At 68.4% G+C, this 57,671-nt stretch carries 48 protein-coding genes, 1 tRNA gene and 2 pseudogenes (1 of these 51 cut by a window edge); 27 read left to right on the top strand and 24 right to left on the bottom strand.

What is annotated here, in order from left to right:
* From AB0I43_RS18960 to AB0I43_RS18950, 3 genes are all read right to left on the bottom strand, one after another.
* Positions 1-732, bottom strand: the 5' portion of a protein-coding gene (locus tag AB0I43_RS18960; protein WP_356979736.1) for a 3-oxoacyl-[acyl-carrier-protein] synthase III C-terminal domain-containing protein. The gene continues 348 nt to the left of window position 1, outside the view; only the first 732 of its 1,080 coding nucleotides appear in the window; it begins with the start codon at positions 730-732; the stop codon falls past the left edge of the window.
* A gap of 160 nt (positions 733-892) precedes the next feature.
* On the bottom strand, positions 893-1,687 hold the full coding sequence (locus AB0I43_RS18955; RefSeq protein ID WP_356979739.1) for a ParB/RepB/Spo0J family partition protein: 795 nt from the start codon (positions 1,685-1,687) through the stop codon (positions 893-895).
* Between the two features lie 288 nt (positions 1,688-1,975).
* Complete coding sequence (locus AB0I43_RS18950; RefSeq protein ID WP_356979740.1) at positions 1,976-4,228, bottom strand: MMPL family transporter; 2,253 nt, start codon at positions 4,226-4,228, stop codon at positions 1,976-1,978.
* Positions 4,229-4,339: 111 nt separating this feature from the next.
* On the opposite strand from AB0I43_RS18950, the gene AB0I43_RS18945 reads away from it, so the two are divergent.
* From AB0I43_RS18945 to AB0I43_RS18930, 4 genes are all read left to right on the top strand, one after another.
* Complete coding sequence (locus tag AB0I43_RS18945; RefSeq protein ID WP_356979742.1) at positions 4,340-5,017, top strand: TetR/AcrR family transcriptional regulator; 678 nt, start codon at positions 4,340-4,342, stop codon at positions 5,015-5,017.
* Between the two features lie 94 nt (positions 5,018-5,111).
* Entirely contained in the window at positions 5,112-6,335 is a 1,224-nt protein-coding gene (locus tag AB0I43_RS18940) for a saccharopine dehydrogenase NADP-binding domain-containing protein (protein WP_356979744.1), read from the top strand.
* 78 nt (positions 6,336-6,413) lie between these two features.
* Positions 6,414-7,778, top strand: a complete 1,365-nt coding sequence (locus AB0I43_RS18935; protein WP_356979745.1) for a DUF1254 domain-containing protein — start codon at positions 6,414-6,416, stop codon at positions 7,776-7,778.
* A gap of 304 nt (positions 7,779-8,082) precedes the next feature.
* Positions 8,083-9,213, top strand: a complete 1,131-nt coding sequence (locus AB0I43_RS18930; protein WP_356979844.1) for a lipase family protein — start codon at positions 8,083-8,085, stop codon at positions 9,211-9,213.
* A 37-nt stretch (positions 9,214-9,250) separates the two neighbouring features.
* On the opposite strand, the gene AB0I43_RS18925 is transcribed toward AB0I43_RS18930, so the two are convergent.
* The gene (locus AB0I43_RS18925; RefSeq protein WP_356979746.1) at positions 9,251-9,958 is read right to left on the bottom strand and encodes a TetR/AcrR family transcriptional regulator; all 708 of its coding nucleotides are present in this window, start codon (positions 9,956-9,958) and stop codon (positions 9,251-9,253) included.
* Positions 9,959-10,149: 191 nt separating this feature from the next.
* Between AB0I43_RS18925 and AB0I43_RS18920 the strand changes: the two genes are divergently transcribed.
* The gene (locus tag AB0I43_RS18920) at positions 10,150-11,265 is read left to right on the top strand and encodes an FAD-dependent monooxygenase (protein ID WP_356979749.1); all 1,116 of its coding nucleotides are present in this window, start codon (positions 10,150-10,152) and stop codon (positions 11,263-11,265) included.
* Here the strand turns inward: AB0I43_RS18920 and AB0I43_RS18915 are convergent.
* Positions 11,258-12,367 carry an NADH:flavin oxidoreductase gene (locus tag AB0I43_RS18915; protein WP_356979750.1) on the bottom strand — a complete coding sequence of 370 codons (1,110 nt, stop codon included), beginning with the start codon at positions 12,365-12,367 and terminating at the stop codon, positions 11,258-11,260. The two genes, AB0I43_RS18920 and AB0I43_RS18915, sit on opposite strands and share 8 nt — an antisense overlap.
* Before the next feature lie 144 nt (positions 12,368-12,511).
* Between AB0I43_RS18915 and AB0I43_RS18910 the strand changes: the two genes are divergently transcribed.
* Both AB0I43_RS18910 and AB0I43_RS18905 read left to right on the top strand, forming a co-directional pair.
* Positions 12,512-12,955, top strand: coding sequence for a MarR family transcriptional regulator (locus tag AB0I43_RS18910; protein WP_356979753.1), 444 nt, complete (start codon positions 12,512-12,514; stop codon positions 12,953-12,955).
* Between the two features lie 167 nt (positions 12,956-13,122).
* Complete coding sequence (locus tag AB0I43_RS18905; RefSeq protein WP_356979755.1) at positions 13,123-15,174, top strand: alkyl sulfatase dimerization domain-containing protein; 2,052 nt, start codon at positions 13,123-13,125, stop codon at positions 15,172-15,174.
* Here the strand turns inward: AB0I43_RS18905 and AB0I43_RS18900 are convergent.
* Positions 15,164-16,324 carry an amidohydrolase family protein gene (locus AB0I43_RS18900; protein ID WP_356979757.1) on the bottom strand — a complete coding sequence of 387 codons (1,161 nt, stop codon included), beginning with the start codon at positions 16,322-16,324 and terminating at the stop codon, positions 15,164-15,166. The two genes, AB0I43_RS18905 and AB0I43_RS18900, sit on opposite strands and share 11 nt — an antisense overlap.
* A 172-nt stretch (positions 16,325-16,496) precedes the next feature.
* Here AB0I43_RS18900 and sigJ point away from each other — a divergent pair, with 172 nt between their 5' ends.
* The 7 genes from sigJ to AB0I43_RS18865 all read left to right on the top strand — a co-directional run bounded on the left by sigJ (position 16,497) and on the right by AB0I43_RS18865 (position 23,120).
* Positions 16,497-17,393, top strand: coding sequence for an RNA polymerase sigma factor SigJ (gene sigJ / locus AB0I43_RS18895; protein WP_356979758.1), 897 nt, complete (start codon positions 16,497-16,499; stop codon positions 17,391-17,393).
* A 153-nt stretch (positions 17,394-17,546) separates the two neighbouring features.
* Positions 17,547-17,993: a hypothetical protein gene (locus AB0I43_RS18890; RefSeq protein WP_356979759.1), complete on the top strand. Its 447-nt coding sequence runs from the start codon at positions 17,547-17,549 to the stop codon at positions 17,991-17,993.
* Positions 17,990-19,525: a multicopper oxidase domain-containing protein gene (locus AB0I43_RS18885; RefSeq protein WP_356979761.1), complete on the top strand. Its 1,536-nt coding sequence runs from the start codon at positions 17,990-17,992 to the stop codon at positions 19,523-19,525. Before AB0I43_RS18890 ends, AB0I43_RS18885 begins: the two co-directional genes overlap by 4 nt.
* A 60-nt stretch (positions 19,526-19,585) precedes the next feature.
* Positions 19,586-19,912, top strand: a complete 327-nt coding sequence (locus AB0I43_RS18880) for a hypothetical protein (protein WP_356979763.1) — start codon at positions 19,586-19,588, stop codon at positions 19,910-19,912.
* A 78-nt stretch (positions 19,913-19,990) separates the two neighbouring features.
* Positions 19,991-21,058, top strand: a complete 1,068-nt coding sequence (galT, locus tag AB0I43_RS18875) for a galactose-1-phosphate uridylyltransferase (protein ID WP_356979845.1) — start codon at positions 19,991-19,993, stop codon at positions 21,056-21,058.
* A 38-nt stretch (positions 21,059-21,096) separates the two neighbouring features.
* Positions 21,097-22,203, top strand: a complete 1,107-nt coding sequence (gene galK, locus AB0I43_RS18870) for a galactokinase (RefSeq protein ID WP_356979847.1) — start codon at positions 21,097-21,099, stop codon at positions 22,201-22,203.
* Entirely contained in the window at positions 22,200-23,120 is a 921-nt protein-coding gene (locus AB0I43_RS18865; RefSeq protein ID WP_356979765.1) for an aldose 1-epimerase family protein, read from the top strand. Before galK ends, AB0I43_RS18865 begins: the two co-directional genes overlap by 4 nt.
* Here AB0I43_RS18865 and AB0I43_RS18860 read toward each other — a convergent pair.
* From AB0I43_RS18860 to AB0I43_RS18840, 5 genes are read right to left on the bottom strand one after another with little or no spacing between them, the layout of a single operon-like run.
* The gene (locus tag AB0I43_RS18860; RefSeq protein ID WP_356979766.1) at positions 23,104-23,973 is read right to left on the bottom strand and encodes an STM4011 family radical SAM protein; all 870 of its coding nucleotides are present in this window, start codon (positions 23,971-23,973) and stop codon (positions 23,104-23,106) included. The two genes, AB0I43_RS18865 and AB0I43_RS18860, sit on opposite strands and share 17 nt — an antisense overlap.
* Positions 23,970-25,298, bottom strand: a complete 1,329-nt coding sequence (locus AB0I43_RS18855) for an STM4012 family radical SAM protein (protein ID WP_356979768.1) — start codon at positions 25,296-25,298, stop codon at positions 23,970-23,972. Before AB0I43_RS18855 ends, AB0I43_RS18860 begins: the two co-directional genes overlap by 4 nt.
* Positions 25,295-26,116 (bottom strand): STM4013/SEN3800 family hydrolase, encoded by an 822-nt coding sequence (locus AB0I43_RS18850; RefSeq protein ID WP_356979770.1) that lies wholly within the window; start codon positions 26,114-26,116, stop codon positions 25,295-25,297. The genes AB0I43_RS18855 and AB0I43_RS18850 overlap by 4 nt, the downstream gene beginning before the upstream one ends.
* A complete protein-coding gene (locus tag AB0I43_RS18845) occupies positions 26,109-27,218 on the bottom strand; it encodes an STM4014 family protein (RefSeq protein ID WP_357432466.1) in 1,110 nt (369 codons plus the stop codon). Before AB0I43_RS18845 ends, AB0I43_RS18850 begins: the two co-directional genes overlap by 8 nt.
* Complete coding sequence (locus AB0I43_RS18840) at positions 27,191-28,138, bottom strand: STM4015 family protein (RefSeq protein WP_356979774.1); 948 nt, start codon at positions 28,136-28,138, stop codon at positions 27,191-27,193. Before AB0I43_RS18840 ends, AB0I43_RS18845 begins: the two co-directional genes overlap by 28 nt.
* A gap of 165 nt (positions 28,139-28,303) precedes the next feature.
* On the opposite strand from AB0I43_RS18840, the gene AB0I43_RS18835 reads away from it, so the two are divergent.
* Positions 28,304-28,630, top strand: a complete 327-nt coding sequence (locus AB0I43_RS18835) for a hypothetical protein (RefSeq protein WP_356979776.1) — start codon at positions 28,304-28,306, stop codon at positions 28,628-28,630.
* A gap of 34 nt (positions 28,631-28,664) precedes the next feature.
* A complete protein-coding gene (locus AB0I43_RS18830) occupies positions 28,665-29,708 on the top strand; it encodes a DUF6745 domain-containing protein (protein WP_357432465.1) in 1,044 nt (347 codons plus the stop codon).
* Here AB0I43_RS18830 and AB0I43_RS18825 read toward each other — a convergent pair.
* Together AB0I43_RS18825 and AB0I43_RS18820 are read right to left on the bottom strand one after the other, a co-directional pair.
* Entirely contained in the window at positions 29,699-30,313 is a 615-nt protein-coding gene (locus AB0I43_RS18825; RefSeq protein ID WP_356979780.1) for a TetR/AcrR family transcriptional regulator, read from the bottom strand. The two genes, AB0I43_RS18830 and AB0I43_RS18825, sit on opposite strands and share 10 nt — an antisense overlap.
* A gap of 16 nt (positions 30,314-30,329) precedes the next feature.
* Positions 30,330-30,992, bottom strand: a complete 663-nt coding sequence (locus AB0I43_RS18820) for an SGNH/GDSL hydrolase family protein (protein WP_356979782.1) — start codon at positions 30,990-30,992, stop codon at positions 30,330-30,332.
* A 138-nt stretch (positions 30,993-31,130) separates the two neighbouring features.
* Between AB0I43_RS18820 and AB0I43_RS18815 the strand changes: the two genes are divergently transcribed.
* Positions 31,131-31,916 (top strand): MBL fold metallo-hydrolase, encoded by a 786-nt coding sequence (locus tag AB0I43_RS18815; RefSeq protein ID WP_356979784.1) that lies wholly within the window; start codon positions 31,131-31,133, stop codon positions 31,914-31,916.
* Here the strand turns inward: AB0I43_RS18815 and AB0I43_RS18810 are convergent.
* Positions 31,913-32,719: an MBL fold metallo-hydrolase gene (locus tag AB0I43_RS18810; RefSeq protein ID WP_356979786.1), complete on the bottom strand. Its 807-nt coding sequence runs from the start codon at positions 32,717-32,719 to the stop codon at positions 31,913-31,915. The genes AB0I43_RS18815 and AB0I43_RS18810 overlap by 4 nt on opposite strands.
* Before the next feature lie 47 nt (positions 32,720-32,766).
* Here AB0I43_RS18810 and AB0I43_RS18805 point away from each other — a divergent pair, with 47 nt between their 5' ends.
* Positions 32,767-33,198, top strand: a complete 432-nt coding sequence (locus tag AB0I43_RS18805; protein ID WP_356979788.1) for a MerR family transcriptional regulator — start codon at positions 32,767-32,769, stop codon at positions 33,196-33,198.
* Here AB0I43_RS18805 and AB0I43_RS18800 read toward each other — a convergent pair.
* Complete coding sequence (locus AB0I43_RS18800) at positions 33,185-34,072, bottom strand: LysR family transcriptional regulator (protein WP_356979789.1); 888 nt, start codon at positions 34,070-34,072, stop codon at positions 33,185-33,187. The two genes, AB0I43_RS18805 and AB0I43_RS18800, sit on opposite strands and share 14 nt — an antisense overlap.
* Positions 34,073-34,142: 70 nt before the next feature.
* Here AB0I43_RS18800 and dapA point away from each other — a divergent pair, with 70 nt between their 5' ends.
* The gene (dapA, locus tag AB0I43_RS18795; protein WP_356979790.1) at positions 34,143-35,048 is read left to right on the top strand and encodes a 4-hydroxy-tetrahydrodipicolinate synthase; all 906 of its coding nucleotides are present in this window, start codon (positions 34,143-34,145) and stop codon (positions 35,046-35,048) included.
* Between the two features lie 185 nt (positions 35,049-35,233).
* Here the strand turns inward: dapA and AB0I43_RS18790 are convergent, their stop codons facing one another.
* From AB0I43_RS18790 to AB0I43_RS18775, 4 genes are all read right to left on the bottom strand, one after another.
* On the bottom strand, positions 35,234-36,403 hold the full coding sequence (locus AB0I43_RS18790) for a Cmx/CmrA family chloramphenicol efflux MFS transporter (RefSeq protein ID WP_356979791.1): 1,170 nt from the start codon (positions 36,401-36,403) through the stop codon (positions 35,234-35,236).
* A gap of 218 nt (positions 36,404-36,621) precedes the next feature.
* Positions 36,622-37,335, bottom strand: coding sequence for a PP2C family serine/threonine-protein phosphatase (locus tag AB0I43_RS18785; protein ID WP_356979793.1), 714 nt, complete (start codon positions 37,333-37,335; stop codon positions 36,622-36,624).
* A gap of 21 nt (positions 37,336-37,356) precedes the next feature.
* On the bottom strand, positions 37,357-39,324 hold the full coding sequence (locus AB0I43_RS18780) for an acyltransferase family protein (protein WP_356979795.1): 1,968 nt from the start codon (positions 39,322-39,324) through the stop codon (positions 37,357-37,359).
* A 271-nt stretch (positions 39,325-39,595) separates the two neighbouring features.
* Positions 39,596-40,309, bottom strand: a complete 714-nt coding sequence (locus AB0I43_RS18775; protein WP_356979797.1) for a TetR/AcrR family transcriptional regulator C-terminal domain-containing protein — start codon at positions 40,307-40,309, stop codon at positions 39,596-39,598.
* Positions 40,310-40,364: 55 nt separating this feature from the next.
* Between AB0I43_RS18775 and AB0I43_RS18770 the strand changes: the two genes are divergently transcribed.
* Entirely contained in the window at positions 40,365-41,822 is a 1,458-nt protein-coding gene (locus tag AB0I43_RS18770; RefSeq protein WP_356979799.1) for an MFS transporter, read from the top strand.
* An 89-nt stretch (positions 41,823-41,911) separates the two neighbouring features.
* Positions 41,912-41,985 (top strand) — tRNA-Pro (locus AB0I43_RS18765).
* Between the two features lie 84 nt (positions 41,986-42,069).
* Here AB0I43_RS18765 and AB0I43_RS18760 read toward each other — a convergent pair.
* Positions 42,070-42,711: a hypothetical protein gene (locus AB0I43_RS18760; protein WP_356981025.1), complete on the bottom strand. Its 642-nt coding sequence runs from the start codon at positions 42,709-42,711 to the stop codon at positions 42,070-42,072.
* 310 nt (positions 42,712-43,021) lie between these two features.
* On the opposite strand from AB0I43_RS18760, the gene AB0I43_RS18755 reads away from it, so the two are divergent.
* From AB0I43_RS18755 to AB0I43_RS18740, 4 genes are all read left to right on the top strand, one after another.
* Positions 43,022-43,297 (top strand): hypothetical protein, encoded by a 276-nt coding sequence (locus tag AB0I43_RS18755; RefSeq protein ID WP_356981024.1) that lies wholly within the window; start codon positions 43,022-43,024, stop codon positions 43,295-43,297.
* Between the two features lie 145 nt (positions 43,298-43,442).
* Complete coding sequence (locus tag AB0I43_RS18750; protein WP_357432464.1) at positions 43,443-48,395, top strand: DEAD/DEAH box helicase; 4,953 nt, start codon at positions 43,443-43,445, stop codon at positions 48,393-48,395.
* A gap of 319 nt (positions 48,396-48,714) precedes the next feature.
* Positions 48,715-50,559, top strand: a complete 1,845-nt coding sequence (locus AB0I43_RS18745) for an AAA family ATPase (RefSeq protein ID WP_356981020.1) — start codon at positions 48,715-48,717, stop codon at positions 50,557-50,559.
* Positions 50,441-52,063, top strand: coding sequence for a UvrD-helicase domain-containing protein (locus AB0I43_RS18740; RefSeq protein ID WP_356981018.1), 1,623 nt, complete (start codon positions 50,441-50,443; stop codon positions 52,061-52,063). Before AB0I43_RS18745 ends, AB0I43_RS18740 begins: the two co-directional genes overlap by 119 nt.
* Before the next feature lie 373 nt (positions 52,064-52,436).
* Here the strand turns inward: AB0I43_RS18740 and AB0I43_RS18735 are convergent, their stop codons facing one another.
* The 3 genes from AB0I43_RS18735 to AB0I43_RS18725 form a co-directional block, all read right to left on the bottom strand.
* Positions 52,437-53,366, bottom strand: a complete 930-nt coding sequence (locus AB0I43_RS18735) for a type II CAAX endopeptidase family protein (protein WP_356981016.1) — start codon at positions 53,364-53,366, stop codon at positions 52,437-52,439.
* Positions 53,367-53,907: 541 nt separating this feature from the next.
* Positions 53,908-54,387 (bottom strand): SRPBCC family protein, encoded by a 480-nt coding sequence (locus AB0I43_RS18730; RefSeq protein ID WP_357432463.1) that lies wholly within the window; start codon positions 54,385-54,387, stop codon positions 53,908-53,910.
* Positions 54,384-54,875 (bottom strand): RNA polymerase sigma factor, encoded by a 492-nt coding sequence (locus AB0I43_RS18725; protein ID WP_356981013.1) that lies wholly within the window; start codon positions 54,873-54,875, stop codon positions 54,384-54,386. Before AB0I43_RS18725 ends, AB0I43_RS18730 begins: the two co-directional genes overlap by 4 nt.
* Between AB0I43_RS18725 and AB0I43_RS18720 the strand changes: the two genes are divergently transcribed.
* On the top strand, positions 54,814-56,106 hold the full coding sequence (locus AB0I43_RS18720) for an NAD(P)-binding protein (RefSeq protein WP_356981011.1): 1,293 nt from the start codon (positions 54,814-54,816) through the stop codon (positions 56,104-56,106). The genes AB0I43_RS18725 and AB0I43_RS18720 overlap by 62 nt on opposite strands.
* A 10-nt stretch (positions 56,107-56,116) precedes the next feature.
* A pseudogene (locus tag AB0I43_RS18715) lies at positions 56,117-57,085 on the top strand (MFS transporter); the annotation flags it as partial.
* 116 nt (positions 57,086-57,201) lie between these two features.
* Here AB0I43_RS18715 and AB0I43_RS18710 read toward each other — a convergent pair.
* Positions 57,202-57,447 (bottom strand): annotated as a pseudogene (locus AB0I43_RS18710) (histidine kinase); the annotation flags it as partial.
* Between the last annotated feature and the right edge of the window lie 224 nt (positions 57,448-57,671).

Here is a 57,671-nt window from a genome sequence, read left to right as displayed (position 1 = left end):
GGTGTGCATCGATTTGTTGTCGGTGTACATGGCCAGGCCCTGGCTGTAGCGGCTCGGACCACCGATGCAGAATTCCGCGTAGGACGCCGAAGTCATCAGGTCGACATAGTCGATGATGTCCGCGTCGTCGGTGGCGCGGTCCAGCATCACGCACGCTCCGGAATCACCCACCGAGAGCGAGGCGAATTGCGGATCGTATTTTTCGGATATTTCCCGCGCCGCGGTCTCGGCGATCGGGGTGATCTGCTCGCCGCTGACCACGATGCCGTTGCGGACAACACCGGCCCGAATCATGCGGTCCACCAGCATCACACCGGTCACCATGCCCGCGCAGGCATTGCAGATATCGAACGCGATCGCCTGTTTCGCGCCGATGCTCTCGGCCAGCAGCGCGGCAAAGGAGGGTTCGAAACTGTAGTACTCCCGGCCGATCGTGCGAGTGATCGAAACGGAAATGACGATGTCGACCTCGCCGGCCGTGTACTGCGATCGGGACAGGCAGTCCCGAATCGCATTCGTGGCCAGGACGAACGAGTCCTCGTAGTTTTCCGGAGAATTGTCGTACACCCGGCGTTCACTAACGCCGGTGAGTTCTTCGAGCGGCGGAAGTTTACCGCCGTTCAAACGTTCGGTATCGATCCGGCCGAGCAGATCGGCTGTGGTGACCGACGTTTCAGGCAGATAGGTACCGATCGACTCGATCCTGCTGTGAATTTCACTTTCCGAACGCATCGGATCAGCTCCGTTTCGGCTTCTGGAGGTGGCTCAGAATTTCCGTCGAGGCCAATCGCGCCTCTGCACTTCATCTTTCGATATCGGTCACGCCCGGGTCAACAAAGCACTCGGCCGGCCATACCGAAGAATGGCCGGCCGATGCTCTGGAATAGTTTGTTCAGGAATTGCTCGCGATAGTGAGCGTCTGCTCGTCCAGGCGGTCGCCGACCCGGGCCGCGAAGCGCCGCCAGGTCTCCGCGTTCTGTTGTGCGAGTTCGAGGATGAGGTTGAGGCAGTGCTCGGGCAGTTGCTCGGCCAGCTCGGCCGACTCGACCGGCGTGCGCGGCGCGGCGTCGAGCCAGCGCAGCAGTTGCCGCCCGGTCTCGGACAGGCGCAGCGACGGATCGCGGCGCAGGCTGTCCATCATCGAGGGCACCGACCGCATGGTGGTGACCGAATTGTCACTGGTACGCAGCGGATTCGGCGCGGGCGCCGCGGCCGGCGCCGGCTCGCGCAGCCGCCGCACCCGCCCGTCCCGGCCGAGCCGGCGCGAGGTCTGGGGAATTTCCCCACCGGCCCGCCGCCGGATCGCGCCGACCGTCTTGTGATCCAGCCCCGCGACGGCCGCGACCCGGCGGTCCGACCACAGGGGGTACATCACCATCAGGCGCAAGGCCGCGGCCTTGCGATCTTTCAGTGTCAAGGGCAGGCCGTGCTCGGAGTTGGCCTCGACGGCCAGCACGAAGGCCTCTTCGGCGCTGCCCTCGAAGAACCTGACCCGAATAGCCTGCTGCCCTTTCGATTTCGCCGCGTGCAGCCGGTGCAATCCGTCGATCACCTGCATGGTGCTGCGGTGCACCAGAATCGGCGGCAGCGGTGATTCCACTTGCGCGAGCATCTGGGCGTGCGCGATATTCACCTCCCGCACCCGCAGAAATTCACCGCGGGCGAGCGCCGCGATGGGAATATCCACGACATTCCGCGAAACCCCGACCCGGGCGAGCCGGTCGGAGGCACCATTACCGTGCGTGACGCGAGCCGTAGCCTGTCCGTTCATACGCAACCCCGAAACATTAGAACCAATAGTCCGTCACACACTCGGGCCAATCTATCGCCGATATTCTGGACGACACTCCGGTGTGCCGAACCGCCTGTTCGGGACCAGCCGACGCGAAAAGTATTGCATGCCGGTAACTTTCAGACAACAATTCGGCCGCCCCGATTACGGAGCGGCCGAATGCGTCGGAAACCGGCTGGTCTGTTAACCGGATTCGACCCGGACTTTTTCCCGGACGTTCACCGGGACGCCCTTTCTGCCGAACCTCGGGTACCACCAGTTCCAGCGACTGAATATCTGCATCAGCGCGGGCACCAGCATCAGCCGGACGATGGCGGCGTCGATGGCAACCGCTACCGCCAGTGAAAATCCAATCTGTTTGTCCTCCAGCATATGTGCGGTGACGAAACTGCCGAAAACCACCACCATGATGGCGGCCGCCGTGGTAATCGGCCGAGCGGTGTGCGCGAGCCCGCCGGCGACCGCGCTCTGGTTATCGGCGCCGTCGTCGAATATCTCCTTGATCCGGCCGATCAGGAAAACCTCGTAGTCCATCGACAACCCGAACAACACGGCGAACACCACGGTCGGCAGGAACACCTGGATGAAACCGCGGCTCTCGAAGTCGAACAGGGCTTCGCCGAGGCCCCACTGGAATACCGCGACCGTAATGCCCATGGCCGCCGCGATGGCGAACAGGTTCATCACGATCGCCTGCACCGGCAGCAGGATGCTGCGGAATACGACGATCAGGAACACGAACGAACTGGCGAGGACGAGTCCGAACACCCAGGGCGATTTCGTCCCGATCTCGCGCGAGAAGTCGACGTACTCCGCCGTCTCGCCGCCGACCCGCAGATTCGGGCCGCCGTTCGCGCTGACCGCCCGCACGTCCGAGCGCAGCTGTTTGACCAGGGCCGTCGCCTCCGGGGAGTCGAAGGGCACCTTCAGGATCACCGTCGCCACCATGCGCCCGCTGTCGGAGGCCTCCGGCAGCACCGAGGAGATCCGCGCGTCGCTCTCCAGTTTCGTGGCGAACGCGCTGAACCGTTCCTTCTGGGCCTCGGTCATCGCGCCCTCCACCGGACCGGTCGCCACGATCTGGACCGGCGCGAGCAGGCCGCTGGCGAACTTCTGCTCGATCAGCTTGGCGGCCTTGCCCGAGGGCTCCTCCTTCAGTGCGGCCACACCGGCGTCGATGCCGAACTTGGCGCCCATCAGCGGTGCGGCCGAGAGCAGCAGCAAGGCCGTCGCCGCGACCGCGAACAGCCACGGCCGGCGCATCACCAGCCGGGCCCAGCGCGCCCACACGCCGCCGGTGGAATCGGCGCGCGCCTCGGGCGGCAGGAATTTCGCGGGCAACGCGCCGGAGTTGATCCGCCGCCCCAGCCCCGCGAGCACGGCGGGCAACAGTGTGAGCGACACCAGCAGCGCCGCGGTCACCGACGCGGCGACACCGCAGGCGATCACCCGGAAGATGGGCACCCGCACCACGAACAGCGCGCCCAGCGAGATCATGACGATCAGCCCGGACGCCAGGATGTTGGTGCCGGTGGTCGCCATGGTCGCCGCGACCGCGTGCCGGGTGCGCTCGCGCACGTCGCCGATCGTGCTCTGCGCCAGCTCTTCCCGGAACCGGCTGACCAGGAACATCGAGTAGTCGATGCCGACGCCGGTGCCGATCATGGTCGCCACCGCGAGCACCAGGGTGTCGAAGTGCATGAAGGTGGACAGCAGATAGATCAGGCCGTAGGCCCCCGCGATGCCCGCGAGCGCCATGCCGACCGGCACCGAGGCCGCCACCAGCGCGCCCATCGAGAGAATGAGCAGCACCAGCGCCACCGGCAGGCCGATCAGCTCGGCCTTGGTGGTGTCTTCGACACCGACGCGCACCTGGTCGTTCTGCATCGGCGTGTGCCCGGACAGGCCGACCCAGATGCCGCCCGCACTGTGCTGCACCGTCTTTCGCGCCAGTTCGTTCGCGAGCTCGGCGCGTTTGTCCGCGTCGCCCTTGATGCCGACGATCGCGATCGCGGTGCGCTTGTCGTCGGAGACCAGCTTGGCGGGCATCCCGTCGAAGGGGCCGATCACCTCCGAAACCCCTTTGATACGACGGACTTCGGCGAGGACGACGTTCACCTTGTCTTGATACTCGGCGGTGTCGGACGTACGGTCACGACCGTCGAAGACGATGACGTCCTGTTCGGCGCCGATGGCCGGGAAGTGGCGCGCCAGGATCTGCCGGGCCGCCGCGGATTCGGCCTGGTCGACGCCGAATTCCGGTGCCTGCAAACGGTGTTCGAGAGCCGGCACGGCCATCGCGCAGACGGCGAGCAGCAGCGCCCACAGCACCAGCGTCGCGCGCCAGTGCGCGGCGACGAACCCGCCCCAGCGGTGCGCCATCCCCGGTGGCGGCGGCGCGGGGGCGACCACCGGTCTTTCGTCCAACTGCGTCATGTCCGCGCCTCCAACCTGGAAGTGACTCTCAGATATCCGTGAGTGTATGGCCCTTTATCGCCATCCTGCAAGTCACTTTCCGATTTGTTCAGCCGGTTGTAGGCTCGACGAATGTCTCGTTCAGCGCCGAACGCCTCCCCCTCCGCTCGCCCGAGCACCGTGTGGGAGCGCAAGAAACTGCAGGCCATGCGCGAAATTCAGCGCGCCGCACTGGACCTTTTCGACGAGCACGGGTTCCGCTCGGTGACCGTCGAACAGGTGGCCGCCGCCTCCCACGTCTCCCCCAGCTCCATCTACCGCTACTTCGGCACCAAAGAGGCCCTGATCCTCTGGGACGAGTACGACCCGAAGCTCATCGAGCTGCTCAGCCAGAACAGCGACAGCGTGGTCACGCCGCAGGCCTTCGTCGAGGAGATCCGCGAGGCCATGCCGGCCCTGGTCGGCGAACTGGCCGGCGACGAGGAGCGCATCCGGCGCCGGATGCGCTACGTCGCCAGTGAGCCCGACGTCCGCGACGGCCTGGCTCGCGAGACCCGCCGGCTCGAGGACGTCCTGCGCCAGGTGGTCGGCGCGCGCATCGGCCGCGACCCCGACGATCTGCAGATCCGCCTGCTCTCGGCCATGCTGGCCTGGGGTTTCGACGCGGCCCTCGACTACTGGGTGCAGACCGATTTCGATCTGCCGCTGGCCGACGCGCTCGGCTACGCCATCGAGGCCCTGACCCGCAGCGCCGAGGCCGTGCTCGGTTTTCCGGTCCCCCGCAGCCAGGGCGCGCGTCACAAAAACTGAAAGTTGCTAGCAATTTCTCGGGGGAGACGTATAGTCGAATCAACCTGATAGTCACTGTCAGGTTTCTGTCAACTTCGACTGGGGAGGTTCCGCGATGACGAAGATCCTGATGCTGGGTGGCGCCGGACTGATGGGACGGGCCGCCGCACGCGTGCTCGCCGAGGCCCCCGTGGTGCAGCACCTGGTGGTGACCGACCTGAGCGCCGGCCATGCCGAAACGGTCGCGAAGAGTCTGGGCGAGAAGGTGTCCGGGCTCGGGCTCGACGTCACCGACCGGCGGGCCCTGCGCGCCGCCCTCGCCGACTGCGACCTGGTGCTCAACACCGTCGGCCCGTACTTCCGGTTCGGCGTGCCGATCCTGGCCGCGGCCATCGAGGCCGGGCGCGACTACATCGACATCTGCGACGACTGGGAACCCACGCTGGCCATGCTGGAGATGCACGAGCGCGCCCGCGCCGCCGACGTGGTCGCCCTGGTGGGCATGGGCGCCAGCCCCGGTGTGTCCAATCTGCTGGCCGTCACGGCGGCCCGCGAACTCGACACGGTCGACTCGCTGGTCACCGCCTGGAGCGGCGAGGACTCCCGGGAAGCCGGGCCGTCCTCGGCCAAACGCCCGAACGCCGCCTACCTGCACGCGATCCACCAGATCACCGGCACCATCCGGGTGACCCGCGACGGCGCGCTGACCGATCGTCCCGCCCTGGAGACGGTCACCGTCGACTATCCGGGCATCGGCGCCGGAAGCGGTTGGAGCTTCGGGCATCCCGAAGCGGTGACGCTGCACCGCGCGTTCCCGGAGTTACGCCACAACACCAACCTCATCACCGGCGGCCGCTTCCTGATCACCATGTGCCGGGCGTTGCGGGTGTCCGTCGATCGCGGGCTGCTCGCGCCCGAGCGCGCCGCGCACCTGGCCTACCGCAGCCTGGGCATGCTGCCCGAGGGCAGCATCGGATCCGGCACGCTGCCACCGCTTTTCGCCCTCGCCACCGGCACGCGCCACGGCGAACCCGCGACCGCGGCGACCGCGCTCGCCCAGGTGCCCGGACGCACCATGAGCGTGAATACCGGTGTGCCGCTGGCGGTCGCGGCGCTGCAACTGACGACGTTGGACGCCGCGCCCGGTGTGCACACGCCGGAAACCCTGCTCGACCCCGACGCTTTCTTCGCCGCCCTGGCCCCGCACTGCATCGGCGGGCCCGCGCCCGCGGCGATGACCGCCACCACCCGATCCTGGTGCAGCCCGGCCGAGAACGCCGCGAGCCTGCAGGCCTCGCTGCTCACCGCGTTCTTCGCCGCCGACCCCGGCACGAGCTGAGTCCACCGGTGCGGCGGTCGGCCGCTCCCGGCGGCGTGTGCCATCATGCGGCACACGCTTTCTCGAAAGGACCTGCGCATGACCCGGCGGCCGATCTCCCGACGCTCCCTGCTCGCGATGAGCGCCGCCGCGGTGGCGAGCGCGGGTCCGGCCGGGCGGGCGACGGCCGAGCCGGTCGATCCGTTCGCCGCGGCCGTGCAGGCCTACGTCTTCGGGTATCCGCTGGTGCTGATGGACCTGACCCGGGCGGCGTCGGTGGCGCGGGTGCCGGTCAACCAGCTCGTCAACGTCGCCGCGACGCCGACGCCGGACAGCACCTATGTGGTCCGCCCCAACCTGGACACCCTGTATTCGCAGGCGTGGCTCGATCTGCGCGCCGAGCCGGTCCTGCTGCGGATGCCCGCCGTGCCCGCGGGCCGGTACTGGTTGATGCAGGTGCTGGACATGTGGACCAACAGCGCGCACGACCCGAGCAGCAGCGCGCCGCTGACCGGCGCGCCGCACACCTACGCGATCACCGGGCCGCAGTGGCGCGGCAGCCTGCCGCACGGCGTCGTCGAGCTGCCGATGCGGACCGCCTCGGCCTGGCTGCTCGGCCGCGTCCAGGTCGGCGGCCCGGCGGATCTCGCGGCGGTGCACGAGATCCAGGCGCGCATGCGACTGAGCCCGTTGAGCCGATGGGACACGGACGCCGCGGGCATCAGCGTTCCCGCGCTGGCCGGTGGCGGCCCGCGCCCGCCGGAAGTCGTGGCGAGCATGGACGCCGACACGTTCTTCCACCGGATGTGCGCGGTGATGGGTGACAATCCGCCCGCGCCCGAAGACGCGCCGGCGCTGCGACGGTTCGCGTCAATCGGCATTACGCCAGGTCGCTACACCCCGACGGTCGCCGGCGGTGTGCTCGATCGCGCGCTCGAGGCGGCGAAAGCGCAGATCAGCGCGACGCTCCTGGGACAGGTTCTAGACGGGGCCAACAATCGCTGGTTCGCGCCGAAAGTGGTCGGCGTCTACGGCACCGATTACCTCGCGCGCGCGGGCATCGCCCAGGTCGGCCTCGGGGCGAATCTGGCGCGCGACGCCGTCTATCTGAGCACGCAGGCGCTCTCCGCCGGGCCGCTGCGACGCTATCGGCTGCGCTTCGCCCCAGGTCAGCTGCCGCCGAACGACGCCTTCTGGTCGCTGACCGCCTATACCGACGAGAGCTATCTGGTGCCCAATCCGGCCGGGGTCTACGCGCTCGGCGGGGACCGCGTGGTCACGAACCCAGACGGTTCGGTCGATCTCGCCGTGCAGGCCGAGGATCCGGGTTCGGCCGTGCCGCAGGGCAATTGGCTGCCGATCCCGGCCGCCGGCCGATTCAGCCTGACCATGCGGATTTACGCGCCGAAACCCGAGGTGCTGGACGGGCGCTGGCAACCGCCCGCGCTCACCCCGCAGCTCTGACCGGCCCCGCCTGTCTGGGTCGGTAGGGCCCAGAGAATGCAGGTCACAACGATTTTGTGAGAGTTCATGTGACCGGGGTCAAACTCTTTTCACTGCGCCAAATCCAAGATCATCACTGTGATACGTTCACGCCGCGGTCGGTGCCCAACCACCACCGCCCCCACCCAGCCCGTCGGCCGACGACAGCCCGGCACCCAACCTTGCTGCGGCGCACCGTCGGCCATGCCGCTATGCCCGAAAGAAGACCGTGTTCGCATTTCTCACCCGTGTGCTCACCCTCGCGTTGAGCTTCGTCGCCGTGGGCATGTTCGCCGCACCGAGCCATGCCAATCCGCTATATCCCAGCCCGGATCCGGATCCCTTCTACTCGGTGCCGCCCGATCTCGCCGACCGCGAGCCCGGCGACGTCGTGCGCACCCGCAAGATCGACACCGGCATGTACGTCGGCACCGAGGGCTGGCAGGTCGCGTTCCGCTCCACCAACTCCTCGGGCAACGCGATCCTGGGCGTCACCACCGTGCTGCTGCCCCTGGGCGTGCGCAATCCACCGCTGGTCTCCTACCAGGCGCTGATCAATTCCCTGGGCTCGCAGTGCAATCCGTCGCGGTCGCTGTTCAACGGCGAACTGCAGGACGCGCCCGGCGCGATGCTGCCGATCGGCCGCGGCTGGGCCGTCTCGCTGCCGGACTACCTGGGCCCCAACGTCGCCTACGGCGCCGGCAAGCTCAGCGGCATGGTCACCCTGGACAGCGTCAAGGCCGTGCAGCGCGCCGGCGAACTGGGACTGGGTAATTCGCCGGTCGCCATCGCCGGATACTCCGGCGGCGGCATGGCCACCGGCTGGGCCGCCGCGCTGCAGCCCACCTACGCACCGGATCTCAAGCTCGCCGCGGTGGTCGCGGGCGGCATCCCCGCCGACCTCGAGCAGATGGCACTGGGCCTCGGCTTCGAGCCGCACCCCGGTTTCGGCCTCGCTTTCGCCGCGGCCATGGGCCTGGAGCGGGAATACCCGCAGCGCCTGCCGATCTCGGATCAGCTCAATGAAAAGGGCCTGTGGTTCCGGGATTTCACCCATGACGCGTGCCGTCGCTTCCTGCTGTTCCACGGCGCCTTCCGCAGCGCCGACCAGCTCGCCGCCTCCAAGAGCCTGATGGACAGCCCAGTGGCACGAGAAGTGCTGCACGAGAACAGCTTGCGCTACTACGACGGCGTCCCGACCGCTCCCACCTACATCTGGCAGGGCCGCTACGACACCCTCACCCCCTACAACACCGTCGCCGAGACCGCCGATCGGTACTGCCGTGCCGGCGCACCGGTCAAGCTCGTCACCTATGACATCGCCGAGCACATGACCGCCGCCGCGGCCGGGTTCGCCGAGGCCTGGAACTACGTCGAGTCCCGCTTCCGCAACGAGCCGGTTCCCACCAGCTGCTGAGTGCGGCGTTCCGGGGTGGCGCCGGCCACCCCGGAACTCATCGTTCCAGCCCCAGCGCGCCCGCGATCTCGCGCAGGCACTCCTCGTAGACCGGCTCCGGGTCGGAGTAGGCGAAATCGAGCTGGTGCAGCACCTCCATGCACAGCAGGCCGTAGAGCCGAATCCAGCAGGACAGGAAGACATGCGCGGCCTCGGGCGGTAGTGCGCCCTCGATGGCCGCCGAATAGGCGCGCAACTGAGCGGCCAGCTCCCCGGGCAGCTCCGCCAGGTCCGGTACCGGGAACGGGTGCGTGCGCCAGAGCTCGACGGTCAGGTCGAGCAGAATCCGTTCGAACCGCTGCCCCGCCCGATGCCGGTCCGATTCCGGCCGCCGGTTCTCCGGCGTGATCGGCGCGGCGAAGATCCAGCCGAATTCCGCCGGATGCGTGATCGCCCAGCTCCGCATGGCCCGGCACACGGCCAGGATGCGCGCGCCCACGAATTCCCTTGCCCGCGCATCTCTTTCCCGCTCCATCGCGGCGGCCAGTTCGTCGAAGAAATCCGCGGTCACCGCGCCGACCAGCGCGTCGTGGCCGGCGTAGTAGTGATAGAGCGACGGCCCGCTCATCCCGACCTGCCGGGCCACCGCGTTGATGGTCACCGCCGCCGAGCCCTGTTCGACCAGCAGCGTGCGCGCGGCCTCGTGAATCTCGCGCAGCGTGGCCTCGCGTTGCCGCTCGCGCCTGCCGCCGGTCTGCGTCGACATCGTCACCTTCCCGCCGTTCAGCCGTACCCGTTGACATCCTAGAGCATCTTTGCTGTCCTAGAGTCTCTAGATAATCTAGAACCTCTAGGGAGAATCATGAGACGTTGGTGGTGGACCCTCGTGCTGGTCGTGGCGGCGGTGTGGTGGCGGCAATCCCGCAGAGCCGCAACGCGGTCCGGCGGGAGCGTGCGATGAAGGCGCTCGTGGTCGGCGCGGGCATCGGCGGGCTGGCCGCCGCGGTGGCCCTGCACCAGCGGGGCTGGCAGGTCGAGGTGCTCGAACGCGCCCCCGAGATCACCGAAATCGGCGCGGGGCTCTCGATCCAGCCCAACGGGTTGCGCGCGCTCGACGTGCTCGGCCTCGGCGACCGGCTCCGGACCGGCGGGCCCGCCGGTCCACCGCAGGGCATCCGAAAGGCCAACGGCGCCTGGCTGATCCGCAACGACACCGCGGGCCTGACCCGGCGCTTCGGCACGTGGGCGATCGTCCATCGCGCCGAACTGGTCGACATCCTGCGCGCGGCGCTCCCCGCGGACGCGCTGCGGCCGGGCGCCGAGGTGCGCGCGGTGCAGCCCGACGGCACCGTACGGTACGCGGGCGGCGCCACCGCCGCGGATCTGGTGATCGGCGCCGACGGCCTGCACAGCGTGACCCGGCGTTCACTGTGGCCGCACGCCGCCGCGCCCCGCTACCTCGGATACACCACCTGGCGCCTGCTCACCGCGCCGCATCCACTCCCCGGGACCGCCGAAATATGGGGCCGCGGTGAACGATTCGGCTACATCCCGATGCCGGACGGGCGCGCCTACTGCTACCTGATGGCCAACGCCCCGGCGGGCTCCGACATCGGCCTGGACCAACTGCGCGCCCGGTTCGCCCGCTGGCACGACCCGGTGCCCGCGCTACTCGAATCCGCCCACCCCGCGGCGGTTCTCCAGCACGACACCTACGAGCTGCCGAACCTGGACAGCTACGTCCACGGGCAGGTCGCCCTGCTCGGCGACGCCGCCCACGCCATGGCGCCCAATCTCGGACAGGGCGCCTGTCAGGCACTCGAGGACGCCGTCACCCTCGCCGCCGCGGTGGACGCGCTCGGCGTCGACGCGGGCCTGGCCGAGTACGACCGGCTGCGCCGGCCCCGGACCCAGCTGATCGCTCAGCTCTCCCGCCGGGTCGGCGCGCCCGCGCACTGGAATTCGGGCACGGCGACAGCGCTGCGCGACACGGCGTTGCCGCTGCTGCCGAGCGCGATGTTCGGCCGTTCGATCGTGCCCGCCTACGACTGGGCGCTGGAACCGGTCAGCTGAGCGACTTCAGCACCGCGCGGTCGAAGGGCACCGATTCGTCGAGGCGGCCCTGGAGCGCCTTGGTGACCCAATCGGGATTGGCGAGCAGCGCGCGACCGACGGCGACCAGGTCGAATTCGTCGGCCTCCAGGCGGTCGAGCAGCTGATCGATGCTCGCCACGCCCGCCTGCTTCTGCCAGCCGGCGGCGCCGACGAATTCCTGGTCCAGGCCGACCGATCCGACGGTGACGGTCGGCTTACCGGAAAGCTTCTTGACCCAGCCGGCCAGATTGAGGTCGCTGCCCTCGAACTCGGGCAGCCAGTAGCGGCGGGTGGAGGCGTGGAAGGCGTCGACACCCGCCGCGGCCAGCGGGGCCAGGATCTGTTCCAGCTCGGCCGGGGTGTCGGCGAGCTTGGCCTCGTAGTTGCCGGACTTCCACTGCGAGAGACGGAAGAACACGGGGAAGCCGGGCGAGACGGCCGCGCGCACCGCTTCGACGATCTCCACCGCGAACCGCGCCCGCGCGACCGGGTCGCCGCCGTAGCCGTCGGTGCGCTGGTTGGTGCCGCTCCACAGGAAGCTGTCGATGAGATAGCCGTGCGCGCCGTGCAGTTCGACGCCGTCGAAACCGAGGCGCTGCGCGGCCGCGGCCGCATCGGCGTAGGCGGCGACGGTGGCGTCGATGTCGGCCTGGGTCATGATTTTTCCGGTCGGCTGACCGTCCAGGCCGATGCCGGACGGGCTGTCGGCGGGCGGCTCGGTCGCGGTGCGCGCCACCCCGGTGTGCCACAGCTGCGGGATGATCCGGCCGCCGGCCAGGTGCACCTGCTCGGCCACCCGCGCCCACCCGGCCAGCGACTGCTCGCCGTAGAAGTGCGGGACGCCGGGGTAGGCGGCGGCCTCGACCCGATCGATATAGGTGCCCTCGGTGACGATCAGGCCCACATTGTTGGCGGCCCGGCGGGCGTAGTACTCGGCGACATCGGGACCGGGCACACCCTCGGGCGACATGTTGCGCGTCATCGGCGCCATCACGACGCGGTTCGCGACGGTCAGGTCGCCGACCGTGAACGGCCGGTCCAGCAGGCGGCGGATCCGTGTGGTGTCTACTACCGAGGTCATATCGTCTCCAGACTCGGCGCGGCCGAGGTCGGCGAAAGGGCAACGCGCTCGAGCTGGCGAAGATAGTTGAGCAACTCAAGCGACTCCGCGACAGTACAACCGCAACTGCTTGAGTTTGTCAAGCATTCGGCTTATGTTTGCCGGGTGCCGCAACCCTCGCCGTCGGCCGCACCGACCGCACTCGACGTCATGGCGACGCTCACCGAGTTCTGCCGCGTCTACCAGCAGGACTTCCTGGCCGCCGCCCAGAGCCTGGATCTGACCTTCAGCCAGGCCAAGCTCGTCTGCCTGCTCGCCGAGCCGCGCGCGATGCGCGAACTGGCCGAGGATCTGTCCTGCGACGCGTCGAACATCACCCTGCTCATCGCCCGGCTGGAACAGCGCGGCCTGGTCGAGCGACACGTCGACCCGGCCGATCGCCGGGTGAAGAAGGTGGTCGCCACGGCCGAGGGCGCGGCGATCGCCCGGGAGATCCGCCGGCGGCTGCACGGTGTCCGGGCCGCGCTGGAAGCGCTCAGCCCCGCACGCCGCCGCAGCCTGCAGAGCATTCTCGAGCAGATGCACGCGCACATGACCAGCCCGGACTGACTCGATTCCGCGCGGCGGAACTCCGCGCCCGCGCGTCAGCCGGGGGGCGACACCTTTGCCGATCGCGTCACCGAAACGGTCGGGGCGATCGTCCGGCCGCAGGTGATAGTTTGCTCAAAGATTGCTACAACGAGGGCATTTTCCGTTCGCACGAACAGGAGGATCGCATGGGGCTCGACGAGCAAGCCGAAGAATCCTGGTGGTCGCTGTCCCGGCGCGGAGTGCTGGGACTCGGCGCCGCGGCCCTGGTGACGGCGGGTGTGGGCATGTCCGCCACCGGCTGCGGGGATTCCGGCGACGACACCGCGGTGGAGAACCGCAAGGACCCCGTCGAGCCGAGTGAGCACATCATCGACCAGCAGGCCCAGGTGAACCGGTCCCTGCCCTTCTCCGACACCACCGATTTCGCCGACGCCGACCGCGGATTCGTGGCCGCGCTCGAACCGGACGTGATCAAGAACGCGGACGGAAAGGTGGTGTGGGACAACGACTCCTACGGCTTCATCCAGGGCAGCTGTCCGAACTCGGTCAATCCCAGCCTGTGGCGGCAGTCGCAACTGGTCCTCAAGCAGGGCCTCTACGAGATCGCGCCGGGCTTCTACCAGATCCGCGGCCTGGACCTGTCGAACATGACCTTGATCGAGGGCGACACCGGGGTGATCGTCATCGATCCGCTGATCTCCACCGAGACCGCGAAGGCCGGGCTCGAGCTGTACCGCGCGCACCGCGGCGACCGCCCGGTCACCGGCATGATCTACACCCACTCCCACGTCGACCACTTCGGCGGCGCGCTCGGCGTCACCACCACCGAGGACGTCGCCTCGGGCCGCTGCCCGGTGCTCGCCCCGGCCGGCTTCGTCGACCACGCCGTCAGCGAGAACGTCTTCGCCGGCACCGCCATGGCCCGCCGCTCGGCCTATATGTACGGCGCGGCCCTGCCCCGCGGCGCGCAGGGACAGGTCGGCGCGGGCCTGGGCATGACCACCTCGACGGGCACGGTGACCCTGGTCCCGCCCACCCGCGACATCACCACCACCGGCCAGGAGGAGGTGCTGGACGGGGTGCGCATCGTCTTCCAGCTGACCCCCGGCACCGAGGCGCCGTCCGAGATGAACTTCTACTTCCCCGAACACCGCACGCTGTGCATGGCCGAGAACGCCACCCACACCCTGCACAACATCCTGACCCTGCGCGGCGCGGTGGTCCGCGACGCCCACGTCTGGGCGCAGTACCTCACCGAGACCATCACCCTGTTCGGCGACAAGACCGACGTCGCCTTCGCCTCGCACCACTGGCCGATGTGGGAGACCGCCCGCATCACCGAATGGCTTTCGCTGCAACGGGATACCTACGCCTACCTGCACGACCAGACGCTGCGCCTGCTCAATCAGGGCTACACCGGCATCGAGATCGCCGAGATGATGCGAATGCCGCCCGCCCTGGAGCAGAAGTGGTACAACCACGGCTACTACGGGTCGGTGAGCCACGACGTCAAGGCGATCTACCAGCGCTATATGGGCTGGTTCGACGGCAATCCCGCCCACCTGTGGGAGCACCCGCCGGTCGAGGCGGCCAAACGGCACGTCGAGGCCATGGGCGGCGGGGGCGAGGTAGTCAAGAAGGCCCGCAGCGCCTACGACGACGGCGACTACCGCTGGGCGGTCCAGCTGCTCAACTACGCCATCTTCGCCGATCCCGGCAATCAGGACGCGAAGATGGTGCAGGCCAGCGCGTTCGAGCAACTCGGCTACGGCTCCGAGAACGGGACCTGGCGCAACTTCTTCCTCTCCGGCGCCTACGAACTACGCAACGGCAACTTCGGCACCCCCACCCAGACCTCCTCCCCCTCGCTGCTCGCGGCGCTCTCGGTCGACCAGATCCTCGACGCGGCCGCCTTCACCGTCAACGGCCCCGAAGCCTGGGATCTGAACCTGGTCAACGACTGGCGGATCACCGACGAGAACAAGACCTACCGCACCGAACTCCGCAACGGCGTGCTCGTCCACTACGCCCTGCCGCCCGACTTCGCCGGCCCCCGCCCGGACGCGACGTTCACCCTGTCCCGGCCCACGCTGATCGCCGTGTTCACCGGGACCCAGGATCCGGCCGCGGCGGTCAGCTCCGGCCTGCTCCAGGTCGACGGCGACGTCACCAAGCTTCAGCAGCTCAAAGCGGTACTGGACAAACCGGATCCCGGGTTCAACATCGTCACACCGTGATCCGGTGCGGCGCGTGGTCCGGCTGCCGGACCCCGCGCCGCCACACCTCGGTGATCCGCCGGGTGGCGGTGATGTCGCGGATCGGGTCGCCCTGCACCAGAACGAGATCCGCGCGGAGTCCGGGGGCGATCCGCCCCCGGTCGCGCAGGCCGAAGTGCTGGGCGGGCAGTCCGGTGGCCGAGACCAGGGACTGTTCGGGTGTGAGGCCCGCCGCCACGAGCAGTTCCAGTTCGCGGTGCAGGCCCGCGCCGTGCTCGGGCACGAACGGCGTGGCGTCGGTGCCCGCGAGCAGCGGGACGCCGGCCCGGTGCAGAGCGCGGACCGCGCCCGCCGCGTTGGCCGAGCTGCCGGGGCGGGCGCAGTCGGCGGTGCGCACCCGCTGGGCGGTGATGGCCTCGAAGTAGGCGAGCGTGGTGACGACGAAAGCGCCGTGGGCGCGGAGCCGATCCGCCAGGGCGGCGGTGGCCGGGTCGCCGGGCGCGAGATCGGTCCAGACATGGGCCAGCCCGTCCACGCCCGCGTCCAGCGCGATCGCCACCTCGGCGGCGGTGACGGCGTGGGCGATCACGCGCAGGCCCGCGTCGTGCGCCGACTCCGTCAGGGCGGCAACGGTTTCCGGTGACAGCGCGGGCAGGTCCGCGCCGTGCACCGCGCCGTCGTCGATGACGATCTTGAGGTAGTCGGCGCCCTCGGCCAACCGGGCTTCGACGAAAGCCGGTGCCTGCGCCGGGGATTCGACGAAATCGATGGTGGTGCCGACGCCGTCGAGCAGGCCCGCCATCCCCGCGAGCAATTGGGTGGGGTGGCCGCCGGGCGCGGTGGCCAGGGTGCCCGGGCTGCGGAAGTCGGCGACGTCGTCGCGCTCGGCGGCCAGGCGGCGCTGTCCGGCGAGGACCTCGGGCAGGCAGAACATGTCGAGTTCGGTGGTGACGCCGTGCCGCAGCGCCGCCGCGAGGCTGCCGTCGAAGACGTGGGTGTGCGCGTCGATCAGACCGGGCAGCAGGGTGTGGCCGGTGCCGTCGATCTCGACGTCGGCCCGCTCGGCCGCGCCGCCGACGGCGGCGATCACGGCGTCGTGCAGGACCACGTCGACGGGTCCGAGGTTGCGCTGCCCGTCGAAAACCTGGGCGCCGCGAATGCTGGTGCGCATCGAATTCTCCTGTGTGCTGGTGACTTTCCGGGTTCGCTCCCGGCCACCACCACAGAGGGCGTACCGCCCCCGGGTTGTGACATCGCTGTGGCGCCGATCACAGCCGGGTCCGCCCATGTCACACTCGAGGCGTCGTGTGCCTCTTCGGTCCTGACACAGCGAGGAGGCACACATGACATCCGTTCCGCCGGACACCGGCACCGAAGAATTCCTGGGCTATCGCGAACTGCTGTTCTCGGTGGTCTACAACATGCTGGGCAGCGTCGCCGACACCGAGGACGTGCTCCAGGAGGTGTGGCTGGCCTGGGCCGCCCGGCACCGCGCCGCCGACGCGCGGCCGGTGCAGAACCCGCGGGCCTATCTGGTCCGGATCGCCGCCAACCAGGCCCTCGCCCGGCGCGCCGACCTGAGCAAGCGCAAGGAGACCTACATCGGCCCGTGGCTGCCGGAACCCCTGGTCGCCGCCGAGCCGGACAGCGCCGCCGCCGTCGAGCGCGCCGAGGCGCTGTCCATGGCGATGCTCGTTGTGCTGGAGACGCTCTCGCCGCTGGAGCGCGCGGTCTTCGTGCTGCACGAGGTCTTCGGTTTCCAGCATCCGGAGATCGCGGACATGCTCGACCGCTCCCCCGCCGCGATCCGCCAGCTCGCGACCCGCGCCCGCCGCCACGTGCACGCCCGCCGCCCCCGGCATAGCGCGCCGCCGCAGCTCCAGGCCCGCGTGACCGAGCGGTTCGCCGCGGCCGCGCTGGGCGGCGATCTGCACGCACTGCTGGAGATCCTCGCGCCCGAGGTGACGCTGTGGACCGACGGCGGCGGCAAAGGCCCCGCGCTCAGCCTGCGCCCGGTGCACGGCCGCGACAACGTCGCCGCCGTCTTCATGTCCGTCGCCGCGACGATCCCCACCGATCTGGACCTGCGCTATCGCCGCGTCGCCGGGGACGCCGGGGCCCTCGTGTTCTCCGGCGACAGCCCCCTGGCCGTCGTCGTCGTCGACCTCACGCCCGACGGCACCGCCATCGCCGCGGTCTACTCGATCACCAACCCGGACAAGCTCACCAGCATCAGCTGAGTCGGCGTGCGAGGCGAATCCCGCTCCCGCACAACCCTTCTTCCGCCTCGCGCGAGGTAGAGCGCCTTTGCCGCCGAATCCTTGCGCGCCCAACCCCGGAGGCTCACCCATGCCCATCCCGCACCATTCGGCACGTACCCGGCCGGCAGCGACATGACGACGAACGCGAATGCCCTGCGCCACAGCGATTCCGGACCGAAGGCACCGGACGATCCTGCGTCCCGGACCAGCTGGGCGGTGCTGCTCCTGCGCGCCGCGAGCACCGGCGTGGCCGCACTGGTCCTGCTCCAAGCCGCACTGGCGGGCAGCTTCCTGTCCGGCGAGTTCGCGGCCCTGGCCGCCCACGCCCGCAACGCGCGACTGCTGGGCGCACTCCTGCTCGTGCAACTGCTCGCGGCGCTGCTGTGCCGCCGGCTACGCCTGTCGGGCACGCAGCCGGTGCTCGCCGGGATCGGCCAGATCCTGGTCACCGCGGCCCTGATTCCCCTGGGCGAGCAGCGAATTCTGGCGGTCCACCTGCCGCTGGCGGTGCTGCTGGTGGTGGGCGTGCTGCAGCAGACCCACACCGCGTGGCGGCGCGTTCCGGGCGGACGCCGATGAGTTTCGCGATGTCACGCCGCGGCTTCCTCGGCGCCGCCGCGGCCACGGCCGCGGTCGCGGCGACCGGATGGGCCGGCGGCGCCCGCCTGCTCGGCCCGGGCGAGCCGGGGCTGCTGCTGCCCAGCCAGGTTCCGCTGCCCCGGCCGTTCACCGTGCCGCTGCCGATCCCCCGGGTGCTCGAGCCGGTGCGCCGCGACGCGGTCGCCGACTACTACGAAATCGCCCAGGGCCCGGCCGAATTGGAGATCCTGCCCGGCCTGCGCACACCGGCCTGGACCTACGGCGGCAGCTTCCCGGGCCCCACGATCGTGGCCCGCGCGGGCCGCCGGTCGGTGATCCGCCATCGCAACGACCTCGACCAGCCCGCGGTGGTCCACCTGCACGGCGGGCACACTCCCGCCGACAGCGACGGCTACCCGATGGACCTGATCCTGCCCGCGCACGCCACCCACCACACCGGCCATCACCAGGCCCGCGACGCCGCACCGGGCCATCGCGACTACACCTATCCGAATCAGCAGCGCGCCGCGACGCTCTGGTACCACGATCACCGCCACGGCGGCACCGGCTACGCCCTCTGGCAGGGGCTCGCGGGCTTCCACCTCATCGACGACGAGGAGCAAGCGGCACTGCGCCTGCCCTCGGGTGCCCGTGATCTCCCGCTCATGCTCGCCGATCGCTCCTTCGCGGCCGACGGTTCGTTCCGCTACCCGCGGGCCGGCGCGGACCGCCACGGCGTGACCGCTCCCTACATGAACGGGGTGCTCGGCGACGTCATCCTGGTCAACGGCGCGCCCTGGCCGACCGCCCGGGTCGACGCCGCGCGCCACCGCCTCCGTGTCCTGAACGCCTCCAACGCCCGCCGCTACCGCCTCGAACTCGACCCACCGCCACCGGGCGGCAACGCGCTGGTCCAGATCGGCTCGGACGGCGGCCTGCTGCCGCGCCCGATCGCGCACGATCGCCTCGACATCGCCCCGGCCGAACGCTTCGACCTGGTGGTCGACTTCGCCCGCTATCGGCCGGGCACCCGGGTCCGCCTGTGCAACCGGCTGGGCAGCGGGTCAACCGCCGAGATCATGCGCTTCGAGATCACCGCCGCGTCGGGCGACGACCCGCCGCTGCCCGACCGCCTCGGCGCGGCGCCCGCCGTGGACCCGAGCCGCGCCGTCCGCACCCGCACCTTCCACTTCCAGCTCCGCCCCGATCACGGCTGGACCATCAACGGACTCCCCTACCAGGCCGGCCGCGTACTGGCCCGCCCGCGCCTGGGCGAGCTCGAGGTCTGGCGGCTGATCAGCGATTTCCACCATCCGATCCACCTGCACCTCGACCCGTTCCTGGTGCTCTCGCGCAACAACCGGCCGCCGCTGCCCACCGACTCCGGCTGGAAGGACACCGTCGACCTGCGGCCCGCCGAAGCGGTCGAGATCGCGGTCCGGTTCACCGACCACGCGGGCACCTTCATGCTGCACTGCCACAACGCCGAGCACGAGGACATGTCGATGATGGCCGACTTCGTCACCGAGTAGCCCGAATTCGGGTGGCACTGCCCTGCGGCACTGTGCTGTGATCGTCTCCGGGGAGGAACGATGCAGAGAGATCCGTCTACCCGCCGGGACTACCGGCGGGTGCTGACCCTGATATTCCGGATCGTGGCCGGGCTCGTGTGCGCCGCCGCGGCCCTGTTGTGGCTGCTGTGCGTGGCCGGGGTGCTCAGCTCGCGCCTGTCGTCCGATCCCGCCGACGACCCGCACGGCTACCGGCTGATCTTCGGGACCATGCTGAGCCTGCCCGCCGCGCTCGTCACCGGGCTCACCCTGCCGGTGGCGCTGCCGCACCGCCGGATCACCGTGGTCGCGAACGCGGTGCTGTTGCTGGGCACCGCGGCGGCGCTGGCGGCGCTGGTATCGGACTGACCTTCCGACCCCAGCGAGGTTGCTGGAAATTTGCTGTCGGTCGGCGATACTTGACCGGTGATCAAGACCGAGCGCGCGCTGGCCGACGGCCGGACGATCCGGTATTACGACGCCACCCCGGTGGCGCGCCTGGCCACGGATTCGCGCGACCTGCCGACCGCGCACACCAGCTCCGAGGCCCGGTTCGATCCGCTGCTGGGCGAGTGGGTGGTGGTGGCCTCGCACCGGCAGTCGCGCACCTTCCTGCCGCCCGCGGACCTGTGCCCGCTCTGCCCCTCGACGCCGGAGCACGCCACCGAGGTCCCCGAAACCGACTACCAGATCGCGGTTTTCGACAACCGCTTCCCCTCGCTCACCCCGGTGCGCGCCGAGCACCCCGCCGCGGTCGCGGGCGCACCCCTGGCGCTGCTGCGCGACGGCTTCGGCAAGTGCGAGGTGGTGTGCTTCACCAGCGCCCACAACTCCTCGTTCGCCCAGCTCGAGCCGACCCGGGTCCGGCTGGTGGTCGACGTGTGGGCCGAGCGCACCGCGGAGCTCGCGGCGCTGGACGGCATCGGCCAGGTGTTCTGCTTCGAGAACTCCGGCGCCGACATCGGGGTCACCCTGTCGCACCCACACGGGCAGATCTACGCCTACCCGTTCGTGACGCCGCGCGTGACCAAGATCAGCGGCAATGTCACCGCCTACCGGAAAGCGCACGACGCCAGCCTGTTCGGCGATATGCTCGCCGCCGAACGCAGCACCGGCCGGCGCGTGGTCGCCGCCAACGCCGAGTGGACGGCGTTCGTGCCGCCGTTCGCGCGCTGGCCCTACGAGGTACAGCTCTACCCGCACCGCCGGGTCGCCGACCTGCCCGACCTGGACGACGCCCAGCGCGACGCCTTCGCCGAGCTCTACCCGGACGTGCTGCGCCGCTTCGCCCGCCGCTTCCCGGCCCCGATGCCGTACGTGGCGGCCTGGAACCAGGCGCCGACGCCCGATTCCGGTGTCCCGCGCCAGGATTGGTGGCTGCACCTGCAACTGTTCTCGATCCGGCGGGCTGCGGACAAGCTCAAGTATCTGGCAGGGTCGGAGTCGGGCATGAACGTGTTCATCAGCGACACCACGCCCGAACAGGTCGCGGCGGAATTGCGGGAGGTGCGGTGAATCAAGTGTCCGAGGGCGCGTCGATGGATGTCGCGGCGATGAACCCGGGCGGCATCTGGGCCGCGCCGGGCCGGGTCAACATCATCGGCGAGCACACCGATTACAACGGCGGCTACTGCCTGCCCATGGCGCTGCCGCAGGTGGTGCGCTGCACCGCGATGCCGCGCACCGACGCCCGCGTGCGGGTCAGCTCACAGCAGCATCCCGGCGAGCGCATCGAGGTGCTGGTGCCCGAGCTCGCGGACGCGCCGGTGCGGGGCTGGGCGCGCTACCCGCTCGGCGTCGTGTACGAGTTCCACCGCCGCGGCCACCGGATCCCGGGCGTGGATCTCGAACTGGACGGCTCGGTGCCGATCGGCGCGGGACTGTCCTCCTCGGCGGCCCTGGAGTGCTCGGTGGCGATCGCGCTGCGCGATCTGTTCGCGCTGCCGGTCTCCGACGACGAGCTGATCGACATCGCGAACAAGGCCGAGAACGACTACGTGGGCGCGCCGACCGGCACGCTGGATCAGACCGCCTCGATCCGCTGCACCGCCGGGCACGCGCTGTTCCTGGACGCTCTGACCGGCGAAACCGCCCAGGTGCCTTTCGATCTCGCGGCCAGGAAGCTGGCGCTGCTGATCGTCGACACGAACACCCCGCACGCCCTGGTCGACAGCGAGTACGCGCGCCGGCGCCAGGAGTGCGAGGCCGCCGCCGCCCAGCTCGGCGTCGAGCGGCTGCGCGAGGTCACCGACCCGCGCGCGGTCGCGACGCTCACCGATCCGGTGCTGCGCCGCCGCGCCCGCCACGTGGTGAGTGAGAACGCCCGCGTGCTGGCCGTGGTGGAGGCCCTGCGCAACGGCTCCGACCCGCGCACCATCGGCCCGATCCTGACCGCCGCGCACGCCTCGCTGCGCGACGACTTCATGGTCTCGACCGCCCAGCTCGACACCGCCGTCGAGGCCGCGCTCGACGCGGGCGCGCACGGCGCCCGGATGGTGGGCGGCGGGTTCGGCGGCAGCATCATCGCGCTGATCGACGCCGCCACCACCGACAAGGTGATCGCCGAGGTCGAAAATCGTTTCCGCGCCGCCTATTTCGCGGAACCCCGGGCCTTCGTCGCGATCCCCTCGGCCGGCGCGCGGCGGATGGAGCACCCGTGACCCCGCCTTCGGGCCGGCAGTACCGGATCGCGCACGGCAACCAGGAGGCGATCGTCGTCGAGGTCGGCGGCGGAATCCGCGCCTACCGGGTGGGGACGCGCGAGGTGCTCCAGCCCTACGCCGAGAACGCGATCGCCGACGGAGCGCACGGCGCGGTGCTGATCCCGTGGCCGAATCGGTTGCGCGACGGCAGATATCGGTTCGGCGACGCCGACTACCAGGTGCCGCTGACCGAGCCGACGAAGAACAACGCGATCCACGGATTCCTGCGCTGGCGGCCGTGGCAGGCCGAGGCGGCGGCGGCCGAGGTCACCATGCGGACCACCCTGCACCCCCGGCCGGACTACCCGTTCCAGCTCGACCTGGCCGTACATTACGCCCTGTCCGACGCGGGCCTGACGGTGACCACCACCGCGCACAACACCGGCCCGATCCCCGCGCCGTACGGCTGCGGACATCACCCGTACCTGTCCCCGGGCACGGGCGCCATCGATTCGGCGATCCTGCACCTGGACGCCGCCACCCGCATTCGCACCGACCCCTACCGGCAGCTCCCGGTCGGCGCCGAACCGGTCTCGGACACACCGGATTTCGACTTCACCTTACCCCGGCAGGTAGGCGCCGCCGAGATCGACCACGCCTTCACCGACCTGGCGCGCGACGAGACCGGCCGGGCCTGGGTGCGGCTGCGCGGCATCGATCACCAGGTGGCCGAGCTCTGGGTCGACGAGTCCTACCCGATCATCCAGCTGTACACCGCCGATACCCTCGGCCCCGGCCAGCGCCGCGCCGGACTCGCCGCGGAACCGATGACCTGCCCGCCCAATGCCTTTCAGACCGGCGATCGCCTGATCCGGCTCGCCCCGGGCGCGACGGCGACCACCCGCTGGGGCGCGCGGCTCACCCCCGCAACCTAGCCGGAATGCGTTCGAGGACGCCGCCCGCGAAAACGTCGTAGAGCGGCAGGGTCTCCAGATGCACGTAGCCGATGTGGCAGTCGCACACCGCGAGCGGGCACGCGCGCGGCCCCAGCGCGGCCCGGTAGGAGCCGTCGTAGAGGTTGCCCAGCTCGGTGCGGACGAAATGACAGCGCCGCACGGTGCCGTCGCCGTCCACCGAGATCACCGATTCCCCGGTGCGGCAGGGTAATCCGCCCGAGCGGTGCGGATGCAGGCTGAACTCGAACAGCGGGTCCAGCCGCTGCCAGTCCGCGGCCTGAGCGGCGGTCAGTTCGTAGCCCTCCGGGGCGTTGACCCACAGGTAGACGTGTTCGGGCAGATCCGCGCGCAGCCGGCGGGCGGCGGGCAGATGCTCGGGAAAGCCCACCACGCCGACGCTGAATCGAATTCCCTTGTCCGCCAGATCCGTGCACTTGGCGAGGAATCGATCGTACGGAGTCTGGCCCGGGTGGTAGGTGCACCAGAGTGCGAGGGTGTCCGGATCGGCCTCGGCCAGCCACTCGGTGCGGCAGCTGAGGTTGGTCTGGATCGCGACCCGCCGCACCTGCGGCAGGTGCGAGAGCTCGACGAGCGCGCGCCGATACCAGGACCGCACCAGCCCCTCGCCCCAGGGCGTGAACAGGATCGACAGGCGATCCTCGCGCTGCGCGCGCACCCAGCCGCAGAACCGTTCCAGCGCAGCCCGATCCGCGTGCAGCTGGTCACGGCTGTCACGACGCTTGGCGAAGGGGCAGTACGGGCAGTCGTAATCGCAGGACGCGAGCGGACCGCGATACAGCATGGTCAGATCCATCGCCGTGCCGCCGGTCATTTCGGCTCGTAGGCGGCCATCGCGGCGTGCACCGCGGGCGAGAACAGCCGCGGACCGAGCGCGTCGGAGTAGGCCAGGCCCTCCGGCGTCAGCCGCAGCAGCCCGGGCCCGGCATCCGGGTCGAGCCAGCCCAGCGCGGCGAATTCGGCCAGCTCCGTGGCGAAGTGCTCGCTCGGCGGCGCACCGAAGCGGGCCCGGTACCCGGCGAGGTCCATCCCGTCGGCCTGCAACAGCGATTGCAGCAGGTGCCGTCGTCGCGCCTCGTCCGCGTCGATCCGGCGGCCCACCTCGGCCCGGGTGAAATCCGTTGTGCGCGTGTATCCGTCGATGATCTCGCGCACTTCGCGCGGGGCGACCGCGTAATCGAAGGAGTAGTGCAGGCCCGAGGTGTAGGAGCGGGCGCCGCAGCCGAGCCCGATCATGCCGTCGGTCTGGCACGCGTAGTCGCCGGGCCCGAGCTCGGGGGCGTCGATCCGGCGGAACATGCGCATCGAGGTCTGCGCGTAGCCGTGCTCGAGCAGCAGGTCGCGGCCGGTGCGGTAGAGCCGCAGCCGCTGCTCGTCCCACTCCGCGTCGGCCCCGGCGGACAGCTTGCCCAGACCGGTCAGCGGCCGCACGTAGAGCGGATACAGATAGAGCTCCTCGGGCCGCCAGGCCAGCGCCGCCGCCAGCGAGGCGCGCCAGGTCCGCTCGGTCTGGCCTTCGATGCCGTAGATCAGATCGATGTTGAGCACCGGAACACCCGCCGCCCGAATGCGTTCCAGCGCGGCCTCGACCTCCGCGCGGCGCTGTGGCCGCACCGCGGCCTTGGCCTCGGCGTCGACGAAGCTCTGCACGCCGATGCTGATCCGGGTCGCGCCGCGCTCGGCCAGCACCGCGAGCCGGTCGGCGGTGGCGGTGCTCGGCGAGGTCTCCACCGACAGCGGGACCGCGCGCAGATCCGCGCCCATGCCCTCGGCGAGGTCGCAGAGCCGGGTCAGTTCGCCGGCGTCGAGGTAGGTGGGGGTGCCGCCGCCGAACGCCGCCGCCGCGAACCGCACCGGCCGCTCCCCCAGCGCCGCCCGGACCGCGTCGGCCTGCCGCTCCAGCGCGTCGAGGTAGCGCCCTGTGAGATCGTCGGGCGCGCCGATGCGGGTGAACAGATTGCAGAAGCCGCAACGGTATTCGCAGAACGGGATGTGCGCGTACAGCGACAGCGCGTCCGTGGGCTCGCCCGCCCACAGCGTGCGCAGGTCCGGCCGGTCCGGCAGCGGCCGGTAGGCCGTCTTGTGCGGATAGCCGTAGACGTAGCTCTGGTACGGGCGCGGACGGGTCATCGTGGTCATGAGCGGGCCTCTAGGAAGAACTGGGCGTAGGGCACGGTCCACACCGCCTCGTGGCCGAGGCGGTGCCCGGTGAAACCGTCCTCACCGTAGGTGGTGCCGTGGTCGGAGCAGACGATGGCGAAGCAGCGCCGCCGGCTGCTCGCGGCGGCGAACAGCCGGCCGATGTGGCGGTCGACGTATTCCAGTGCGGCGGCGTGGGTTTCGCGGGAATCCCCGGCGGCCGCGGTCGCGCCGGGCAGGTGGAACCAGTTCGGCTGGTGCAGGGCGGCGACATTGACGAACAGGAACAGCCTGCGCTCGGGCGGCAACCCGGCCACCACCTGCTCGGCGCGCGCCACCTGCGCCTGGAACGATTCCGGTGCGGCGACGGAGAATTCGGGCTCCCAGTGACTCTCCTGGAACAGCCCGGGCAGGGTGGATCCCATCGGTCCGCGCTTGTTGAAGAACCCGACGCCGCCGATGCAGACCGTGCGATATCCCGCGCCGGCCAGCGCGGACACCAGATCCGGGGTCTCGAAGACGAAGGTGCGGCCCGCCGTGGTCTCGCTGCCCTCGAAGCGGGCGGCGAACAGCCGCGGGTGCGGCCCCGGCGTGGCCGGCGTGGGCAGGAACCCGGCGAACATCGCCTGGTGCGAGGCGTAGGTGAAACTGCCCGGGGCGTGGCGCTTCTCCCACGCCCCGCCCGGCAGGTGCGGCGCCAGGTTCGGCAACCGGCCCGCCGCGGCCAGTTCCGCCGCCACATCGAAGCGCAGCGTGTCGAGGGTGACGAGCAGCAGATCGTCGCGCCCGATCACCTCGTTCATATCCGGATCAGGCATGGGCGGCCCTTCTCGTGCGGAGCAGTGCGGCGACCTGCGCGTCGTAGGTGTCACCGGATTCGGCTCCGCCGCCGTCGAATCCGCGCAAGCCCGGCAGCAGATCGCCGAAGGCGTTGACCTCGCCGACGGCGAAGCGCCGCCAGCCCGGCGCGGGCAGCAGGTCGACGCCGACGCGGGAGAATCCGGGGAAACAGGCCGCGGCCTGTTCACAGATCGCCAGCGCCTGCGCCCAGTGCTCGCCGAGCACCGCGCGGGCCGCGGCGAAATCGCCGCGAGCCCCGCCCAGGTGCAGGTTGGTCATGGGCCAGCGGCTGGTGCGCACCACCGCGTGCGTGGCCCGGCCGCCGACCACGACGACCCGCAGGTCGGCCGTGCGGCCGTGCAGGGTGCCCTTGGGCAGCCAGCGTTCGACGTGCAGGCCGTCCGGGGCGAGCGCGTCGACGATCGCGCCGACCTCGGTCTCCGCGGTGTAGGTGGCCACCCGCAGCGAATTGAACAGTCCGCCCGCCGCGTCGCGCCGCACCGAGGTGGTGGCGCGCACGCGGCCGCCGCCGGCCGTCGCGATCGCCAGCACGCCCGACGCCGAGGAGCCGTGCGCGAGTTTGACGAAGACGCGCGACAATCCGGCCTCGGCCATCAGCTCGCGCACGTCGTGCCAGCCGCCCACCGGGGCGGCCGCACCGGAGGTCGGCGCGGGCGGCACCGGCACCCCGGCGTCCGCGAGCACCCCGTGGCACAGCCGCTTGTCGAACAGCACCGCCAGATCCGACGGTTCATCGAGCAATTGGGCGCGCAGTCCGCGCGCCGCGTCGATGAACCGCCGATACCAGAGCGCCGACCCCTCGACCCGGGTCGGATCCTCGGTGTCGCGCAGCAGGCGCTCGACCACCGGATCCTCGCCGGGCGAGTCGAGGCGCACCAGTTCCGCCGGTGCGAACTCCGCGCGACCGCCGAGCACCTCCCGCCAGGACACCTCGCGCGCGGCCGGGAGCCCGGCCCGGCGCAGCGCCTCCTGGAATCCGGTGAGCCGCCGATTCCCCGGAATTCCGACGACGGCCAGCGGAGCCGGGCCGTTCACTCCCCGACCGAGACGTAGCGCCATTCCCGATCGTCGTCGAACTCGGCCTCCTCGTCCTCGGAGAGGATGACCTCCACGCCGAACGGCTCCAGTGCCCCGGCCAGCTGCTTGCACAGCGCGGAGCTGATGAAGTGATGGTGCAGGTCCAGCGTCTTCAGATGGGTCAGCGGCTGGCCTTCGAGCAGCGCGGCCGCGCCCTCGTCACCCAGGGTGCCCATGGACAGGTCCAGCGTGGTCAGGCGGGCCACCACGGGCGCGGCGGCCATCGCGAGGGCGATCTGATCCTGGATCTCGCTGTTGCGCAGCGCCAGATGCTTCAGGGCGGGGAACGCGGTGCCGGTCAGGAACGGCTCCAGATCGGCGATCTCGGCGGTCGCGCCGTATTCGGAGGTGCCCAGCCACAGGTCCAGGCGTTCCAGCGCGGGCAGCTCGCTGGCCGCGATATTGCGCACGATCTCCACATCCAGCCCGCCGGTCTGCACCGACAGCGTGCGCAGCTCGGCATGCCGGGCGACCGGGAACCCGATGTTCTCCCCACCGCGGAATCCGAACTCGCGCAGGGCCGGAAACGCCCGCAGCAGCGGCCCAAGATCGGACTGGTGGATCCAGGAGCACTCGTTCTCGTCGTAGGTGATGTCGCCGACGAACAGCGCGCGCAGCGCGGGCAACCGCGGCGCGGCCTCGACCAGCGCGGCGACGACCGGCTCGGAATCCTCGTCGCCCTCGCCCCACACGCCCACGATCAGCGCGCGCACCTCGGTGCCGTCGACGGTTTCCAGGAAACGGGTGAACGCGGCGACCCAGCTTTCCTTGCTGTCCCACGGCTCGATGCCGACGCGCCAGGCCACCGCGCCGGCGGCGGGTAGCTCGGCTTTCGAGTCGGCATCGGGGAATTCGAACACGGGCAGTCCGTGGAATTCCTCCATGTGGTCGGAAATGGCCATAACGCGAGCTCCCCAGGGTCCTTGAAAGACGGTCGATCCGATGTGCCAGCACTTTCTACCAGGAGCCGCCGACAGCCGCGTGGGCCGCCGTGAATTGTCGTACCCCACCGCTACTTTCGTAGTCGGGAGCCGGCGAACCAGGCGTCGGCTCGGAGGAGGAGAGCCATGTTCCGTCAGGGCGACGTGCTGATCATGCCGGTCGCGGAGGAGTCCGTGCCCGAGCGTTTCCGCGAGGCCACCGGCGAGCCGCGCGACGGGCGCGGCCGGATGGTGCTGGCGCTGGGCGAGGTCACCGGCCACGCGCACGCCCTGACCGCACCCGGCCGCCTGATCCGCACCGGCGCGCCGACGGCACCCAAGCTGCTGCACCTGCCCGAGGGCGGGCGGCTGGTGCACGAGGAGCACGCGCCGATCCCCCTGCCCAAGGGCTGGTACCGGGTCATCCGCCAGCGCGAATACATCCCCGGCGCGGTCCGCGTCATCGCCGACTGATCTCCCCCACAACTCCAGCACAGAGCGGATTTTCATGGACACCATCGAGCACTGGCGCGCCGTCGCCGCCGCCACCGGCTGGGCCGACCGGTCCGCCGCCGAGGCCGGCCTGCGCCGCGCCTACACCGAGGCCGGGCTGGCCGAGCCCGCCCGCGTCATCTGGGCCGATTCGCCGGTGGCCGGCGTCGCCGCGGTGCGAGCCCTGAGCGATCCGGGCCGCAGCGTGCGCGAGGCCGTGCGCACGGTGCCGTGGGCCGCCGCGCGGCAGCGGCTGTTCGCCGAACTGGGCGCCGACGGCTGGAACCAGCGCTGGCAGGCGACCGGCGGCCAGATCTGGGACAGCACCCGGTCCCTGGCCGAGCGCGTCCGCCTCGGCGTGATCGAGGATCTGCTCGGCCCGTTCGAGCCCGATGACGACACCGACGGCGCGGCGCGCCAGGCCCGCGCGGCCGCCGAACGCGAGATCCGCGTCGTGCTGCTGGACGCCGTGCTCGGCCAGCACGACGCGCCGTGGCTGGCGGCCTTCGACGACACCGCCGAACTCGCGGGCCTGGCCGAGGTCGCCCGGCACGCGGGCTGGTGGTGGCCGTTCGAGCACGCCGTCGTCGTCTGCGAGCGCCCGCTGCACCTGCAGCGCGACGAGGCCGGGCGCCTGCACAGCGGGGACGGGCCCGCGCTGGTCTTCCCGGACGGTTTCGCGCTCTACTCCTGGGGCGGAATGCCCGTGCCGGCAACGTTTCTCGCCGAACTGAGCGATCTGACCCCGGCTCGGATCCGGGACGAGGAGAACGCGGAGCTGCGCCGCGTCATGCTCGAATACTTCGGCTACGAACGCTATCTCGCCGAATCCCACGCCGAGCCCGTGCACCGCGACGAGACGGGCATTCTCTGGCGGATACCCCTGCCCGACGACGAAGACGTAGCCATGGTCGAGGTGGTCAATTCCACCGCCGAGCCGGACGGCACCTTCCGCACCTACTGGCTGCGCGTGCCACCGGGCACCCGCACCGCCAAGGAGGGCGTGGCCTGGACTTTCGAGCTGGACGCCGAGAGCTACGAGCCGCTCCGTCAGACCTGAGCCCCCACGAAGCCCGCGATGCTGCGGCGGATCTTCGTCTCGGCCGCAGGGTCGTCGCAGCGCATCGCGGTGTTGGCCGCGCTGAGCACGGCGTCGATCTGGAAGGCGACCAGATCGGCGTCCACGGCGTCGATCTCGCCGACCGCGATCGCGGGGCGCAGCTCGGCGGCGAGCACACCGATCCACTCGGCTTTCGCGGCGACCAGCGCGTCCCGGATCGGGCCGGGGACGCTGTCGAATTCGGCCAGCGTGGCGGTCCAGAAGCAGCCGCCCGCGAACAGCGGGGCCGCGGCGTAGTCGATCCAGCGATCGATCAGCGCGCGCAGGCGTGGCAGCCCCGGCGCCCGCGACGCGGCCGGTCGGGTCACCGCGTCGACGAACAGCCGCCGGGCGTGGTCCACGGTGGCCAGTTGCAGGGCTTCCTTGGTCCGGAACAGCGTCTGGATACCGGCTTTGCTCAGGCCGGTGTCGGTCGCGAGCCGGCCGAAGCTCAAGCCGCCGAGCCCTTCCAGTGAGGCCAGGTCGACCGCTCGGCGCAGCACCAGCTGCCTGGTCTTCGCACCGCGGAGCAGGCGTTTGTCGGTGATCTCCGGCTCGCTCTGCATGCGGTCGATCGTACTCTTAGCTGCCCCGCCGCGAACCCAGGTGGTGTGCCAGCTGTTTGACCAGTTCGGTCGCGATCACCGCCTGCCCCGAGGTGCTGAAATGAATCCCGTCGGCGCTGAGCAGGTTCGGCCGGTCGTTGAACTCGTGGTCCCAGAAGTCGGTGAGCACGGCGTCGTACTCCGCCGCCAGGGCGTGGGTGAGATCGTTGAGCCGGCGGACCCGGTCGTGCCAGTCGGGGAACACCGGAACCACGTAGGCCCGCCCGGGCGTGAAGACCGTCAGCTGCGCTCCGGTACCCGCCGCCAGCCGGTACATCCGGCGCAGATCCCGCTCGATCTGCGCGAAATCGGGTGTGCGCCGGACAATGTCGTTGCAGCCCGAGTTCAGGTGCAAGAGATCGGGCCGGAACGCGCGGATCCGATCGAACTGCTCGGCCAGCACCTCGGGCGTCTTCGCCCCCACCCGCGCGGTGTTCAGGTAGGCCAGATCCGGGCGGACGCGGCCCAGGATCTCCGCGAACCGGGTGCACCAGCCGGTGGGCGCGTAACCCGGTGTGGGATCACTGGTTCCGGCCGAGAGGCTGTCGCCGAGCACGGCGAACCGTCGCCACGGGGCGTCGTAGAGCAGACCCGCCGCCACCTCCGCTGACAGGCACAGCGGGTCCGTTTCTTCCGTCATCGCGGGCATCGTCGCAGTCACAAATTAAGCATACGGTCGACCGCACACTTAATGCAAGAGTGATCTCCTCCGCCCGGCGGGCGACCGCCCGACCAGTCGTTTATGTTGATGCGCAACACAACTGGGAGTTATTCACACATGAAGGTGCATCACCTGAACTGCGGCAGCATGCGGCTGCCGACCGTCGACCTGATCTGCCACGTGCTGCTCGTCGAGACCGGCGACGGCCTGGTCCTCGTCGACACCGGACACGGGCTCCAGGACGCCGCCGATCCGGCCCGGCGCCTGGGCCTGGTCCGGCACTTCAACCGCCCCGCCTGCGACCCGGCCGAAACCGCCGCGAAACAGGTGGAGGACTTGGGTTTTCGCCGCGAGGACGTGCGGCACATCGTGCTCACCCACTTCGACTCCGATCACGCCGGCGGCCTCGCCGACTTCCCGGAAGCGCAGGTGCACCTCACCGACGCCGAATGGGAAGGGGCGATCGGCAGCCCGACCTGGTTCGAGCGGCAGCGATTCCGGTCACCGCAGTGGGCGCACAACCCGAAATTCGTGCGGTACACCCCCGCGGGTGAGGCGTGGCGCGGCTTCGCCGCCGCCCAGGAACTGACCGCCATCGCCCCCGGCATCGTGCTCATCGCGATGCCCGGTCACAGCCGCGGGCACGCGGCCGTCGCCGTCGACGCCGGGCACCGCTGGGTACTGCACTGCGGCGACGCCTTCTACCACCAGGGCACCCTCGACGGCGGACGACCGGTGCCGCGCATGCTCACGATGATGGAAGACTTCACCGCCTACGACCGGAAACAGGTGCGCGACAACCATTCCCGGCTCTCGGAGCTGTATCTGCGCGGCGAGTCCGATCTGCTGCTGGCCTGCTCGCACGACCCGCTGATGTTCGAGAAGGCCAAGGCCGGCGCCTAGGCCGCGACAGCCTGCCGCTGCCGGAGCTGCCAGGGGTCGTGCGCGTTGACCAGCGTCACCTCGTCCGGGTGCGTGCGCATCAGCTCGCGCAGCCGGGCCTGGGTCCCGAGTCGCCGGTCACGGTCGAACTCGGCGCTTTGCTGGAGGATGTCGAGCACCGGATGCGGCACCGGCGGCAGCTCCAGTTCGCGGTGGTAGTAGAAGGCGTCGCCGCAGTGCAGCAGCCACCGATCCCCCTGCCGCACAGCCACTCCCAGATGTCCGGGGGTGTGCCCGAGCAAGGGCACCAACCGGAAATCGGGGCCGAGTCCGGCCGGGGTGGCCGCGGTGAAACCGAACCACTCGTCGCCGGGTTCCGGGGTGTAGGTGACCCACTTCGGACCGTGCGCCCAGTGCGCGGGCCGGTACCGCGACGCGGCCGACTCCGCGAGCGCCGCGTCCAATTCCGCGGCGTGCACGTGCACCCGGGCCTCCGGGAAGTCCGGCAGGCCGCCGGAATGGTCGACGTCGAGATGGGTGAGCAGGATGTGCCCGACATCGCCGGGTGCGTAGCCGAGCCGTTCGATCTGCCGGACGGCGGTCTCCCTTTCGTCCAGCACCGGCTGGGCGAACCGCACCCAGTCCGCCTCCAGCGTCCCCGCCGGATCGCGCACGTTCGCCAGGCCCAGGCCGGTCTCGATGAGCACCAGGTCGTCGGCGGTCTCCACCAGCAGGCAGTGGTTCACGGTGTGGGCGCGGCCCGCGCCGGGCCGGGTCGCTTCGATCTCGGCCATGGACCCGCAGTTGAGGTGATGAATCTTCATGAGCGCTAGTCTGTGACTTGAAGCGCGCTTCAAGTCAAGGAGAGAATGTGCCCCTGCTCGATATCGCCGAGGTCGCCGAGCACTCCGGCCTCGCCGCCTCCGCCCTGCGCTACTACGAACAGCAGGGCCTCATTTCCTCCGCCGGCCGCCACGGCCTGCGCCGCACCTACGAGCCCGACGTCGTCCCGCGCCTGGCCCTGATCAACTGCGCCCGCCGCGCCGGGTTCACCATCGCCGAGATCCAGCACTTCCTGCGCGCTACCCCCGACGACACCGAGCTGCGTGCGCAGTTGGCGATCAAGGCCAGAGCGGTCGAGGAGGACATCGCCCGCCTCACCCGCATGCGCGACGGGCTCGATCACGCGGCCGTCTGCACCCACGCGCGGCTGGTCGATTGCCCGGAATTCAAGCGGACGCTGGCCACTGATCCCGTTGCCGGCGCATGCGACTCGGCAAGCACCGCTGTCACCAGCGGTTGACCTCTCGAACCCGGGCCGACTCACGCAGCGCCGCACGCACCGCCACCACCGCCGGTGCCGACCCGGTACCGCGCCGGAACGCGACCGAAGTGCGGCGGCGGGCCGCCAGCGGGGTCAGGACCACACCCGGCGGCGGTGCACCCGCGACCCCCAGTTCCGGCACCAGGGCGACACCCTGTCCGGCGGCGACGAGGGCGAGAACGGTGCCGAAATCGTCCGCGTGGTGCCGGATGCGCGGAGTGAACCCGGCCGCTTCACAGGCCCGGATCGTCATGGTGTGACACAGGGTTCCGGGCGTGCCCGCGATCCACGACGCCGAACGCCGGGCCGACAAGGGCTCGGCGGAATCGGCGGCCAGATAGATGGTCTCCTCGAGCAGGGGGCCACTGTCGATGGCCGGATCGGGTTCGGCCGGGACATAGTCGTATTCCTGCACCAGCGCGACCTCCAGCGCTTCGGTGCGCAGGGCCTGCGGCACCGTCGCCGGATCCACCTCGGCCACCATGAGTTCCAGCTTCGGATGCTCCCGGCTCAACGCGACCAGGGCCGGGGACACGATCGTCGGGACGGCGGTGGGAAAGGCCCCGATGCGCAGCTGCCCCGCGATGTCCTCGTGGCCCGCGGCGAGATCGGCTTCCGCCCGCGCCAGGGCCGCGAAGATCGTCTCGGCGTGCCGCACGAGCAGCAGGGCCGCCGGGGTCAGGGCGACGCGCCGCCCCGTCCGTTCCAGCAGTGCGACACCGGTTTCGCGCTCCAGCGCGGTCAATTGCTGCGACACCGCCGACGGGGTGTACGACAGCGCCTCCGCGACCGCGGCAATGGTCCCGCGGTGCGCCAGTTCCCGCAGCAGACGCAGCTTTCGCACATCGAGCATAAGTTCAGCTTAGGCTTACGGAAAGAAATACGAACTGGACCTGACGTATCGAGGCGGCCAGGCTGAACCCATGACATTCCGCGGCCTGTTCGTACCCCTCGTCACCCCGTTCACCACTGCCGGCGGGCTCGCCACCGACGCCTTGGCGAGCCTGGCCCACTCGGTCCTCGACGACGGCGCCACCGGCGTCGTCGCCCTGGGCACCACCGCCGAAACCGCCACCCTGACCGACGACGAACGTCGCACGGTCCTCGAGATCTGCGCCCGGGTCTGCGCCGAACGCGGCGCGCCCTTGATCGCGGGCGTGGGCTCGAACTCCACCGCCGCCTCGATCACCTCCCTTGCGACCCTTCATACTTCGATCGCCGCCGCCCTCACGGTCGTCCCCTACTACACCCGCCCCTCCGAGGCCGGGGTGGTCGCCCACTTCCGCGAGCTCGCCGCCGCCAGCCCCGTTCCCCTGCTGGTCTACAACGTCCCGTACCGCACGAACCGAACCCTCGGCGCCGACACCCTGGCCGAGCTCGCCCGCATCCCGAACATCGCGGGCTTCAAGCACTCCGTCGGCGGCATCGACGACACCACCGTCACGTTCCTGAGCGCCCGCCCGGCCGGCATAGACGTGCTCGCCGGCGACGACCTGCACGCCGCCCCGCTCCTGGCACTCGGCGCCGCCGGCGGCATCCTGGCCTCCGCCAACGTCGCCGCGTCCGCCTTCGCCCGCATGATCGCCGCGTGGCACACCGGCACCCTGCCCGAGGCCCGCACCCTGACCCACCGCCTCGCCCCGCTCTCCGCCGCGCTGTTCGCCGAACCCAACCCCACCGTCATCAAGGCCGTCCTCGCCGCCCAGGGCCGAATTCCCACCCCCGATGTCCGGCTGCCGCTCCTACCTGCCTCAGCGACTGCCACCGCCGCCGCACTCGAAGCCTTCGACGCCGTCCGTTCGATCGACCACGCATCCGCGCCTGCGTAAGCGACGAGATGCACTCGACCGCAGGCGTTTCGTGTGCGACTGCCACCAAATAGCAACGTCGGCAGGCGATTTCACGCGCGGCGCTACCTACCGTGCACGATCTCGCCCACGGGTCCGCCGAAGGAGTTCGTCGACAGTTTCGTACCCGGCCGGGCCGACGGGCGTCCCATCGGCCCGGCCGGACTTCACCGCACGCCGACCGGCTCCGACCCGGCTCCCGCACGTCGCCCCAGCACCACAACGCCCACAGCCACGGCGCTGAACACCGCTCCGCACCAGAGCGCCGCAGTCGGATACCCGGTGCGGTCCACGAACAGACCGGCGGTGACCGGCCCCAGCACAGCGCCGATATTGAACGCGGTGGTTGCCAGCGCGCCGCCGAGCCGCGGCGCGGCGGGCGTGGCGGTACGCACGATCGTGGTGATCAGCGTGGACCCCACCCCGAACGCCACCGCGCCGGTCACTACCGCCGCCACCAGGACACCGGCCAGCGTGCTCGCACCGAGACCGGCGGCGAGCCAGACCACGACGAGCGCCACGCTGCCACCGACGATGATCCGCTGGGAATGCCGATCGCTGACCCGCCCCGCGACGGTCACGCCGAGAAACGACCCGGCCCCGAACAACGCCAGCACCAGCGCGACCCACAGCCCACCGGCCGCGACGCCCGAGGTGATGGCTCCCAGATAGGTGAACGCGCCGAAGGTCGCGGCGTTCACGAGAATCCCCGCCGCCACGGCGGTGCGCAGCCCACCGTCTCCCAGCACCGCCCACTCCTTCCGCAAAGACGTTCGCGCACCGGAGCTTTCGCCCGCGTCCCCGAGCAGCACCCACACCGGCACCAGCACCAGCGCACTCAGCACGGCCACCGCCCAGAACGCCGAACGCCAGCCGCACGCCTGCCCCAGCACCGTCCCCGCGGGCACACCCGCGATACAGGCCACCGTCACCCCGGACACCACGACCGAGGTCGCCCGCCCGAGCAGCGCCGGGCCGACCAGCCCGGGCAGCGCGGCCAGCACGATCGCCAGGAATCCCGCGTTGGCGACCGCCGCGACGACCCGCGTCACCAGCAGCACCGCGAACCCGTCCGTCACCGCGCCGACCACGTGCGCGACGCTGAACAGCAGCAGGAACGCGGCGGCCGAATACCGGACCGGCAATCGCCCGACCGCCATCGCCATGACCGGTGCGCCGAACACCATTCCCGCTGCGAACAACGAGGTCAGCAACCCCGCTGCACCCAGCGAAACTCCTACGTCGGCCGCGATTTCGGCCAACAATCCGGACACCATGAATTCGGAGGTGCCCTGCGCGAAAACCGCGACAGCGAGCACGAACACCACAACGGGCATATGAGGGATCTCCCGGATCAGGGCACCGAGGTGCCCGAGATGTATTGCGGGACCGGCCATTCAGGGCCCGGTCCGGCGAGAATCGACATCGTCCGGCGTCGCGAGGCCGCGCCGATCGCTCAGCGACCCGCGGGATGCACACTCACCACGCCGCCCAGCGCACGCGCCAGGCGGCTACTTTCGGGATGCCTCCGGAGAATTCACCCCGCCACCCTAACTCATTCCGCGCACACCACGACGGCGGTGGCGTTGTCGTGGCCACCCGCGGTGTCGGCGGCGTCGAGCAACCGGCGCACCAGGACCGCGGGAGCGGCCCGCTGCCCGAGCACCTCCTCGAGGTACTGATACGAAACCTGTTCGGCGACACCGTCACTGCACAGCAGGTACCGATCACCCGGCCGTACAGTGACATTCAGCAGATCGGGCTCGGGCGCACCCGGATGCCCGATATAGCGGGTCAGCTGATAGCGCGCCGACCCCGCCTGCGGTGAATCGAACGGATACCACCCGTGCACGGCCCCCAGCCACGCCATCGTGTGATCGACGGTCAGCAGTTCGAGCAGGCCGTCCCGCAGCCGGTACACCCGGGAATCGCCGACCTGGGTGATCCAGAACCCGTCCGGGCCTTCGGTCAGCGCGGTCAGCGTGCATCCCGCCAAACCCGGTACCGCCCTACCGATTTCACCGACCCGGCGCTGCGCCAGCGCAACCGCCTCGCGCAGCACCGCGGCGTCGGCCACCCCGCCGCCGGCCCGCTCGACGAAGGTGTCCACGGCGGTCCGCCCCGCCAGCGCACTGCCGCGCCCGTCTCCCATCCCGTCCGCGACCACCGCCAGCAGCGGCTCCCGGACCAGGTGCACGACATCGAAATTCGCCCGATACCGGTTACCCGTCTCGCTGCCGGCCGCGGCCTCGATCCTCAGCTTCCGCACGCGTCCACTCTGCCAGGACGGTCACCACCACTGCGTGATCGCACCGATCTGGCGACCCAGCTCGGGCGCCAGGGTGCGGGCGAAACTCGCCGAGATGTGGTGTTCGTCGCGATAGACCAGGACATTGCCCTCGGCGGCCAGGCAGCGATCGGGCCGGCAGATCGCCTCGGTCAGATCGAGCGGAAACACGTTGGGGTGCGCGGCGGCCGGTTCCAGCGCGGGGTTCCGCGGATCCAGGGCGCTCGCGCGGTCGATGCCGCAGCTGTAGGCGGTCCCGCGGTGCGCCAGGCAGTCCAGCGCCCGATAGGTGACCCCGTCCCGGCGCGGCCACGGGGTGTCACGCACGGCCAGCGCGTTCAAGCCGTGCTCGGACAGCGCGGTCCACACCTCGGGGTATTCGGGCGGAACCTCGTCGCCGCGATCGGTGCGCGGCCGGGTCGCGGTGATGAACACCCAGTCCGGGCGATCGCCGGAGAGCCGGTCGAGCACCTCCCCGGACCACTCCCGGCACTCCGGGAACGGCGCCTCGGCGTAGGACGGCTCGTCCACCAGGGTGAGCGGACAGCCCTCCTTCAGATAGGTGACGATCCGGAATCGATGTTCGGCCGCAAGGACTTCCAGCGCGGGCAGCCAGTGCTCGGAGTGCGAGCCACCCACCAGCGCTATCGTGCGCGCCGCGGCCCCGTCACCGTAGACGCACACGCGCACATCCCGATTCGGCGTGATGCACCCGTCGGAGGTCGGGCGCGGCGCGTCCTGCTGCGCCTCGAAAACGGTGGGCCGCATCCGTTCCGGCTCGGCCGATGCCCCGGCGAACAGCACCGCCGCGCCCGGATAGTGCGCGGCGTCCAGGGCGTCGGGCGCGTGGGCGGGATTGGCCCGCAGCACACCCTGCCAGCCGAGCGCCGCGAGCAGCACACAGGCGCCGGCCAGCGCGGTCAGCAACCGGACGCTCTGCCGGTAACGCGGTTTCCCGATGTCCTCGCGCCGCCGCAGCGGCAGCTCGACGAACCGCTCGGTCAGCACCGCCAGCACCAGCGAGAGCGCGAGCACCAGCAGACCACCCTGCACCCCCGGCGTCACCTTGCCGTACTCGGCCAGATAGAAGATCAGGATCGGCCAGTGCCACAGGTACAGCGCGTAGGCCAGCCCGCCGAGGCGCACCAGCACCGGAGTCGCCAGCAGCCGGTTCACCCACGGCGCCGGACCCATCCCCGACACGATCAGCGCCACCGCGGCCAGCACCGGGAACAACGCGGCGGGTCCCGGGAACTCGGACGCGCCGTCGATGAGCATCCCGGACGTCACCACCATGGCCAGGCCGAGTGTCGCCAGCACGGCCCGCACCGCCTGCGGCACCCGGATCCACGGCGCCGCGACCGCCAGCGCCGCCCCGGCCAGCAGTTCCCAGGCGCGCGCGCCGGTGTCGTAGTAGGTCCACGCCTGATGCTGCGCGGCCCCCTCGGCGGCGTACCAGAACGACAGCGCCCCGGCACCGATCAGGCCCGCCAGCAACAGCATTCGCCGCCCCGAATGCCGCGCCCACAGCGCCACCACCAGCAGGATCGCCAGGTAGAACTGCGCCTGCACCGCCATCGACCACAGATGCTGCAGCGGGCTGACCGACGGATCCGGCGCGAGGTAGTCCAGCTCGGCCCCGGCCAGGAACCAATTCTGGTAGTAGAACGCCGAAGCCAGCGTCTGCGCGGAGATGTCGCCCCACTGGGTGTAGGGCCGCACGATCACCGTCGCGCCGAGCACCGCCGTCAGCACCACCACCAGCGCGGGCAGCAACCGGCGCGCGGTACGCCGCACCGTCGCCTTGATCTCGCTGCGGCGCAGCAGCATTCCCGTGAAGAAGAACCCCGACAGCACCAGGAACACGTCCACGCCGCCGGACACCCGTCCCATCCAGACGTGGAAGATCACGACCAACGCGATCGCCAGACCGCGCAAGCCGTCCAGATCGTGCCGATAGTCCGATGCCACAGCCGGATTCGAGGCGATAGTTGCTCTTCGCGTGAACACCGTCCAACCCCTCGTGCCAACCGGCCCCGACCCGCATTCCGGGCAGGGTTTCGACCAGATTTCCGAGCGCGCGACATCACGATAGCCCCAGTGTTGCCCGAGTCAGGGTAGGGGCAAGATCGCCGGGACTCCAACATTCTGCCCACCCGGGGCGTCGTGTCCGACGATTAGGCGATATGTCCGGTTCGAGTCCGGCTTCCGGCTGCGACGGCGGCCGGTGCGAGAAGTGTGCTCAGAGTTCGTGCGCCTTGCGCAGCCGCGCTTCCAGTCCGTCCAGCACGCACAGCAGGCCGAAATCGAAGGCCATCGCCCGCGCCGTCGCGGGATCGATGCTCACCTGGGCCTGATATTCGGCCAGCATCTCGGGATAGCCCTCGGCGAACTCGGCCATGTGCTCGGAAATGCCGGTGGCGGGATCGATCTGATCCGTGCCGTAGGCCTTGCGGAACGCCAGCTCCGGGATCACCTGCCCGAGCACGAAGCACATCACCGTGCCACTGGCCATGTAGATGTCGATGCCGTGGAACCCGGCCTGGACGAAGGCCCGGCGCAACCGGTCGGTGGTCTCGAAGGCATTGGGCCCGAGGCTCGGGATCGCGCCGATCAGCTCCGTCGACCACGGGTGGGCATACATCGTCTCGCGCAGGTTGTAGCCGAAGGTGGTGAGCACCTCGCGCCAGGACTTGCCGTCGGGCTCGGGCGCGTCGACCATGCCCCAGAACTCGTCGAGCACCAGTTCCTGGAGCTGCTCCTTGTTGGCGACGTACCAGTAGAGGCTGGTCGCCCCCGCGCCGAGTTTCGCCCCGAGCTTGCGCATGCTCAGCGCCGACGTGCCTTCGGCGTCGAGGAGGTCGACGGCGGCCCGGACGATCTGCTCACGCCCGAGCCCGGCCGTCTTGGCGGGACGCGGCGCCCGGAGAAAGACCGAGGAGAACTGTTTGCTCACGCCCCGATCCTATATCGGCTCGCACAGTGTTCCAGTTCTGTCGTACAGTGTTCCAGTGGAATCGAACACTGTACGAGACCCCCGTCGCTGGTGGGTTCTCGGCGTTCTCTGTCTGTCCCTGCTCGTCCTGATGATCGACGGCACCATCCTCAACCTGGCCATCCCGTCGATGATCCGGGAACTCGGCGCGTCCCCCTCCGACATCCAATGGATCCTCGACGCCTACGTGCTGGTCTTCGCCGGTCTGCTGCTCACCGCGGGCAGCCTCTCCGACCGCTTCGGCCGCCGCCGGATGCTGATCATCGGCCTGACCCTGTTCGGCCTCGCCTCCCTCGGCGCCGTCCTGGCCACCGAACCGTGGCAGGTCGTCGGCGCCCGCGCCGCCATGGGCATCGGCGGCGCGCTGCTCATGCCCTCGACCCTGTCCATCCTCATGACCACCTTCGAAGAAGACGAACGGCGCACCGCCATGGCCGCCTGGTCCACCGTCTCGATGGTCGGCATCGTCCTCGGCCCCACCCTGGGCGGCTTTATGCTGCAACACTTCTGGTGGGGTTCGGTCTTCCTGCTCAACATCCCCGTCGCCGCGCTGGCCATCGCCGCCGCCTACGCCCTGATGCCCGAAACCTACGGCGACCAGCGCCCCGTCGACCCGGTCGGCGTCGTCCTGTCCATCGTCGCCCTGACCTCGGCCATCTGGGTGATCATCGAACGCGAATGGAACCTGCCGGTCATCGGCCTGGCCGTGCTCGCCGCCGCCGGCTTCCTGTTCTGGGAGAAGCGCAGCACCCACCCGATGCTCCCGCTCGGCGTGTTCCGCAACCGCGATTTCAGCGGCACCGCCGCCACCCTGCTGCTCATGGTGTTCGGCATGGGCGCCATCATGCTGATGCTCACCCAGTACCTGCAGTTCGTCCTCGGCTACGGCCCCATGAAAGCCGGCCTCGCCCTGCTCCCCTACGCCGTCGCCGCCGCCGTCTGCAACGGCCTCGGCGCCACCCTCGGCAAGAAACTCAGCAACAAAACCCTCATCGTCACCGGCCTGGTCGTCATGTCCGGCGCCTTCGCCGTGCTGGCCATGAGCCAGAGCTACGCGATGATCCTGGTCAGCATGCTCGTCATGGGCGTCGGCGGCGGCCTCGCCGGCCCGGCCGCCTACGCCTCCATCATGAGCGCCATCCCCCTCGAACACGCCGGCGTCGGCTCCGCCATGAACGACACCCTCCAGCAGGTCGGCATGGCCATCTCCATCGCCCTGCTCGGCAGCGTCCTCGCCAGCGTCTTCACCGACAACATGCCCACCGACGTCCCCGAAGCCGCCCGCGAATCCATCGGCAGCGCATTCCAACTCGGCTACATCGACCCCGCCAAGGAAGCCTTCACCACCGCCATGTCCTACGGCGCCTGGATAAGCGCCGCCTTCAGCCTCGCCGCCGCGGCCCTCGGCCTCGCCCTCCTCCGCACCAAACCCCTCCCCACCCCCACCCGAACCGACGCCCCAGCCCCCCTCTGACCAGCCGACACCCCCGTCGGAACCAGGCGATTTGGTTCTGACGGGGGGTAGTGCGCTAATCTCTTCAAGCACCCGCTGAGCGGGGGCAACGGGCTGTGGCGCAGCTTGGTAGCGCACCTGACTGGGGGTCAGGTGGTCGCAGGTTCAAATCCTGTCAGCCCGACAGCAAAACCCCTTCCGACCGCGGTCGGAAGGGGTTTTCTTCATCCCGGAACGGCCCGGGATTCGAACCGTTCTCACAAAAATCTCACACTTTCGCCTCCGGAGAGCCCCGCGCCCACCGCTCGAGGGCCTCACGATTGTCGGGCACGGTCTCGGGGATGTCGATGTAGTGGCGTTTGGCCACCGCGGTGGTGTTACCGAGCTGGCGTGCCGCGCGCTCCGGGCTGCCAGAAGCGTGATCGACCGCGGTCGCGGCACCTTTGCGGAAGGTGCGCGGGGTGACCCAGGCGAACACGGTGCCGCGCGCGGCCCGCCACGTGCGCCCGAAGTTGTTGGGACTGCGGAACGTACCGACCCGGGAAGGAAACAGCAGTCCGAGCGGATTGGGCTGACCCGAGCTCTTTAGGTAGGCGATCGCTTCGCGAATGGCCTCGACGCTGTGTGCGGGCAACAGGATCCGCCGCCACCCGTTCTCACTCTTGGGCGCGGGCTTGCGGACCCAGCCGCCTTTGACGCCCTTGGCCTCGACGAGGGTGCCGGTGATGTCGATGTAGGGGTCGGGCGCGTCGAGGTCGATGTCGTCGAGCAGCAGCGCGACGACCTCGTAGGGGCGGATGCCGGTGCCGGTGACGACATCGATGACCCAGACCAGCGACCAGTCGCGCGGTGGCCCGCTGCGGTAGGCCAGCGTACCGGGGATCTCCTCCCCGCGCGCCCAGGCACGCACCTGGGCCCGGAAGGCGGGCAGGGCGTGGTGGTCGTGGACCTTTCCGCGGGCTTGAGGCGCAAGTACGAGTCCGGTTCGATCCCGACCACGACTGGACCATCGTGCATACTCGCAGCACACGCATGAACAGCACAGGACGCCCCCAAGCGATCGTCGACATAGCACCGGCGTCGCCGAGCGACGCTCCGCTTGTTGCGAACTGCCCTGTGTGCCAGGTCATCTCACGGCTGGCAGCCGCCTAGCAGCTGCTTCGAGAAGTCGAAGGCTCGGCCCTGCCGCGCCGACAGGGCGCAACGCATAGGAGCGCGCGATGATGCTCAAGAAGCTGGTAGTTGCCACATTAATGACGATGACCGCACTGCTATTCGGCGGCGGAGCTGTCCAGGCCAGTGCTCACGGCCCGGAAGACTCATGCTGGAACGGCTGCACATTCGAGTACGACCCGAACCACCCGCCAAACCTCGACCCAACAACATCGACGCCAACGGGACACTTTCACCCGAGAGACCGAACTGAGATCAGCCCGAACATGCACCCGCCCAGCAGCATTGATTCGGCCTTGAACGGCAGCTTCGGCGTCTGCTGAACGCCGAGGCCCCTCCAGTTCCTGGCCGATATCCGAGATATGCTCCTGCGTCGCTCCATGCGACGCGGCATTGACTGGGTAACCTCACCCCTCGAAGGGACAAGGTCCAGGCGGTGCGCTGCGCCGGAGGCGAGTGAGGCAGGGTATGGGGTCGACATCGGTGCACGAGGTGATCGAGGCGTTCCGCCAAGTGGCGACGAACTCCGAGCGGGGCACGAAGTTCGAGCAGTTGATGGTCCGCTACTTCGAGCTCGATCCGATGTTGTCGCAGCAGTATGACCAAGTGTGGCGGTGGACGGACTGGCCTGGCCGAGATGGCAAGCCGGACACCGGGATCGACCTGGTGGCTCGTGAGCGTGACACTGGTGAGTTGACGGCGATCCAATGCAAGTTCTACGAGCCCACACACACCCTGGCCAAGAGCGATATCGACTCATTCTTCACCGCGTCGGGGAAGACTCCGTTCACCAATAGGGTGATCATCTCCACCACGGACCGGTGGGGGAAGAACGCCGAGGATGCGCTCGAGGGGCAGACCATCCCGGTGCAGCGGATCGGATTGGCTGAGATCGCCGAGTCGCCGATCGCATGGGATATCGCCTGGCCGACAGGCACCTTGCAGGTCACTCTGACCGAGGCGAAGCGGCATGAGCCGCGCCCGCACCAGCAGGATGCGATCGATGCGGTGTTCGCCGGTTTCGACGCCGGCAACGATCGCGGCAAACTGATTATGGCGTGCGGTACCGGCAAGACGTTCACCGCGTTGAAGATCGCCGAACGCACCGCCGTGGAACGCGGCGGCAGCGCGAGGATCCTGTTCGCCGTGCCTTCGATCTCGCTGCTCAGCCAGACCTTGCGGGAGTGGACTGCCCAAACCCAGTTGAATCTGAGGGCTTTCGCGGTGTGCTCGGACACCAAGGTGTCCCGCGCTGCGGAGGATATCGGCTCATACGACGTCGCGATCCCGGTCACCACCGACCCCTCTGTCTTGTCCGCTGAGGTGAGCCGCCGCAAGCACGCGAAGGGCCTGACGGTGGTGTTTACCACATACCAGTCCCTCCCCGTGGTCGCGAAAGCGCAACAGCAGGGCGGCGTGACCAGTTTCGACCTGGTGATCTGCGATGAAGCGCACCGCACCACCGGCGTCACCCTGGCTGGCGATGACGAGTCGAATTTCGTCAAGATCCACGACGCCGATTTCCTGAAGGCGGACCTGCGCCTGTACATGACGGCGACACCGCGATTGTTCGACGACAAGGTCAAGGACCAAGCCGCCGAGCACTCGGCGGAATTGACGTCGATGGACAACGAAGCAGACTATGGGCCTGAGTTTCACAGGCTTTCGTTCGGGGAAGCGGTCGAACGGGGTCTGTTGACCGATTACAAGGTGATCGTCCTGACCGTCGACGAGAGCCTTGTTGCCGCTCCACTGCAGCAGCAGCTGGCTGGGGAGTTCAGTGAGTTGCGACTCGATGACGCCTCGAAGATCGTCGGCTGCTGGAACGGGCTGGCCAAGCGCGCCGGGCGCACGCCGGATGGCAGTGGGTTCGCGCCCGGTGAGCCGCCGATGCGGCGGGCGGTGGTGTTCGCGAAGGACATCGCCGCCTCCCGACAGGTTGCCGATGTCTTCCCCGCCGTTGTCGACGCGTACCGGGACCTGTTGGAGGACAACGCCAACGACGGGCAGGAGGTGCCGTCGACGAACCTGGACCTGTCTTGCTCAGTCCGCCACGTCGACGGCACGTTCAACGCGCTGCAACGCAACGGCGAGCTGGCATGGTTGAAAGCCCCGATCCCGGACGGTGAGTGCCGCATCCTCACCAACGCCCGCTGTTTGTCAGAGGGTGTAGACGTCCCGGCGTTGGACGCGGTGATGTTCCTCAACCCCCGCAATAGCGTCGTGGATGTCGTCCAGTCCGTTGGCAGGGTGATGCGCAAGGCCGACGGTAAGGATTATGGCTACATCATCCTGCCGGTCGCTGTGCCCGCCGGAGTATCGCCGTCGCAGGCACTGTCGGACAACCGCCGATTCAAGGTGGTGTGGCAGGTCCTCAACGCGTTGCGCGCCCACGATGACCGGTTCAACGCGATGGTCAACTCCATCGCGTTGAACGCCAAGTCGGAAATGAAAGCCGGCAAGGGCTCTGACCGGTTGATGGGCGATCACATCGGCCCCGTCGCCGGGGACACCGACACCGAATCCATCTCCGGCACGGACACATCCGACACTGACGCCGCCCCCGACACTGGCGGTCAAATCGCGCAGCAGATGGCGTTGTTCTCCCTGTCGGAATGGCAGGAAGCCATCGTCGCCAAGATCGTCGACAAGGTCGGCACCCGAGCCTACTGGGAAGACTGGGCCGGCGATGTCGCCGACATCGCCGCCGCCCAGATCAGCCGCATCCAGGCCCTCCTCGACGGCGCCTCACCACAGGTGGCCGAAGCGTTCGAGATGTTCCATCAAGGCCTGAAGGACAATCTCAATGACTCCATCAGCCGCGCTGACGCGATCAGCATGCTGTCCCAGCACCTGATCACCAAACCGGTATTCGATGCCCTGTTCGCCGACCACGACTTCGCATCCCACAACCCCGTCTCCCGAGTCATGCAGGCAATGGTCGACACCCTCGGCGACTCCGGCCTCGAGGCCGAGACCACCAAGCTCGAGGAGTTCTATGCCTCGGTGCGAGTTCGCGCGGCGGAAGTCACCACCGCCGACGGCAAACAGAAGGTAATCGCCGAACTCTACGAGAAGTTCTTCCGCCTCGGCTTCCGTAAGCAGTCCGAGGCCTTGGGCATCGTCTACACCCCCGTCGAGGTCGTCGACTTCATCCTCCGCGCCGCCGATGACGCCTCCCGGAACGCGTTCGACCGCGGCCTCACCGACGAAGGCGTCCATATTCTGGACCCGTTCACCGGCACCGGCACGTTCATGACCCGCCTGCTGCAATCCGGGCTCGTCGAACCAGCCGACTTGGCCCGCAAGTACGAGCACGAGCTGCACGCCAACGAGATCATGCTGCTCGCGTATTACATCGCGGCGGTGAACATCGAATCCACCTATCACGCGCTCCTCGGCGGGGAGTCCGCCGCCAAGTTCACGCCGTTCGAGGGGATCGTGCTCGCCGACACCTTCCAGATCACCGAGGACGGGGATAGTTTCGACGCGGTCATATTCCCGCAGAACAACGACCGCATCGTCCGCCAGCTCGCCACCCCCATCAACGTCGTCATCGGCAACCCGCCCTACTCGGTCGGACAAACCTCCGCGAACGACCTCAATGCCAACATCTCCTACCCAACGCTGGACGCGCGGATTGCTGACACCTACGCCAAACGCTCCACCGCCACCCTCAAGAACAGCCTCTACGACTCCTACTTGCGCGCGTTCCGCTGGGCCACAGACCGCATCGGCGATACCGGCGTCGTCGCGTTCGTCTCAAACGGCGGCTGGATCGACGGCAATACCGCCGACGGCATCCGACTGTCTCTAGTCGACGAATACACCCGCATCTACATCTACAACCTGCGCGGCAACCAGCGCACCGCCGGCGAACTGTCCCGCAAGGAGGGAGGCAAGATCTTCGGCTCCGGCAGCCGCAATACTGTCGCCATCCTCATCGGCGTCAAAAACCCCGCCCATACTGGTGCGTGCGAGATCTATTACCGCGACATCGGCGACTACCTCACGCGCGAAGATAAACTTCGCATCCTCAAGGAGGAAACCCTCGCCACTGTCGACTGGCAGGCCACCACCCCCAACCGGTACGGGGACTGGGTCAATCAACGCAGCGACGAGTTCACCTCATGGACACCACTCGGAGACAAAGACAAGCGTCCTGACGCCACGTCAGTATTCACAGTTTACTCCGGTGGCCTCAAGTCAAATCGAGACGCGTGGGTATACAACTTCTCCCGTGCTACGGTCGAACAGAAGATGCGCCGAATGATCGGCTTCTATAACAAACAGGTCGACGAATTCGAGTCGCTGCACCGCCATCTCAAAACCGCTGACCGTAAGAAGGCGGCCGACCGGTTCATTGACGGCGATCCCACCCAGATCAGCTGGACCAGCGGTACCAATGCCGACCTGGCACAGGGCAAACGCTACGCCTACCGCGACAACGCAATCGTCATCGCACAGTATCGGCCGTTCACAACCGAGCATGTCTACTTCGATCGACAGCTCATTGAAAGGCCCGGTCAACTGCCGTCGATCTTCCCGACCACACACCACAAGAACATCGGCATCCTAGTGATGGCGCCTCGTGAAGGGACTGAGTTCGCGGTCCTCGCAACCGACACACTGCCTGATCTGTCCTTCTTCACCTACACCGTCCAGTTCTTTCCCCGCTGGACCTACGTCAAGGCCGAATCGCCTGACGGTGAACTGGATTTCGCACCCATCGATGGTGAGGAGGTAGACGAGTATGGCTACCGCCGCATCGACAACGTCACCGGCGGCACGCTCGCGCGCTACCGCACCGCGATCGGCGACCAGGTCAGCAAGGACGACATCTTCTTCTACACGTATGGCCTACTGCACGACCCCGACTACCGCGAAACCTACGCGGCGGACCTGAAGAAGATGCTTCCGCGTATCCCCACCCCGACATCGCGGGACCGATTCGAGTTGTTCGCCAGGGCCGGACGTCAGTTGGCCGACCTGCACGTGAACTACAAGACTGTCACGCCGTACGACCTTGATGTGCAGATCAAGAAGGGTTGCTCGACCGCGGATCGGGAGACCTGGCAGGTCTCGAAGATGAAGTGGGGCAAGAAGAAAGACCCGCAAACCGGCAAGAATGTCGACGACCTCACCACCATCGTCTACAACCCGAAGGTCACCGTGACTGGTATCCCGGAATCCGCTGAGCACTACATGCTGGGCTCCCGGTCCGCGCTGGGATGGGTAATCGACCGCTATCAGGTCAAGACCGACAAGGCGTCCGGGATCGTCAACGACCCCAATGACTGGTGCGACGAACACGATGATCCCACCTACATCGTGGACTTGATCAAGCGAGTCACCACCGTCGCGGTCGAGACCGTGAAGATCGTCGACAGCCTGGCCGCCGCACCTGGCTCGGCAGATTGACCAGATGTCCGGGGCCGCTGCCCTGTTTTGAGAGTGGCAGCGGCCATATCGTCGAATGTCGAATGTAGACCGTCTTCCGGTAAGAACGACTGCCGGGATGGTCACCGCGACGAGGTAAACCCCCGGGGCTGCGAACGTTCCACACTCTGGCCGAGACCAAACTACGCGGCGCCAACGCACCTTGTCCGGCCCGCGCCGGTAGGCTCGCCTAGTTACAACAGTGTGATTTGGGCGGGTGCATCTGACTGCCCGTCGGTCGGAGGAAGCAGGGTATGGGGACGTCGGTGCACGAGGTCGTACATCCGAGCGGAGATAGTGCATGTTCCTGAATCGTGTTAGCGCACGGGGGTTTCGAGCGAGCGCCGACGCCGAACTCGTTTGCGAGCTGCCGGGCCGGTTCTCAGTGCTGGCCGGCGCGAACAATGCAGGCAAGACGACTGTGGCCGACGCGTTGTACCTGGCGCACCCGAACAGCTTCCCGCAGCTTCCGCGGCCCAGCGCTGAAACTCTTGCCTCCACCTCGCCGCGTGAGATCGAGGTCTTATATTCCTTCAGCGACGAAACGGACGAGGGACCGTTGGGCACGATGCTCCGGAATCTGTCGCTACCGTCTCCGTCGTGGACTCGACGACTCGAGCGGAATCTCGGCCGGGTCCGTGCGTCCGCGGCGGAGCATCCGCCGGAGTCCTTCGACAAGTTGCGGCTGATTTATCTTCCGGCGCACCGGAACCCGTTGGATGAGCTTGCCAGACGTGATGTCCAGGTATTGGTGGAGCTGTTCCGTGCGCGTCAGCAGGCGCTGCACGGTCACCGCAACCTGATGGACCTGCGATCACATGCTCAACGCCTGCTGGACGACCTCACCAAGCATGAGCTGATCCAGACCGTCGAGGCGCATGTACGTGGGCATCTCAAGGCGCTGTCGTCCGGTGTCAGCGAGCAAATCGCGAATGTTGGCGGGCAGATTGTTGACGACTCCTACCTGGCCAGAGTGCTGGAGCTTCTGCTTGGCGCAGCAGGCGAGGGATCGATTGCACGCCGTCTCGACGTATCGGGGCTGGGATATGTGAACCTGCTGCATATCGCCGTCATCCTGTCGGCGATACCGAACCTGTCTGAGTTGAGCCCGAATTCGGAGATGCAGCGGGAGGAAAGCGCGCCCGGGGACATGATGGGACGGCCGATCGGTGATGATGCCGATCTCGAAGGCGAGCAAAGCGAAGCTCAACGAGAGCGAGAAGAGGAAGCAGCCGCTCGTGAGGACGCGTTCTTCCCCGACCAGTTCCATGTGACCGTCGTCATCGAAGAACCCGAGGCTCATCTACATCCACAGTTGCAACACGGTTTAGCCCGGTACCTGCGGAGTTTGGCGATGCAGCGCAAGGAAATCCAGCTTATCGTCAGCAGCCATTCCGGTGATGTCATTTCCGCATGCCGGCCGGAGGAGCTGGTTGTTTTGCGACGCCTCAACGACGGTCGCCGTGTATCGCGCGTTCTGGCGACGATGCCTATTAACGATCGAGCACGAACCTTGCGGATGGCCCGATTGCACTTGGATACGACGCGATCGGCCGCGCTGTTCGCCGACCGGATGATCGTTACTGAAGGTGTGACGGATGCCGCGGTCCTGCGCGCACTCGGTCGGGCTTGGGCGAGCGACGACGAGGCCAGGCGCCAGTTCGTCGAAGCTCTCACGATCGTGGTGCTGGGGTCGCGGCCGGGTAGTTGGATAGCCAATCTTCTGGCAGCACCGGACCACGAAATTGCCAGGAGGATAGCGATACTCACCGATACAGATTCCCGACCGCCGAAGGTATTCAGGAAGCCCAAGTGGATCAGGCACAGTGATCCGTCCCTTCTGCGGGCCTTCTACAACGACCCGACACTCGAGCCGGCGGTCACGCCGGGCAACGTGGAGGCAATCCGCGCCGCACTCGGGCAGATTCCCGCGACCGCACCCACCTCGATTACACCCAGTTCCATCGACAACCTGTTCGCAGGCACAGCAAAGCGGTACAAGGCGGAATTCGCACTCGAACTGGCTGATGAAATCTCGCAGCGTGTCGATAACGGTCAGGCAGTCGCAGTGCCAGCCCACATTTCGGACATGTTCGAATTTCTTTGCAACACACCCGAAAACCATGCAACTATCGCTGACCGCTGAACAGCGCAGAGCCGCGTTCAGCACGGCAACCCGCGTATTCATAGAGGCTGTTCCGGGCTCGGGCAAGACAACGGTCGCCGCCGAACGGTTCGGAGTCATTCGGTATGACACTGCAAACGACCCGCGAAGGATACTCGCTCTCGCATTCACCAGATCAGCCCGCGACGAGCTTCGGAGCCGCATCGAACGCCGATGGGGTGGGAACGCGATGTCCTGGCCGCACAGGGCACTGACCCTGGACGGACTTCATCAAGAAATCCTGACGTATCTCCTACGTCGTAGGACCATCTCCTGGATCGGTGGGCACACCGAGCTCGCGGTCCATGAGACTTGGCGAGGGTGCCGGGGTGCACGCCTGATCGGATCAGATGAATACCGTCGGGCTGTCGTGCTCAAGGGCACGCAGGTCGTAGCGAAATCTGTGCGGCTCAGCGAACCAGGGCACTTCATCACAGGTAAGCAGGATTTCGACGCCCATCTCGCAACTGGCCGATGCACAACCGCCGAGATACGTCAGATCATGGATGCCGTCATTCATGACAAAAAGCTTCGTACTGCGGCGCGCCAGTATCTGGCCGAAACCGTCAAGGCAGTCATTGTCGACGAAGTATTCGATGCCAACCGCCTCGACCTGAACACCATCTGGGCCCTCGTATCTGCTGGGATCAACACCACCCTGATCGGCGACCCGTGGCAGGCACTTTACAGATTCCGCGGAGCCCGACCCGAACATGTTGCGGAGTTCGTGAGGCGAGAAGGATTCGAGAATCGACCGGTGAGTGAGACCTTTCGCTTCCGAGATGGGATGCGCGCTCTCTCCGAAGACGCCAGGAATGGTCATCGAGTTCTACTTGCGAAGGTGTCTGCTACCGATGAATGCGATGTGTGTCTGGCACGAAAATGGCGACACCTGTGGGGAGGTCCCGATTACATCCTGCCCCTTTCGTTTGGGCGCCCCGGCAATCAAACCGATGCCGCTCTGGAGCTTCTTCTCGACCTTATCGTCCAGGCCCAGTTCGGCCACCCTGCACGCAACGCCACCGATGCTGCTGCCGTTCTTGGACTCGATCGAAACCAGATTAGGGCAAACGGGACACTCAATCCAGTGCTGGAGATGATCCGGGTCGGAACAACTGCAGCGGCAGCCGGCGCACTGGTCCTCTTACGAAGGCTGCTCCGAGAGGCAGGTAGCCCATGCCAGTTGCGGCCGCTCAATACCGCGGAGCGGGAAAATGCCAGCGTACACCGCCTGTACGCCCTGGCCCAGCGGATGCACCACCGCCGTCTGATCCCCGGTATGACCGTTCACCAAGCTAAGGGATGTGAGTGGCCAGTCGTCGGGCTCTACCTTGAAGACCGCGATGTCGATCGACTGGCCGACGGGCTTAGCCAGCACCGAGATGACGACCGGGTGCTATATGTTGCGCTCACCCGTGCGTCACACCAAACACTGCTGCTGACCGGTACACGACCCCACCCTGAGGAAATCTTGCATGTGAAATAATCCATGAGATTCGAAGGATTTCGCGATGGGGCGAACTTGATTCGCCCCCACGTTGCCCCCGCTATTAGCGGAAAACGATGGGCAATTCTGCAAACTAAAGGGAAGGCCTTATCGCCGATAAACCGAGCACTAGGTTGTATCGAATAGCGGTGGGAATCCGCCGAATTCATGATTTTGCAACAGGTGGTCGCAGGTTCAAATCCTGTCAGCCCGACCAAGAAAATCCCCTCCGACCTGCGGTCAGAGGGGATTTTCTCATTTGACGATCCGGAGATCGGGAGCATTCGTGACCAATGCCCCTGACTCTGGCCAACCTCCGGTTTCGGAGGCTGCGGACCAGCAGTCGAGGCCGACAGGAACCGCGCACCGGCTGTTAGCGGCTCGAATCCTGTCGAGCCCCAACGGCCGAATTTCCTCGATGAGAGGACAGTGTCTCAATCGCGGCTGCGTGCACGCCGTGACCGGCCGGGGTGTCAGGTGTCCCCCTCCGCCGGAGCGGAATTCGCCGAGCATCGAGGTACGATCTCGCGCCGAGGACGACCACAGCGATCAGTACGGCGGCGACGGCTTCGAAGACGATCTGCGGCCGGTCCAGGGTGTTGTCCCCGGCCAAGAGGTACCAGGCGACGTTGATCAGCCAATGCCCGATCGAGGCGACCATTACGCGCTGGTAGAAGCTACCTGACGCCACGTATCCGAGCACGATGGCGAAGGACATCGCCGAGAGGAAGAAGCAGACCGCCGGAACCGGGCCGACGACGAATGCCTGGACATGCCACAGCGCCCAGGTCGCCCCTGTCGCCGCGATCGCGGCGAACTTGGCCATACGAGACTCGAGCAGCGGCTGCATCACTCCGCGCCAGCCGATCTCCTCGCCGCAGGCGCCGAGGAGTTGCAGTGCCACGAATACCGCGAACGGCACCGCTCCGACCGCGGCGGGGCCGACCATGTCGATATCGGATAGCAGTGCGCCAGCGGTGATCGCCAGCCAGAACAGCACGCACACCGCGACCATCGCGCCGGCATTCGCCCCGACGCGCCGCCAGGAAACCGGCGCGGGGAGCAGCTCGGAGACGGTCTTGCGGAATATCAGCCAGGTGATCAGCGCGCCCAGGGCCGGACCGAACTGGACCAGCGACAGGGCCGCGGGATCGATACCCGAATGCGGCTGGGCCGCAATCAATGCCGCTGAGGCGGTGAGAGTGGACAGCGCGTAGACGCCGAGGATGGTCCAGAATCGCGCGGTGGTCGGTGCACGCACCACGCCGACGGGTGCGGTGTCGCTCATCTCGGTGGAGGTCATGGGCGTCAACCTGCCGGAGGAGATCCCGTGCGCGCATCATCCTGGAGTACTGATTCGTTCGGAATTGCCTGGGTGATAGCCGACGGACGGAGAATTTCCATGAAACGTCAACATCTCGCATGGCTGCTGGGTTAGATTCCCCGCTACGTCGGACAGGTCGACGTGCGAAGTCGGAGGAACAACCCGTGGAATTTCTAGGCCCCATCGCCGGGATCTTGCAGATGATCATTGGCACCATCCTTGCCAACACCGGATCGGGAGGATCGGGTTCCGGCTGGTGAGTCCGGGGGATTCGGCTCGTCCTGAGCGGGCCGAATCCCGCCGCACCCGGCGGTCGAGCATATATTCGACGGCAACAAACGATAGCTGGGCCGGTGCTGACCGATCCGGGTCGCTTCGCCCAGCCGATCAGGGAGCCAGTACTTTCCGACGGGAAGTTTGTAGATGCGAGCGGTTTCGGAGATACCCGACCGTCGTATCTGAACGCGCACATCGAGAATCGAGATACAGCTCGGTGACCGAGTGAAGCCGGGATAAACCGTCAGTATGCGCTGCCGGTGGCGAGTTGCTCGATCGTGCGCAGTTCGTGGTCGATCTTTGCCAGGGTAGCGCGCGGATCGCGCGATCCACCTTTCGCGTCGCCCGGCTGTTCCCGCCGGAATTCCATGTGCGCCAGCATCGTTCCGCCCTCGACCGCACGGCCGGCGAAGGCGATGACGACGGTGCTCGACTGCATGACGCACCACCCCGGTCGCAGCCGCGCGGTCATCGCGGCTTCCCGGCCTTCACTGTCCCGCACGAGCAAACGAAGGGACTCACCACGCTCTTCGATGACCCGGACGCTCGCGACACCGGGCTCGTATCGTGGCGTCGCGTGTTCCAGATCGGCGACGACGCTCCACACGGCTTCGAAAGAGGCCGGGATGAGCCGGGTGCCGACGACAGCACCCGGCAGGCCCGCGGCCAGGACCGCCAGCCGGTCGATGGGGTTCGGTCGGTATTGCGTGCCAGGATCTTTCACAATTCCCACATCCTCCGAAACGTGGCCCTCGCTCGATGCAGCCGAGATTTCACCGTCCCGATCGGGATCTTCAGTTCGGTGGCGATCTCTTCCTCGCTCAGGTCATCACAGAGGCGCAAGGCCATGACGGCGCGTTGCCCGGCGGGAAGACGCGCCAGGATGTCGTCGATGTCGACCGTGTCCTCGATGGACGCGACGCGGTAGTTCTCGGGCAGCTCCGCCACAGCGACTTCTGATCGCAGTCGGCGGGCATACCGCAGCGCTGTTCGAATGGTGATCGACCTGACCCAGGTCATGATCGCCTCCGGGGCCTGCAGTGACGGCAGACTCCGGAAGATCGCGAGCAAGGCCTCCTGGGTCGCGTCCTCGGCCACCGCGGGGTCGATACGGCGACACAACCGGTGCACGTAGGGAGCCAGATCGTCGATGAGCCGATCCATGGCCAGAGCGTCTCCGCGTTGCGCGGCGACGACATCGAGCGGATCCACGCCCGGAACCTTACGGGACATCGCAGGGAACCTTTCGCCGCGATCGCGACACCTGTCCAGTGAAAACAACCCACGGAGAGGCATTTTCGTGAAATCTGAACTACAGATCATCGGCGCCGGCCTGACCGGGCTCACCGCGGCGATCATGGCGGCTCAGCTCGGCTGGCAGGTGAGTCTCGAAGAAGCGCACGCACAACCGGGCGGGCGGGCGCGCACACTCGGGGCGCCGTACCGGGCCAACCAAGGTCCGCACGCGGTCTACATCGACGGCGCGTTCTGGGCATGGCTTGCAGCGAACCGGCTCACGCCGCCGATCGTGGCGGCGCCACCGCGGCCCAGCCTGATCCACGCCGCAGGTCGCCTCACGCCCTGGCCGGTGAGCCTGCACCGAGCTATCCACGCATTGCCGAGCGAGGCGCCCGTGGACAGACCTTTCCGGGAATGGCTGATCCAGCACGTCGACGCGGAATGGGCCGAGGCCATCATCGGCGTGGCATTCGTCTTCACCTTCGATCACGACCCGGGGCGGCTGTCCGCTGCTTTCGTTCGGCAGGGGTTGAGCCGGTCGATGGCCGGCGGCGCACGCTATGTGGTCGGCGGCTGGTCGAAGCTGGTCGATCTGCTCACCGACCGCGCACGCGATCTGGATATCCGGCTGCGCACAGGGAGCAGAATCACGGCACTCCCGGCGGGCCCAACGATCCTGGCCACGAGCCTGGCTTCGGCGCGCCAGCTGACCGGCGACCAAGCACTGACCTGGCCCAGTTCGCGGGTGGCGACATTCGATCTGGGTCTGCGGGCGCCGAAGGCCCCCAACTGGTTTCGAGTCCTGGATCTCGACGCACGAATCTACGCGGCCCGATACAGCCTGGCGGATCCGCTGCTGGCTCCCCCGGCGCACGAGCTCGTGCAGATCTCGGCGGCCTGCTTCCCCGGCGAGGGAAAAACGCAGGTGCAGAACCGTGTCGGGAGACTTCTCGACTGCGCCTGGCCCGGGTGGCGCGACACCGTTGCATGGCGACGCGGGGTGATTCGCGCGAACTGTACGGGCGCACTGGACCTGCCGGGCACGACCTGGCGTGACCGCCCGGCCATCGACCGCGGGAACGGCGTCTTCGTGGTGACCGACCAGTCCGCCGCGCCGGGGCTTCTGGCCGAGGTGGGGATCAACGCGGCCGAGCGCGCCGTCGCCCAGCTCGGTGCCACACGAAGCCCCGAGTTCGCGATCTGACCCGCCGGGAATGTTCGCCTCGCTCGCGATCGGCAACTACCGCTACTACTTCGCGGGACAGGCGATCTCCAATACCGGAACCTGGATGCAGCGCATCGCTCAAGATTGGCTGGTCCTCAGCCTGACCGGAAGTACGTTCGCGGTCGGAACCACCATCGCGATGCAGTTCTTGCCGGTCCTGCTGTTCGGCCTCTGCGGCGGGGTGATCGCGGACCGTTTCGACAAGCGCCGGTTGCTGATTCTCACGCACAGCACCATGGGCGTTCTGGCCGCTGTACTCGCACTCGCGACCCTGGCCGACGTCGTGCGCGTCTGGCAGGTGTATCTGCTTGCTTTCCTGCTCGGCTTGGTCAGCGTCGTGGACGGCCCGGCCAGGCTGGCCTTCGCCGGGGAAATGGTGGGCCGCGCGCACCTGCGCAACGCGCTCGGTCTCAACGCCGCCAACTTCGCGACCGCGTCGATGACGGGGCCCGCGGCCGCCGGGATCATCATCGCGACGCTCGGTTCCGGGTGGGCGTTCGCGATCAACGCGCTGTCCTTCGTCGCCGTTGTCGGCGGACTGGCGCTCATGCGGGCCGACCAGCTGTATCCGCAACCGCGGCAACCGCGCAGGCGAGGTGAGTTGAAGGAGGGGTTGCACTACGTGGCCGCTCACCCCGAGTTGGTCGGCCCGCTGGCGCTGATGGGTTTCGTCTGCACTTTCGGATATAACTTTCCGGCTGTCCTGTCGGGTTTCGCCTACCACGTCTTCCACGTCGGCCCGGGGCTGTACGGACTGCTCAACGTGGCGTTGGCCGCCGGGTCGGTAGTCGGTGCGTTGCTGGCGTCGCGGCGTTCGCAGGTGCGGCTGCGGGCGCTGGTGGGCAGCGCGTTCGGGTTCGGGGTACTCGAACTGGTGACAGCGTTCGCACCGGAGTTCTGGCTGTTCGCGGTGCTGCTGACGACTGCCGGAGCCGACCGGCTCTGGCAGATGCCGTGGCATGCCTTCAGCATTGCCGCCGAATCGGATCGAATGGATACCGAAAGTCCCGACAGTAGGGGTGGATGCACGCCGCGCACGAGTTCGCGCAGCTCGGCCAGCGAGGCGGAGGTGCCCCGCCGTGCTTCGCGCAGCAGTGTTTTGGCTCTTTCCGGATCTTCGTCCATGAGTTTTTCCGCGGTAGCGAGCGAGAGGCCCACTGCGACAAGACGCGCTTGGGCGCCGTCGTGGAGATCGCGTTCGATCCGCCGGATCTCTGCTGTTTGCGCGGTCGTGAGCTGATCACGTTGTGTTTCCAACTCCCGCACACGCCGGGCGGCGGCTGCCCCGCTGGTGGGCAAGCGCAGCCAGCGATCACCCATGGGGCCGGCGATGCGCCAGACGAAAGGTGCCAGAATCAGGCCCGCGGCGACCAGCGTCAGTCCCGCCACCCAGGACTGCGGCGTCTGGCGCGTGAACGCGATGATCGCACCGATCAGCGCGACTGCCGGAGTGGCGCACACCGGTCCGATCACGAAGGCCGCGATGACGACCCAGCGCACATCCCGCCAGTAGGCGGGATCGCTGACCGGGTTGCGCCGCAGCC

Origin of the sequence: Nocardia sp. NPDC050435 (assembly GCF_040655395.1) — a bacterium.
GTDB lineage: Bacteria > Actinomycetota > Actinomycetes > Mycobacteriales > Mycobacteriaceae > Nocardia.
Note: the sequence above shows the minus strand (reverse complement) of the source record. Positions and strands in the feature narration are given on the sequence as shown.

Excerpts from the sequence above, each read along its gene's own strand:
- AB0I43_RS18925 (WP_356979746.1), bottom strand. The coding sequence starts at position 9,958 with ATGTCGACGCAGACCGGCGGCAGGCGCGAGCGGCAACGCGAGGCCACG.
- dapA (WP_356979790.1), top strand. The coding sequence starts at position 34,143 with ATGACATTCCGCGGCCTGTTCGTACCCCTCGTCACCCCGTTCACCACT.
- AB0I43_RS18745 (WP_356981020.1), top strand. The coding sequence starts at position 48,715 with ATGTTCCTGAATCGTGTTAGCGCACGGGGGTTTCGAGCGAGCGCCGAC.
- AB0I43_RS18720 (WP_356981011.1), top strand. The coding sequence starts at position 54,814 with ATGAGCCGATCCATGGCCAGAGCGTCTCCGCGTTGCGCGGCGACGACA.
- AB0I43_RS18750 (WP_357432464.1), top strand. The coding sequence starts at position 43,443 with ATGGGGTCGACATCGGTGCACGAGGTGATCGAGGCGTTCCGCCAAGTG.
- AB0I43_RS18940 (WP_356979744.1), top strand. The coding sequence starts at position 5,112 with ATGACGAAGATCCTGATGCTGGGTGGCGCCGGACTGATGGGACGGGCC.
- AB0I43_RS18850 (WP_356979770.1), bottom strand. The coding sequence starts at position 26,116 with ATGCCTGATCCGGATATGAACGAGGTGATCGGGCGCGACGATCTGCTG.
- AB0I43_RS18790 (WP_356979791.1), bottom strand. The coding sequence starts at position 36,403 with ATGCCCGTTGTGGTGTTCGTGCTCGCTGTCGCGGTTTTCGCGCAGGGC.
- AB0I43_RS18855 (WP_356979768.1), bottom strand. The coding sequence starts at position 25,298 with ATGACCACGATGACCCGTCCGCGCCCGTACCAGAGCTACGTCTACGGC.
- AB0I43_RS18935 (WP_356979745.1), top strand. The coding sequence starts at position 6,414 with ATGACCCGGCGGCCGATCTCCCGACGCTCCCTGCTCGCGATGAGCGCC.
- AB0I43_RS18920 (WP_356979749.1), top strand. The coding sequence starts at position 10,150 with ATGAAGGCGCTCGTGGTCGGCGCGGGCATCGGCGGGCTGGCCGCCGCG.
- galK (WP_356979847.1), top strand. The coding sequence starts at position 21,097 with ATGAACCCGGGCGGCATCTGGGCCGCGCCGGGCCGGGTCAACATCATC.
- AB0I43_RS18915 (WP_356979750.1), bottom strand. The coding sequence starts at position 12,367 with ATGACCTCGGTAGTAGACACCACACGGATCCGCCGCCTGCTGGACCGG.
- AB0I43_RS18825 (WP_356979780.1), bottom strand. The coding sequence starts at position 30,313 with ATGCAGAGCGAGCCGGAGATCACCGACAAACGCCTGCTCCGCGGTGCG.
- AB0I43_RS18820 (WP_356979782.1), bottom strand. The coding sequence starts at position 30,992 with ATGACGGAAGAAACGGACCCGCTGTGCCTGTCAGCGGAGGTGGCGGCG.
- AB0I43_RS18905 (WP_356979755.1), top strand. The coding sequence starts at position 13,123 with ATGGGGCTCGACGAGCAAGCCGAAGAATCCTGGTGGTCGCTGTCCCGG.
- AB0I43_RS18840 (WP_356979774.1), bottom strand. The coding sequence starts at position 28,138 with ATGGCCATTTCCGACCACATGGAGGAATTCCACGGACTGCCCGTGTTC.
- AB0I43_RS18930 (WP_356979844.1), top strand. The coding sequence starts at position 8,083 with ATGTTCGCCGCACCGAGCCATGCCAATCCGCTATATCCCAGCCCGGAT.
- AB0I43_RS18950 (WP_356979740.1), bottom strand. The coding sequence starts at position 4,228 with ATGACGCAGTTGGACGAAAGACCGGTGGTCGCCCCCGCGCCGCCGCCA.
- AB0I43_RS18740 (WP_356981018.1), top strand. The coding sequence starts at position 50,441 with ATGAAATCTCGCAGCGTGTCGATAACGGTCAGGCAGTCGCAGTGCCAG.
- AB0I43_RS18845 (WP_357432466.1), bottom strand. The coding sequence starts at position 27,218 with ATGGCGCTACGTCTCGGTCGGGGAGTGAACGGCCCGGCTCCGCTGGCC.
- AB0I43_RS18835 (WP_356979776.1), top strand. The coding sequence starts at position 28,304 with ATGTTCCGTCAGGGCGACGTGCTGATCATGCCGGTCGCGGAGGAGTCC.
- AB0I43_RS18800 (WP_356979789.1), bottom strand. The coding sequence starts at position 34,072 with ATGCTCGATGTGCGAAAGCTGCGTCTGCTGCGGGAACTGGCGCACCGC.
- AB0I43_RS18900 (WP_356979757.1), bottom strand. The coding sequence starts at position 16,324 with ATGCGCACCAGCATTCGCGGCGCCCAGGTTTTCGACGGGCAGCGCAAC.
- AB0I43_RS18880 (WP_356979763.1), top strand. The coding sequence starts at position 19,586 with ATGCAGAGAGATCCGTCTACCCGCCGGGACTACCGGCGGGTGCTGACC.
- AB0I43_RS18810 (WP_356979786.1), bottom strand. The coding sequence starts at position 32,719 with ATGAAGATTCATCACCTCAACTGCGGGTCCATGGCCGAGATCGAAGCG.
- AB0I43_RS18735 (WP_356981016.1), bottom strand. The coding sequence starts at position 53,366 with ATGACCTCCACCGAGATGAGCGACACCGCACCCGTCGGCGTGGTGCGT.
- AB0I43_RS18945 (WP_356979742.1), top strand. The coding sequence starts at position 4,340 with ATGTCTCGTTCAGCGCCGAACGCCTCCCCCTCCGCTCGCCCGAGCACC.
- AB0I43_RS18890 (WP_356979759.1), top strand. The coding sequence starts at position 17,547 with ATGACGACGAACGCGAATGCCCTGCGCCACAGCGATTCCGGACCGAAG.
- AB0I43_RS18830 (WP_357432465.1), top strand. The coding sequence starts at position 28,665 with ATGGACACCATCGAGCACTGGCGCGCCGTCGCCGCCGCCACCGGCTGG.
- sigJ (WP_356979758.1), top strand. The coding sequence starts at position 16,497 with ATGACATCCGTTCCGCCGGACACCGGCACCGAAGAATTCCTGGGCTAT.
- AB0I43_RS18815 (WP_356979784.1), top strand. The coding sequence starts at position 31,131 with ATGAAGGTGCATCACCTGAACTGCGGCAGCATGCGGCTGCCGACCGTC.
- AB0I43_RS18860 (WP_356979766.1), bottom strand. The coding sequence starts at position 23,973 with ATGACCGGCGGCACGGCGATGGATCTGACCATGCTGTATCGCGGTCCG.
- AB0I43_RS18755 (WP_356981024.1), top strand. The coding sequence starts at position 43,022 with ATGATGCTCAAGAAGCTGGTAGTTGCCACATTAATGACGATGACCGCA.
- AB0I43_RS18885 (WP_356979761.1), top strand. The coding sequence starts at position 17,990 with ATGAGTTTCGCGATGTCACGCCGCGGCTTCCTCGGCGCCGCCGCGGCC.